Annotated in this window: 56 protein-coding genes (1 of these 56 cut by a window edge); 37 read left to right on the top strand and 19 right to left on the bottom strand. The window is 60.0% G+C overall.

Features of this window, described 5'->3' with window-relative positions:
- The 16 genes from mnmG to glmS form a co-directional block, all read left to right on the top strand.
- Positions 1-375: the 3' portion of a tRNA uridine-5-carboxymethylaminomethyl(34) synthesis enzyme MnmG gene (gene mnmG / locus V7787_RS24440; protein WP_064491478.1), read on the top strand. Its footprint begins 1,518 nt before the window's first position; only the last 375 of its 1,893 coding nucleotides appear in the window; the start codon falls outside the window, past its left edge; it ends in the stop codon at positions 373-375.
- Positions 372-1,022: a 16S rRNA (guanine(527)-N(7))-methyltransferase RsmG gene (gene rsmG / locus V7787_RS24435; protein WP_020192710.1), complete on the top strand. Its 651-nt coding sequence runs from the start codon at positions 372-374 to the stop codon at positions 1,020-1,022. Before mnmG ends, rsmG begins: the two co-directional genes overlap by 4 nt.
- Before the next feature lie 18 nt (positions 1,023-1,040).
- On the top strand, positions 1,041-1,832 hold the full coding sequence (locus tag V7787_RS24430) for a ParA family protein (RefSeq protein WP_003253182.1): 792 nt from the start codon (positions 1,041-1,043) through the stop codon (positions 1,830-1,832).
- Between the two features lie 9 nt (positions 1,833-1,841).
- Entirely contained in the window at positions 1,842-2,714 is an 873-nt protein-coding gene (locus V7787_RS24425; protein ID WP_003253185.1) for a ParB/RepB/Spo0J family partition protein, read from the top strand.
- Between the two features lie 149 nt (positions 2,715-2,863).
- Positions 2,864-3,271, top strand: coding sequence for a F0F1 ATP synthase subunit I (locus V7787_RS24420; RefSeq protein WP_010955890.1), 408 nt, complete (start codon positions 2,864-2,866; stop codon positions 3,269-3,271).
- A 16-nt stretch (positions 3,272-3,287) separates the two neighbouring features.
- Positions 3,288-4,157: a F0F1 ATP synthase subunit A gene (atpB, locus tag V7787_RS24415; RefSeq protein ID WP_010955889.1), complete on the top strand. Its 870-nt coding sequence runs from the start codon at positions 3,288-3,290 to the stop codon at positions 4,155-4,157.
- A 144-nt stretch (positions 4,158-4,301) separates the two neighbouring features.
- Positions 4,302-4,559: a F0F1 ATP synthase subunit C gene (gene atpE / locus V7787_RS24410; RefSeq protein ID WP_003097235.1), complete on the top strand. Its 258-nt coding sequence runs from the start codon at positions 4,302-4,304 to the stop codon at positions 4,557-4,559.
- A 56-nt stretch (positions 4,560-4,615) separates the two neighbouring features.
- Positions 4,616-5,086, top strand: a complete 471-nt coding sequence (locus tag V7787_RS24405) for a F0F1 ATP synthase subunit B (protein WP_003253189.1) — start codon at positions 4,616-4,618, stop codon at positions 5,084-5,086.
- A gap of 12 nt (positions 5,087-5,098) precedes the next feature.
- The gene (locus V7787_RS24400; protein WP_003253191.1) at positions 5,099-5,635 is read left to right on the top strand and encodes a F0F1 ATP synthase subunit delta; all 537 of its coding nucleotides are present in this window, start codon (positions 5,099-5,101) and stop codon (positions 5,633-5,635) included.
- A gap of 21 nt (positions 5,636-5,656) precedes the next feature.
- Entirely contained in the window at positions 5,657-7,201 is a 1,545-nt protein-coding gene (gene atpA / locus V7787_RS24395) for a F0F1 ATP synthase subunit alpha (RefSeq protein ID WP_010955887.1), read from the top strand.
- A gap of 48 nt (positions 7,202-7,249) precedes the next feature.
- Positions 7,250-8,110 carry a F0F1 ATP synthase subunit gamma gene (atpG, locus tag V7787_RS24390; RefSeq protein ID WP_003253195.1) on the top strand — a complete coding sequence of 287 codons (861 nt, stop codon included), beginning with the start codon at positions 7,250-7,252 and terminating at the stop codon, positions 8,108-8,110.
- A gap of 27 nt (positions 8,111-8,137) precedes the next feature.
- Complete coding sequence (atpD, locus tag V7787_RS24385; RefSeq protein WP_003253197.1) at positions 8,138-9,514, top strand: F0F1 ATP synthase subunit beta; 1,377 nt, start codon at positions 8,138-8,140, stop codon at positions 9,512-9,514.
- A 43-nt stretch (positions 9,515-9,557) separates the two neighbouring features.
- Positions 9,558-9,977: a F0F1 ATP synthase subunit epsilon gene (locus tag V7787_RS24380; RefSeq protein ID WP_010955886.1), complete on the top strand. Its 420-nt coding sequence runs from the start codon at positions 9,558-9,560 to the stop codon at positions 9,975-9,977.
- A gap of 118 nt (positions 9,978-10,095) precedes the next feature.
- Complete coding sequence (gene glmU / locus V7787_RS24375; protein ID WP_047603748.1) at positions 10,096-11,463, top strand: bifunctional UDP-N-acetylglucosamine diphosphorylase/glucosamine-1-phosphate N-acetyltransferase GlmU; 1,368 nt, start codon at positions 10,096-10,098, stop codon at positions 11,461-11,463.
- Between the two features lie 196 nt (positions 11,464-11,659).
- Positions 11,660-12,436 (top strand): DeoR/GlpR family DNA-binding transcription regulator, encoded by a 777-nt coding sequence (locus V7787_RS24370; protein WP_003253204.1) that lies wholly within the window; start codon positions 11,660-11,662, stop codon positions 12,434-12,436.
- A 3-nt stretch (positions 12,437-12,439) separates the two neighbouring features.
- A complete protein-coding gene (glmS, locus tag V7787_RS24365; protein WP_064491473.1) occupies positions 12,440-14,275 on the top strand; it encodes a glutamine--fructose-6-phosphate transaminase (isomerizing) in 1,836 nt (611 codons plus the stop codon).
- Between the two features lie 191 nt (positions 14,276-14,466).
- On the opposite strand, the gene V7787_RS24360 is transcribed toward glmS, so the two are convergent.
- The gene (locus V7787_RS24360; protein WP_029615354.1) at positions 14,467-15,384 is read right to left on the bottom strand and encodes a LysR substrate-binding domain-containing protein; all 918 of its coding nucleotides are present in this window, start codon (positions 15,382-15,384) and stop codon (positions 14,467-14,469) included.
- Positions 15,385-15,579: 195 nt separating this feature from the next.
- On the opposite strand from V7787_RS24360, the gene V7787_RS24355 reads away from it, so the two are divergent.
- The 4 genes from V7787_RS24355 (at position 15,580) to V7787_RS24340 (ending at position 19,569) form a co-directional block, all read left to right on the top strand.
- Positions 15,580-16,329 (top strand): SDR family NAD(P)-dependent oxidoreductase, encoded by a 750-nt coding sequence (locus V7787_RS24355; RefSeq protein WP_014754902.1) that lies wholly within the window; start codon positions 15,580-15,582, stop codon positions 16,327-16,329.
- Between the two features lie 67 nt (positions 16,330-16,396).
- A complete protein-coding gene (locus V7787_RS24350; RefSeq protein WP_104886886.1) occupies positions 16,397-17,698 on the top strand; it encodes an MFS transporter in 1,302 nt (433 codons plus the stop codon).
- 18 nt (positions 17,699-17,716) lie between these two features.
- The gene (locus V7787_RS24345; RefSeq protein ID WP_198747095.1) at positions 17,717-18,565 is read left to right on the top strand and encodes a thiamine pyrophosphate-dependent enzyme; all 849 of its coding nucleotides are present in this window, start codon (positions 17,717-17,719) and stop codon (positions 18,563-18,565) included.
- Positions 18,562-19,569, top strand: a complete 1,008-nt coding sequence (locus V7787_RS24340) for a transketolase family protein (protein ID WP_064491864.1) — start codon at positions 18,562-18,564, stop codon at positions 19,567-19,569. Before V7787_RS24345 ends, V7787_RS24340 begins: the two co-directional genes overlap by 4 nt.
- Positions 19,570-19,680: 111 nt before the next feature.
- Here the strand turns inward: V7787_RS24340 and lpdA are convergent, their stop codons facing one another.
- A complete protein-coding gene (gene lpdA, locus V7787_RS24335; protein ID WP_014589177.1) occupies positions 19,681-21,081 on the bottom strand; it encodes a dihydrolipoyl dehydrogenase in 1,401 nt (466 codons plus the stop codon).
- A gap of 207 nt (positions 21,082-21,288) precedes the next feature.
- Between lpdA and cfaB the strand changes: the two genes are divergently transcribed.
- The gene (cfaB, locus tag V7787_RS24330) at positions 21,289-22,473 is read left to right on the top strand and encodes a C17 cyclopropane fatty acid synthase CfaB (protein ID WP_064491865.1); all 1,185 of its coding nucleotides are present in this window, start codon (positions 21,289-21,291) and stop codon (positions 22,471-22,473) included.
- A gap of 83 nt (positions 22,474-22,556) precedes the next feature.
- On the opposite strand, the gene cls is transcribed toward cfaB, so the two are convergent.
- Positions 22,557-23,996 carry a cardiolipin synthase gene (cls, locus tag V7787_RS24325; protein WP_064491866.1) on the bottom strand — a complete coding sequence of 480 codons (1,440 nt, stop codon included), beginning with the start codon at positions 23,994-23,996 and terminating at the stop codon, positions 22,557-22,559.
- A gap of 132 nt (positions 23,997-24,128) precedes the next feature.
- Between cls and V7787_RS24320 the strand changes: the two genes are divergently transcribed.
- Positions 24,129-24,656, top strand: coding sequence for a DUF3617 domain-containing protein (locus tag V7787_RS24320; RefSeq protein WP_336089824.1), 528 nt, complete (start codon positions 24,129-24,131; stop codon positions 24,654-24,656).
- A 212-nt stretch (positions 24,657-24,868) separates the two neighbouring features.
- On the opposite strand, the gene V7787_RS24315 is transcribed toward V7787_RS24320, so the two are convergent.
- Positions 24,869-25,249: a hypothetical protein gene (locus V7787_RS24315; RefSeq protein WP_064491868.1), complete on the bottom strand. Its 381-nt coding sequence runs from the start codon at positions 25,247-25,249 to the stop codon at positions 24,869-24,871.
- Between the two features lie 114 nt (positions 25,250-25,363).
- On the opposite strand from V7787_RS24315, the gene zigA reads away from it, so the two are divergent.
- Genes zigA through V7787_RS24300 form a run of 3 tightly spaced genes read left to right on the top strand, consistent with a single transcriptional unit; the run spans position 25,364 to position 28,207 of the window.
- Entirely contained in the window at positions 25,364-26,572 is a 1,209-nt protein-coding gene (gene zigA, locus V7787_RS24310; protein ID WP_064491869.1) for a zinc metallochaperone GTPase ZigA, read from the top strand.
- Positions 26,569-27,195, top strand: a complete 627-nt coding sequence (locus V7787_RS24305) for a DUF1826 domain-containing protein (protein WP_064491870.1) — start codon at positions 26,569-26,571, stop codon at positions 27,193-27,195. Before zigA ends, V7787_RS24305 begins: the two co-directional genes overlap by 4 nt.
- Before the next feature lie 40 nt (positions 27,196-27,235).
- Complete coding sequence (locus V7787_RS24300) at positions 27,236-28,207, top strand: CobW family GTP-binding protein (protein ID WP_336089823.1); 972 nt, start codon at positions 27,236-27,238, stop codon at positions 28,205-28,207.
- Here the strand turns inward: V7787_RS24300 and V7787_RS24295 are convergent, their stop codons facing one another.
- Positions 28,208-28,600: a DUF3301 domain-containing protein gene (locus V7787_RS24295; RefSeq protein WP_003253259.1), complete on the bottom strand. Its 393-nt coding sequence runs from the start codon at positions 28,598-28,600 to the stop codon at positions 28,208-28,210.
- A gap of 120 nt (positions 28,601-28,720) precedes the next feature.
- On the opposite strand from V7787_RS24295, the gene pdxY reads away from it, so the two are divergent.
- Positions 28,721-29,593 (top strand): pyridoxal kinase PdxY, encoded by an 873-nt coding sequence (gene pdxY / locus V7787_RS24290; protein WP_003253261.1) that lies wholly within the window; start codon positions 28,721-28,723, stop codon positions 29,591-29,593.
- On the opposite strand, the gene V7787_RS24285 is transcribed toward pdxY, so the two are convergent.
- Entirely contained in the window at positions 29,590-30,075 is a 486-nt protein-coding gene (locus V7787_RS24285) for an acyl-CoA thioesterase (RefSeq protein ID WP_003253263.1), read from the bottom strand. The two genes, pdxY and V7787_RS24285, sit on opposite strands and share 4 nt — an antisense overlap.
- Before the next feature lie 339 nt (positions 30,076-30,414).
- Between V7787_RS24285 and V7787_RS24280 the strand changes: the two genes are divergently transcribed.
- Positions 30,415-32,175: a cation:proton antiporter gene (locus V7787_RS24280; RefSeq protein ID WP_003253264.1), complete on the top strand. Its 1,761-nt coding sequence runs from the start codon at positions 30,415-30,417 to the stop codon at positions 32,173-32,175.
- A 154-nt stretch (positions 32,176-32,329) separates the two neighbouring features.
- Here V7787_RS24280 and V7787_RS24275 read toward each other — a convergent pair whose 3' ends face one another.
- The 4 genes from V7787_RS24275 to zwf all read right to left on the bottom strand — a co-directional run bounded on the left by V7787_RS24275 (position 32,330) and on the right by zwf (position 37,680).
- The gene (locus V7787_RS24275; RefSeq protein WP_003253266.1) at positions 32,330-32,737 is read right to left on the bottom strand and encodes an SMI1/KNR4 family protein; all 408 of its coding nucleotides are present in this window, start codon (positions 32,735-32,737) and stop codon (positions 32,330-32,332) included.
- 113 nt (positions 32,738-32,850) lie between these two features.
- On the bottom strand, positions 32,851-33,705 hold the full coding sequence (locus V7787_RS24270; protein WP_003253268.1) for a Tim44 domain-containing protein: 855 nt from the start codon (positions 33,703-33,705) through the stop codon (positions 32,851-32,853).
- A 132-nt stretch (positions 33,706-33,837) separates the two neighbouring features.
- Positions 33,838-36,024 (bottom strand): DNA helicase II, encoded by a 2,187-nt coding sequence (uvrD, locus tag V7787_RS24265; protein ID WP_064491872.1) that lies wholly within the window; start codon positions 36,022-36,024, stop codon positions 33,838-33,840.
- A gap of 213 nt (positions 36,025-36,237) precedes the next feature.
- Positions 36,238-37,680, bottom strand: a complete 1,443-nt coding sequence (gene zwf / locus V7787_RS24260; RefSeq protein ID WP_336089821.1) for a glucose-6-phosphate dehydrogenase — start codon at positions 37,678-37,680, stop codon at positions 36,238-36,240.
- 103 nt (positions 37,681-37,783) lie between these two features.
- On the opposite strand from zwf, the gene hexR reads away from it, so the two are divergent.
- Both hexR and V7787_RS24250 read left to right on the top strand, forming a co-directional pair.
- Positions 37,784-38,650 (top strand): transcriptional regulator HexR, encoded by an 867-nt coding sequence (gene hexR / locus V7787_RS24255; protein ID WP_003253273.1) that lies wholly within the window; start codon positions 37,784-37,786, stop codon positions 38,648-38,650.
- Between the two features lie 212 nt (positions 38,651-38,862).
- Positions 38,863-39,081: a PA3496 family putative envelope integrity protein gene (locus tag V7787_RS24250; protein ID WP_061405728.1), complete on the top strand. Its 219-nt coding sequence runs from the start codon at positions 38,863-38,865 to the stop codon at positions 39,079-39,081.
- Here the strand turns inward: V7787_RS24250 and V7787_RS24245 are convergent.
- Positions 39,023-39,985 carry a LysR family transcriptional regulator gene (locus V7787_RS24245; RefSeq protein WP_010955834.1) on the bottom strand — a complete coding sequence of 321 codons (963 nt, stop codon included), beginning with the start codon at positions 39,983-39,985 and terminating at the stop codon, positions 39,023-39,025. The two genes, V7787_RS24250 and V7787_RS24245, sit on opposite strands and share 59 nt — an antisense overlap.
- Before the next feature lie 189 nt (positions 39,986-40,174).
- On the opposite strand from V7787_RS24245, the gene V7787_RS24240 reads away from it, so the two are divergent.
- Both V7787_RS24240 and oadA read left to right on the top strand, forming a co-directional pair.
- Entirely contained in the window at positions 40,175-41,590 is a 1,416-nt protein-coding gene (locus tag V7787_RS24240) for an acetyl-CoA carboxylase biotin carboxylase subunit (RefSeq protein ID WP_003253279.1), read from the top strand.
- A gap of 11 nt (positions 41,591-41,601) precedes the next feature.
- Positions 41,602-43,410 carry a sodium-extruding oxaloacetate decarboxylase subunit alpha gene (gene oadA, locus V7787_RS24235; RefSeq protein WP_020191103.1) on the top strand — a complete coding sequence of 603 codons (1,809 nt, stop codon included), beginning with the start codon at positions 41,602-41,604 and terminating at the stop codon, positions 43,408-43,410.
- A 121-nt stretch (positions 43,411-43,531) separates the two neighbouring features.
- Here the strand turns inward: oadA and V7787_RS24230 are convergent, their stop codons facing one another.
- Genes V7787_RS24230 through V7787_RS24220 form a run of 3 tightly spaced genes read right to left on the bottom strand, consistent with a single transcriptional unit; the run spans position 43,532 to position 45,298 of the window.
- A complete protein-coding gene (locus V7787_RS24230; RefSeq protein ID WP_064491873.1) occupies positions 43,532-44,203 on the bottom strand; it encodes a GNAT family N-acetyltransferase in 672 nt (223 codons plus the stop codon).
- Positions 44,204-44,210: 7 nt separating this feature from the next.
- Positions 44,211-44,657 (bottom strand): GNAT family N-acetyltransferase, encoded by a 447-nt coding sequence (locus V7787_RS24225; RefSeq protein WP_003253286.1) that lies wholly within the window; start codon positions 44,655-44,657, stop codon positions 44,211-44,213.
- A gap of 11 nt (positions 44,658-44,668) precedes the next feature.
- Complete coding sequence (locus tag V7787_RS24220; protein WP_010955832.1) at positions 44,669-45,298, bottom strand: FMN-binding negative transcriptional regulator; 630 nt, start codon at positions 45,296-45,298, stop codon at positions 44,669-44,671.
- Between the two features lie 89 nt (positions 45,299-45,387).
- Here V7787_RS24220 and pdxR point away from each other — a divergent pair, with 89 nt between their 5' ends.
- Positions 45,388-46,917, top strand: coding sequence for a MocR-like pyridoxine biosynthesis transcription factor PdxR (pdxR, locus tag V7787_RS24215; RefSeq protein ID WP_064491874.1), 1,530 nt, complete (start codon positions 45,388-45,390; stop codon positions 46,915-46,917).
- A 32-nt stretch (positions 46,918-46,949) separates the two neighbouring features.
- Here pdxR and V7787_RS24210 read toward each other — a convergent pair whose 3' ends face one another.
- From V7787_RS24210 to aspA, 4 genes are all read right to left on the bottom strand, one after another.
- Positions 46,950-48,053, bottom strand: coding sequence for a polyamine ABC transporter substrate-binding protein (locus tag V7787_RS24210; RefSeq protein ID WP_010955830.1), 1,104 nt, complete (start codon positions 48,051-48,053; stop codon positions 46,950-46,952).
- Positions 48,053-49,096, bottom strand: coding sequence for a histone deacetylase family protein (locus V7787_RS24205; RefSeq protein WP_064491875.1), 1,044 nt, complete (start codon positions 49,094-49,096; stop codon positions 48,053-48,055). Before V7787_RS24205 ends, V7787_RS24210 begins: the two co-directional genes overlap by 1 nt.
- A 295-nt stretch (positions 49,097-49,391) precedes the next feature.
- Positions 49,392-50,384, bottom strand: a complete 993-nt coding sequence (locus V7787_RS24200; RefSeq protein WP_020191297.1) for an AraC family transcriptional regulator — start codon at positions 50,382-50,384, stop codon at positions 49,392-49,394.
- A 229-nt stretch (positions 50,385-50,613) separates the two neighbouring features.
- The gene (aspA, locus tag V7787_RS24195) at positions 50,614-52,038 is read right to left on the bottom strand and encodes an aspartate ammonia-lyase (protein ID WP_029380744.1); all 1,425 of its coding nucleotides are present in this window, start codon (positions 52,036-52,038) and stop codon (positions 50,614-50,616) included.
- A gap of 182 nt (positions 52,039-52,220) precedes the next feature.
- Here aspA and V7787_RS24190 point away from each other — a divergent pair, with 182 nt between their 5' ends.
- On the top strand, positions 52,221-53,138 hold the full coding sequence (locus V7787_RS24190; protein ID WP_003253299.1) for a LysR substrate-binding domain-containing protein: 918 nt from the start codon (positions 52,221-52,223) through the stop codon (positions 53,136-53,138).
- Here the strand turns inward: V7787_RS24190 and V7787_RS24185 are convergent.
- Positions 53,130-53,756, bottom strand: a complete 627-nt coding sequence (locus V7787_RS24185) for a zinc-dependent metalloprotease family protein (protein WP_003253301.1) — start codon at positions 53,754-53,756, stop codon at positions 53,130-53,132. The two genes, V7787_RS24190 and V7787_RS24185, sit on opposite strands and share 9 nt — an antisense overlap.
- A 270-nt stretch (positions 53,757-54,026) precedes the next feature.
- Between V7787_RS24185 and purE the strand changes: the two genes are divergently transcribed.
- From purE to V7787_RS24165, 4 genes are all read left to right on the top strand, one after another.
- On the top strand, positions 54,027-54,518 hold the full coding sequence (gene purE, locus V7787_RS24180; protein ID WP_003253304.1) for a 5-(carboxyamino)imidazole ribonucleotide mutase: 492 nt from the start codon (positions 54,027-54,029) through the stop codon (positions 54,516-54,518).
- Between the two features lie 10 nt (positions 54,519-54,528).
- Positions 54,529-55,611, top strand: a complete 1,083-nt coding sequence (locus V7787_RS24175) for a 5-(carboxyamino)imidazole ribonucleotide synthase (RefSeq protein WP_010955825.1) — start codon at positions 54,529-54,531, stop codon at positions 55,609-55,611.
- 108 nt (positions 55,612-55,719) lie between these two features.
- Complete coding sequence (locus V7787_RS24170) at positions 55,720-55,965, top strand: GlsB/YeaQ/YmgE family stress response membrane protein (RefSeq protein WP_003253308.1); 246 nt, start codon at positions 55,720-55,722, stop codon at positions 55,963-55,965.
- A gap of 48 nt (positions 55,966-56,013) precedes the next feature.
- Entirely contained in the window at positions 56,014-56,547 is a 534-nt protein-coding gene (locus V7787_RS24165) for a DUF3299 domain-containing protein (RefSeq protein WP_162497233.1), read from the top strand.
- Positions 56,548-56,566 lie beyond the last annotated feature (19 nt).

The raw sequence follows: 56,566 nt of genomic DNA, 5'->3' as shown, positions 1-56,566 counted from the left end.
TACAGCCTGCTCAACCTGCTGGCGCGCCCCGAAATCGACTACGCCGGCCTGATCGAAGCGACTGGCGGTGACGTAATCGATCCACAGGTTGCCGAGCAGGTCGAGATCCGCACCAAGTACGCCGGCTACATCGACCGCCAGCAGGATGAAATTGCCCGACTGCGCGCCAGCGAAGACACACGCCTGCCTGTGGATATCGACTACACGACGATTTCCGGCCTGTCCAAGGAGATACAGGGCAAGCTGAGCCAGACCCGTCCGCAGACGCTGGGCCAGGCTTCGCGTATCCCGGGTGTGACCCCGGCGGCGATTTCCCTGTTGCTGATTCACTTGAAAAAACGCGGCGCTGGCCGCGAATTGGAGCAAAGCGCTTGAGTTCCCTGGTCACCCCTCAACACGCTGAAGAGTTGTCCACAGGTGCGCGCCAGCTTGGTGTCGAGCTGACTGCCGAGCAGCACGAGAAGCTGCTTGGCTACCTGGCTCTGTTGATCAAATGGAACAAAGCCTACAACCTGACTGCTGTGCGCGACCCGGACGAGATGGTTTCGCGTCACCTGCTCGACAGCCTTAGCGTCATGTCTTTTATCCACAACGACCGTGATAACTGGCTGGATGTCGGCAGCGGCGGTGGCATGCCCGGCATCCCGTTGGCTATTCTGCATCCACACAAGCGCGTCACCGTGCTGGACGCCAATGGCAAGAAAACCCGTTTCCTGACACAGGTGAAAATGGAACTCAGGCTGGACAACCTCACGGTTATCCACAGCCGGGTCGAGGCCTTCCAGCCGGCACAACCGTTCGACGGAATCATCTCCCGCGCTTTCAGCAGCATGGAGAACTTCACCAACTGGACCCGCCACTTGGGCGACACCGGGACGCAATGGCTTGCAATGAAGGGGCTGCATCCTGCCGATGAACTGGTAGCATTGCCCGCAGACTTCACAGTGGAAAGCGAACAGGCCCTGACCGTTCCGGGTTGCCAGGGCCAGCGCCATCTGCTGATACTGCGCCGCAAGGCATGACTGGGAACACTCGCAACAATGGCTAAGGTATTCGCAATCGCGAACCAGAAAGGTGGTGTGGGCAAGACAACCACCTGTATCAATCTCGCCGCCTCGCTGGCTGCGACCAAGCGTCGTGTCCTGCTGATCGACCTCGATCCGCAGGGCAACGCCACCATGGGCAGCGGTGTGGACAAGCACGAGCTCGAGCATTCGGTCTACGACCTGCTGATCGGGGAGTGCGACTTGGCCCAGGCTATGCACTACTCCGAGCACGGAGGCTTCCAGTTGCTGCCGGCCAACCGTGATCTGACCGCCGCTGAGGTGGTGCTGCTGGAAATGCAGGTCAAGGAGAGCCGTCTGCGCAACGCCCTGGCACCCATTCGCGATAACTACGACTACATCCTCATCGACTGCCCGCCGTCGCTGTCGATGCTCACGCTGAATGCTCTGGTCGCTTCCGATGGCGTGATTATCCCCATGCAGTGCGAGTATTACGCACTGGAAGGTCTCAGCGACCTTGTGGATAACATCAAGCGCATCGCCGCGCGGTTGAACCCGGAGTTGAAGATCGAGGGCCTGCTGCGGACCATGTACGATCCGCGTCTGAGCCTGAACAACGATGTTTCGGCACAGTTGAAGGAGCACTTCGGCCCTCAGCTTTACGACACGGTCATTCCGCGCAACATTCGCTTGGCCGAGGCCCCCAGCTTCGGCATGCCAGCCCTTGCTTACGACAAGCAATCGCGGGGCGCACTGGCGTACCTGGCCCTGGCTGGGGAACTGGTACGCCGTCAACGCCGTCCATCACGCACTGCACAAACAACTTAAGGAATCCGTATGGCCGTCAAGAAACGGGGTCTCGGACGTGGGTTGGATGCACTGCTCAGTGGTCCTTCCGTCAGCGCGCTCGAAGAGCAGGCTGTGAAGATCGACCAGAAAGAACTGCAACACCTGCCGGTCGAACTGGTCCAGCGTGGCAAGTATCAGCCTCGCCGGGACATGGATCCGGAGGCGCTGGAAGAGCTTGCGCACTCGATTCGCAACCATGGTGTGATGCAACCGATCGTGGTACGCCCGATTGGCGACAACCGATACGAGATCATCGCCGGTGAGCGCCGTTGGCGCGCCACTCAGCAGGCCGGCCTGGACACGATCCCGGCCATGGTCCGTGAAGTGCCCGACGAAGCCGCCATCGCCATGGCATTGATCGAGAACATCCAGCGCGAAGACCTCAACCCGCTGGAAGAGGCCATGGCCCTGCAGCGCCTGCAACAGGAATTCGAGCTCACCCAGCAGCAGGTGGCTGACGCTGTGGGCAAGTCGCGGGTGACCGTGGCCAACCTGCTGCGCCTCATCACCTTGCCCGATGCGATCAAGACCATGCTCGCCCACGGTGACCTGGAGATGGGGCACGCCCGTGCATTGCTGGGCCTGGACGAAAATCGTCAGGAGGAGGGGGCGCGTCATGTTGTCGCACGTGGCCTCACCGTGCGCCAAACCGAGGCACTGGTCCGTCAGTGGCTCAGCGACAAGCCTGATCCGGTCGAACCGAGCAAACCTGATCCGGATATCGCACGCCTTGAACAGCGGCTCGCAGAGCGCCTGGGCTCGGCCGTGCAGATCCGTCATGGCAACAAGGGCAAAGGCCAGTTGGTTATTCGCTACAACTCGCTTGACGAGTTGCAAGGCGTGCTCGCTCACATCCGCTGAAACAATTCCTGTTGTAGCGCGAAGTCGGAAATCACTACCGAAGAGTTGAATAGGGGTTAATCCACCCCTATACTCTGCGCGCATTTTGTCGGCACAAATTATGCCAAGTCATAGCTGACTTGTTGGTCGACTTCCGAGGAGCAGTTGTGATGGAAATACGCACGCCAAACCGCCTGCCTTTCCATCGCTGGGCGGTTTTTCCGGTACTGCTGGCTCAATTTGTCGTACTGCTGCTGGCAACCTTGGTGTTGTGGCAGTGGAAAGGGTCGGTCAGTGGATATTCAGGCCTTTGCGGAGGTTTGATTGCCTGGCTGCCCAATGTGTATTTCGCCTGGAAGGCTTTTCGCTTCAGCGGGGCTCGGGCGGCACAAGCTATCGTCAAGTCGTTTTACGCTGGCGAGGCAGGCAAGATGATTTTGACGGCAGTGCTTTTTGCACTGACCTTTGCAGGAGTGAAGCCACTGGCGCCGCTAGCAGTATTCGGCGTCTTCGTGTTGACCCTTTTGGTCAGCTGGTTCGCGCCCCTGCTGATGAATAAAAGACTTTCGAGACCTTAGGGCGTTTGAGGCAACCATGGCAGCAGAAACCGCTTCGGGCTATATCCAGCACCACTTGCAGAACCTGACCTACGGTCAACTACCAGACGGCAGCTGGGGCTTCGCCCATTCGGCTGCAGAAGCCAAGGCAATGGGCTTCTGGGCGTTCCACCTGGACACCCTGGGTTGGTCCGTCGCGCTGGGTCTGATCTTCCTGTTGATCTTCCGCATGGCGGCCAAGAAGGCGACTTCCGGCCAACCTGGCGGTCTGCAGAACTTCGTTGAGGTGATGGTCGACTTCGTCAACGGCAGCGTGAAGGACTCCTTCCACGGCCGTAGCCCGGTAATCGCACCACTGGCGCTGACCATTTTCGTCTGGGTATTCCTGATGAACGCCGTCGACCTGATACCGGTCGACTGGATTCCTCAGCTGGCCATCCTGATTTCCGGTGACCCGCACATTCCGTTCCGCGCCGTGTCGACCACCGACCCGAACGCGACCCTGGCCATGGCCTTCTGCGTCTTCGCCCTGATCATCTTCTACAGCATCAAGGTCAAGGGACTGGGCGGCTTCATAGGTGAGCTGACCCTGCACCCGTTTGGCAGCAAGAATATCTTCGTGCAGATCCTGCTGATTCCAGTCAACTTCCTGCTGGAATTCGTCACCCTGATCGCCAAGCCGATCTCGCTGGCACTGCGTCTGTTCGGCAACATGTATGCTGGCGAGCTGGTGTTCATCCTGATCGCTGTAATGTTCGGCTCCGGCCTGCTGTGGCTCAGCGGCCTGGGTGTGGTGCTGCAATGGGCGTGGGCTGTGTTCCACATCCTGATCATCACCCTGCAAGCTTTCATCTTCATGATGCTGACCATCGTCTACCTGTCGATGGCTCACGAAGATAACCATTAAGACCGCCTGGCGTGTCTGATAGCCTTCCCTGCCGGTACGGGGGGAGGGCTTAAAAAGTCCGCAAGGGCATGCTGTACCAAACGATTTGTTTTACCGCTTCAAACTAAAAACCTAACCAATACGACGTAAAAGTCGGGAGGAAAGATGGAAACTGTAGTTGGTCTGACCGCTATCGCTGTTGCTCTGCTGATCGGCCTGGGTGCTCTGGGTACCGCCATTGGTTTCGGCCTGCTGGGTGGCAAATTCCTGGAAGGCGCTGCTCGTCAGCCAGAAATGGTTCCGATGCTGCAGGTCAAAATGTTCATCGTTGCCGGTCTGCTCGACGCCGTAACCATGATCGGTGTTGGTATCGCTCTGTTCTTCACCTTCGCGAATCCGTTCGTTGGTCAGATCGCCGGCTAATCACTCGTCACCACGAGTTGATGGCTGTATGAATTAAGACCGAGCGAGGTGTTGGCGTGAACATTAATGCAACCCTGATTGGCCAATCCGTTGCTTTCCTGATTTTTGTACTCTTCTGCATGAAGTATGTATGGCCTCCGGTCATCACTGCCCTGCAAGAGCGCCAAAAGAAGATTGCCGACGGCTTGGACGCTGCCAACCGCGCAGCTCGCGACCTGGAGCTGGCCCAAGAGAAAGCGGGTCAGCAACTGCGTGAAGCTAAAGCACAAGCAGCCGAAATCATCGAGCAAAGCAAGAAACGCGCTGCTCAGCTTGTCGAGGAAGCCCGTGAACAGGCCCGCGTCGAAGCTGACCGTGTGAAGGCTCAGGCTCTGGCCGAGATCGAACAGGAACTGAACAGCGCTAAAGACGCCCTGCGTGCCCAAGTGGGTGCTCTGGCCGTTGGTGGTGCTGAAAAGATCCTTGGCGCCACAATCGATCAAAACGCGCATGCGGAGCTGGTTAACAAACTGGCCGCTGAAATTTAAGCGAGGGCGATCATGGCAGAACTGACCACGTTGGCCCGACCTTACGCTAAGGCTGCCTTTGAGCATGCCCAGGCCCATCAGCAACTGGCCAATTGGTCAGCCATGCTCGGCCTGGCTGCTGCGGTGTCGCAAGACGACACCATGCAGCGCCTGCTCAAGGCCCCGCGACTGACGAGCGCAGAAAAGGCCGCCACGTTCATTGACGTGTGCGGTGACAAGTTCAATGCACAGGCACAGAATTTCATTCATGTTGCCGCGGAAAACGACCGTCTCCTGCTTCTGCCGGAGATTGCCGCCCTGTTCGACCTGTACAAGGCCGAGCAAGAGAAATCCGTGGACGTGGAAGTCACCAGTGCCTTCGCGTTGAACCAAGAACAGCAAGACAAACTCGCCAAGGTTCTCAGTGCACGGTTAGGCCAGGAAGTGCGCCTGCACGCGTCGGAGGATGCCAGCCTGATTGGCGGCGTCGTCATCCGCGCCGGTGACCTGGTAATCGATGGCTCTGTTCGCGGCAAAATCGCGAAACTGGCCGAAGCATTGAAATCTTGAGTTTGAAGGGGCAGCAGAGCAATGCAGCAACTCAATCCTTCCGAAATTAGTGAAATCATCAAGGGCCGCATCGATAACCTCGATGTGAGCTCCCAAGCCCGTAACGAAGGTACCGTCGTTTCGGTATCCGACGGTATCGTGCGGATCCACGGTCTGGCCGACGTCATGTACGGCGAAATGATCGAGTTCCCTGGCAGCGTCTACGGCATGGCCCTGAACCTGGAGCAAGACTCCGTAGGTGCAGTGATCCTGGGTGCCTATGACACCCTCGCCGAAGGCATGAGCGCCAAGTGCACCGGCCGCATCCTGGAAGTTCCGGTTGGTAAGGAACTGCTGGGTCGCGTCGTTGACGCACTGGGTAACCCGATCGACGGCAAAGGTCCTCTGGGCAACACCCAGACTGACGCAGTCGAGAAAGTGGCTCCAGGCGTGATCTGGCGTAAGTCGGTAGACCAGCCTGTACAGACTGGTTACAAATCCGTCGACGCCATGATCCCTGTCGGCCGTGGCCAGCGTGAGCTGATCATTGGCGACCGTCAGATCGGCAAGACCGCCATGGCCATCGACGCCATCATCAACCAGAAAGACTCCGGTATTTTCTGTGTTTATGTTGCAGTCGGCCAGAAGCGTTCCACCGTTGCCAACATCGTTCGCAAGCTGGAAGAAACCGGCGCCCTGGCCAACACCATCGTGGTTGTTGCCAGTGCTTCGGAATCCGCCGCACTGCAATTCCTGGCGCCATACGCCGGTTGCACCATGGGCGAGTTCTTCCGCGACCGCGGTGAAGACGCACTGATCGTTTACGATGACCTGTCCAAGCAGGCCGTTGCCTACCGTCAGATCTCCCTGCTGCTGCGCCGTCCACCAGGACGCGAAGCATACCCAGGCGACGTGTTCTATCTCCACTCCCGTCTGCTGGAGCGTGCATCGCGCGTTTCGGAAGAGTACGTCGAGAAGTTCACCAACGGTGCTGTTACTGGCAAAACCGGTTCCCTGACCGCTCTGCCGATCATCGAAACCCAGGCTGGCGACGTTTCTGCGTTCGTTCCGACCAACGTGATTTCCATCACCGACGGTCAGATCTTCCTGGAATCGGCCATGTTCAACTCGGGCATCCGCCCAGCAGTGAACGCCGGTGTTTCGGTATCCCGCGTAGGTGGTGCCGCTCAGACCAAGATCATCAAGAAGCTGTCCGGTGGTATTCGTACCGCTCTGGCTCAGTACCGTGAACTGGCTGCATTCGCCCAGTTCGCGTCCGATCTGGACGAAGCGACCCGCAAGCAGCTGGAGCATGGTCAGCGCGTTACCGAGCTGATGAAGCAGAAGCAGTACGCGCCGATGTCCATCGCGGACATGGCTCTGTCGCTGTACGCCGCTGAGCGTGGCTTCCTGATCGACGTAGAAGTCTCCAAGATCGGCAGCTTCGAGCAAGCTCTGATCGCCTTCTTCAACCGTGATCACGCTGAACTGATGGCGAAGATCAACGTGAAGGGTGACTTCAACGACGAAATCGACGCAGGCCTGAAAGCCGGTATCGAGAAGTTCAAGGCCACCCAGACCTGGTAAGCCGCAGCGGGGGCTCAGGCCCCCGCTTGCTAACCTGATAGGTGATACATGGCAGGCGCAAAAGAGATTCGCAGTAAGATTGCGAGCATCAAAAGCACGCAAAAAATTACCAGCGCCATGGAGAAAGTGGCGGTCAGCAAGATGCGCAAGGCACAAATGCGCATGGCTGCTAGCCGTCCTTACGCGGAACGTATCCGCCAGGTGATCGGTCATCTGGCCAACGCCAACCCGGAATACCGCCACCCGTTCATGATCGAGCGCCCTGTAAAGCGCGCTGGTTATATCGTGGTGAGCAGTGACCGTGGTCTGTGCGGTGGCTTGAACACCAACCTGTTCAAGGCCCTGGTCAAGGACATGAGCGCAAACCGCGAACAGGGCGTGGAAATCGACCTGTGCGTGATCGGCAGCAAGGGTGCGACTTTCTTCCGCATCTTTGGCGGCAACGTCGTAGCAGCGATCAGCCACTTGGGCGAAGAGCCATCGATCAACGATCTGATCGGCTCCGTCAAAGTGATGCTGGACGCCTACCTGGACGGCCGTATCGATCGCCTCTCGGTGGTTTCGAACAAGTTCATCAATACCATGACCCAGAAGCCGACGGTCGAGCAATTGGTACCGTTGGTGGCAACCCCGGATCAGGATCTCAAGCATCACTGGGACTACCTGTACGAACCCGACGCAAAAGAGCTGCTGGACGGCTTGATGGTGCGCTACGTGGAGTCGCAGGTTTACCAGGCGGTGGTCGAGAACAACGCTGCTGAACAAGCGGCCCGGATGATCGCCATGAAGAACGCCACAGACAACGCCGGTGATTTGATCAAAGAGCTTCAGTTGATCTACAACAAGGCGCGTCAGGCTGCGATCACCCAGGAGATCTCGGAAATCGTCGGCGGCGCTGCCGCGGTTTAACGGTTCACATATTCAGAGGATCCAGCTATGAGTAGCGGACGTATCGTTCAAATCATCGGCGCCGTCATCGACGTGGAATTCCCACGTGACGTCGTGCCGAGTGTATACAACGCGCTTAAAGTACAAGGCGCGGAAACCACCCTGGAAGTTCAGCAGCAGCTGGGCGACGGCGTGGTTCGTACCATTGCGATGGGCTCGACCGAAGGCCTGAAGCGCGGTCTGGATGTCGTTGACACCGGCGCTGCCATTTCGGTTCCAGTTGGTAAGGCCACCCTGGGCCGTATCATGGACGTACTGGGCAACCCGATCGACGAAGCCGGCCCGATCGGCGAAGAAGAGCGTCGCGGTATCCACCAGCCAGCGCCTTCGTTCGCTGACCAGGCAGGCGGCAACGACCTGCTGGAAACCGGCATCAAGGTTATCGACCTGGTTTGCCCGTTCGCCAAGGGTGGTAAAGTTGGTCTGTTCGGTGGTGCCGGTGTCGGCAAGACCGTAAACATGATGGAACTGATCCGTAACATCGCCATGGAACACAGCGGTTACTCCGTGTTCGCTGGTGTGGGTGAGCGTACTCGTGAGGGTAACGACTTCTACCACGAGATGAAGGACTCCAACGTTCTCGACAAGGTAGCGCTGGTCTACGGTCAGATGAACGAGCCACCAGGAAACCGTCTGCGTGTAGCGCTGACCGGCCTGACCATGGCCGAGAAGTTCCGTGACGAAGGTAACGACGTTCTGCTGTTCGTCGACAACATCTATCGTTACACCCTGGCCGGTACCGAAGTATCCGCACTGCTGGGCCGTATGCCTTCTGCAGTAGGTTACCAGCCGACCCTGGCTGAAGAGATGGGCGTTCTGCAAGAGCGCATCACCTCCACCAAGGAAGGTTCGATCACCTCCGTACAGGCCGTATACGTACCTGCGGACGACTTGACCGACCCGTCGCCAGCGACCACCTTCGCCCACTTGGACGCCACCGTCGTTCTGTCCCGTGACATCGCCTCCCTGGGTATCTACCCAGCGGTCGACCCACTGGACTCGACTTCGCGCCAGCTGGACCCGAACGTGATCGGCAACGAGCACTACGAGACCGCTCGTGGCGTTCAGTATGTTCTGCAGCGCTATAAAGAGCTGAAGGACATCATTGCGATCCTGGGTATGGACGAACTGTCCGAAGCCGACAAGCAACTGGTAGCCCGCGCTCGTAAGATCCAGCGCTTCCTGTCGCAGCCGTTCTTCGTGGCAGAAGTCTTCACCGGTTCGCCAGGCAAGTACGTTTCCCTGAAAGACACCATCGCTGGCTTCAGCGGCATCCTCAAAGGTGACTACGACCACCTGCCAGAACAAGCGTTCTACATGGTCGGCAGCATCGACGAAGCGATCGAGAAAGCCAAGAAACTGTAATTCCTGCGCCCCGCAAGGGGCGCTATCAGGTTGAGGCAAGCAGATGGCTATGACAGTCCATTGCGATATCGTCAGCGCGGAAGGAGAGATCTTCTCCGGCCTGGTCGAGATGGTGGTTGCGCACGGTAACCTGGGTGATCTTGGTATCGCTCCAGGCCATGCGCCGCTGATCACCAATCTCAAGCCTGGTCCGATCACGCTGACCAAGCAGGGTGGCGCACACGAGGTGTTCTACATCTCTGGTGGTTTCCTCGAGGTTCAGCCGAACATGGTCAAGGTGCTTGCCGATACCGTGCAACGTGCTGCAGACCTGGATGAAGCTCAGGCTCAGGAGGCCCTCAAGGCTGCCGAGAACGCCCTGAATCTGAAAGGCGCGGACTTCGACTACGGCGCCGCCGCCGCACGTCTGGCCGAGGCCGCAGCCCAGCTGCGTACCGTCCAGCAAATGCGCAAAGGCAAGTAATCGGCTACGGCTGATAACTTCTGTTGCGATTGAGTAAAAGGGTAGCCTCGGCTACCCTTTTTCTTTTTCTGTTTTCTCCCCCGGTCTTTCACTGACCGCCCAGGATTGGTAGCCAGTAATGTCACTCGATATCGTTATTCTCGCCGCCGGCCAAGGCACCCGCATGCGCTCGGCGCTGCCCAAAGTGTTGCACCCGGTGGCTGGCAATTCCATGCTCGGCCATGTTATCCACAGCGCGCGCCAACTTCAGCCGCAAGGTATTCACGTGGTCATTGGCCATGGTGCCGAGCTGGTTCGCGAGCGCCTGGCCGCTGACGACCTGAATTTCGTCATGCAGGATAAACAGCTGGGTACCGGTCATGCTGTTGCCCAGGCACTGCCGGCGCTGACCGCTGACACTGTGCTGGTGTTGTACGGCGACGTGCCGTTGATCGAAGTGGAGACCCTGCAGCGTCTGTTGGCCAAAGCCAACGATCAGCAGCTGGGACTGCTGACAGTCACCCTCGACGATCCGACCGGCTATGGCCGGATCGTGCGTGACGAGCAGGGCCAGGTAACTGCAATCGTTGAGCACAAGGACGCCAACGACGCGCAAAAGGCGATCAAGGAAGGCAACACCGGCATTCTGGCACTGCCAGCAGCGCGTCTGGCTGACTGGATGGGCCGGCTGTCGAACAACAACGCCCAGGGAGAGTATTACCTGACCGACGTAATTGCCATGGCAGTGGCCGATGGCTTGGTGGTGGCAACTGAACAGCCACACGACGCTATGGAAGTGCAGGGCGCCAACGACCGCCGCCAGCTCTCCGAGCTGGAGCGTCACTACCAGTTGCGGGAAGGCCGCCGTCTGATGGCTCAGGGGGTTACCCTGCGTGATCCGGCACGCTTCGATGTTCGTGGTGAAGTAAGCGTTGGTCGTGACGTGCTGATCGACATCAACGTGATTCTCGAAGGCAAGGTGGTCATCGAAGACGATGTGCAGATCGGCCCTAACTGCGTGATCAAGAACACGACCTTGCGCAAAGGCGCGGTGGTCAAGGCCAACAGCCACCTCGAAGGCGCCGTGATGGGAGAGGGCAGCGATGCTGGCCCGTTTGCCCGCCTGCGCCCGGGCAGCGTACTGGACGCCAAGGCCCATGTGGGTAACTTCGTTGAACTGAAAAACGCCCACCTGGGTGAAGGGGCCAAGGCTGGTCACCTGACCTACCTGGGGGATGCCGAAATCGGTGCGCGCACCAATATCGGCGCCGGTACCATCACCTGCAACTACGATGGCGCCAACAAGTTCAAGACCGTGATGGGTGAAGACGTGTTCATCGGTTCGAACAACTCGCTGGTGGCGCCTGTGGAAATCAAGGCCGGCGCGACCACCGCAGCCGGCTCGACCATCACCCAGGCCGTAGAAGCGGGTGACCTGGCTGTAGCCCGTGCGCGCCAGCGCAACATTTCGGGTTGGAAGCGCCCGGAGAAGATCAAGAAGAGCTGAGTTATTCACAGCCGTTTCGATCGAAAGCCGACTTATGTGAATAAGTCGGCTTTTTTATTGGCGATTGGCGCTGCCGCGCCAAAAGGACCGCGTCAAAGCAGAGGCAAACAATCCACAGGTCAGCGACAGCTTGACGAATCGCTCGTCTTAGGTTTTGATTGCAACCAATAACTTTCGAATCGAAACTTAAACGCACATGTCGAAACGAAACACACCACAGCGGCGACACAATATTCTGGCTCTGCTCAGCGAGCAGGGTGAGGTAAGTGTGGACGCGTTGGCCAAGCGTTTCGCCACCTCGGAAGTGACCATTCGCAAAGACCTCGCCGCCTTGGAAACCAACGGCTTGTTATTACGCCGCTACGGTGGTGCGGTGCCGGTGCCGCAAGAGTTGCTCGGTGAACCGGCACAACCCGTCTCTTCCTATAAAAAGGCCATTGCGCGTGCTGCTGTGGGGCGTATCCGCGAACATGCACGCATTATCATCGACAGCGGCAGCACCACGGCGGCAATGATCCCCGAACTGGGGCGCCAGCCAGGCCTGGTGGTGATGACCAATTCGCTGAATGTGGCCCGTGCAATCTGCGACCTCGAACACGAGCCGGTGCTGCTGATGACCGGTGGCACCTGGGACCCGCATTCTGAATCGTTCCAGGGCCAGGTCGCGGAGCAGGTTCTGCGCTCCTACGATTTCGACCAATTATTCATCGGTGCCGACGGCATCGACCTCGGCCGGGGTACCACCACCTTCAACGAGCTGCTTGGGCTGAGCCGGGTCATGGCCGAAGTTGCCCGTGAAGTGATCGTGATGGTCGAGTCGGACAAGGTGGGGCGCAAGATTCCTAACCTCGAGCTGCCCTGGGGCAGTGTGCACACCCTTATTACAGATGAACGCCTGCCAGCAGCAGCGCGCGAACAAATTCAAGCCCGCGGCATCAACCTGATCTGCGCCGCGATCAGCCAGGAGCAATAAAACATGTGTGGAATCGTTGGTGCTGTCGCCGAGCGTAATATCACAGCCATCCTGATCGAAGGCCTCAAGCGTCTTGAATACCGCGGTTACGACAGCGCCGGTTTGGCTGTACTCACCCAGAACGGTGAACTGCAGCGCCGCCGGCGCATCGGCAAGGTCAGCGAGCTGGAGGTTGCTGTTGCTGATGACCCATTGGCAGGCCAGCTGGGTATTGCCCACACCCGCTGGGCTACCCACGGCGCGCCGACTGAAGGCAACGCCCACCCGCACTTCTCGGGCAATGACGTGGCCGTGGTGCACAACGGCATCATCGAGAACCATGAGGAGCTGCGCGAAGAGCTGAAGGGCCTGGGCTATGTCTTCACTTCGCAGACCGATACCGAAGTCATCGTCCACCTGATCCACCACACCCTGAAGAGCATTCCAGACCTGACCGACGCCCTTAAGGCGGCGGTGAAGCGCCTGCACGGCGCTTACGGCCTCGCGCTGATCAGTGCCAAGCAGCCGGACCGCCTGGTGGCAGCACGCAGTGGTAGCCCGCTGGTTATCGGCCTGGGCCTTGGCGAGAACTTCCTGGCGTCCGACCAGCTGGCGCTGCGTCAGGTTACTGACCGCTTCATGTACCTGGAAGAAGGCGACATCGCTGAAATCCGCCGTGATCTGGTCTCTATCTGGGACCAGCAGGGCAACAAGGTCCAGCGCGAAACCGTGCAGTACCACGAAGGTGCCGAGGCTGCTGACAAGGGCGCTTACCGCCACTTCATGCTCAAGGAAATTCACGAGCAGCCAAGCGTTGTTCAGCGCACGCTTGAAGGCCGCCTGGGCAAGGACAATGTGCTGGTCCAGGCCTTTGGCCCGCAAGCTGCCGACCTGTTTGCCAAGGTGCGCAACGTGCAGATCGTTGCCTGTGGCACCAGCTACCACGCCGGTATGGTTGCGCGTTACTGGCTGGAAAGCCTGGCCGGCATCCCTTGCCAGGTAGAAGTGGCCAGCGAGTTCCGTTACCGCAAGGTGGTGGTGCAGCCGGACACTCTGTTCGTCTCCATCTCGCAGTCCGGCGAAACCGCCGATACCTTGGCCGCACTGCGTAACGCCAAGGAATTGGGTTTCCTTGGCAGCCTGGCGATCTGCAACGTGGGTATCAGCTCGCTGGTACGCGAGTCGGACTTGACCCTGCTGACCTTGGCCGGCCCTGAAATCGGCGTGGCTTCGACCAAAGCGTTCACCACCCAGCTGGTTTCGCTGATGCTGCTGACCCTGGCCCTTGGTCAGGTGCGCGGTACGCTGGAAGCCGGTGTCGAAGCTGAGCTGGTTGAAGAGCTGCGTCGACTGCCTACCCGCCTGGGCGAAGCCCTGGCCATGGATGCCACCGTCGAGAAAATTGCCGAGCTGTTCGCCGACAAGCACCATACCCTGTTCCTCGGCCGCGGCGCGCAGTACCCGGTGGCGATGGAAGGTGCTCTCAAGCTTAAAGAAATCTCCTACATCCACGCCGAAGCTTACCCAGCAGGCGAGTTGAAGCATGGCCCGCTGGCTCTGGTGGACAACGACATGCCGGTGGTTACCGTTGCACCAAACAACGAACTGCTGGAGAAGCTGAAGTCCAACCTGCAGGAAGTGCGTGCCCGTGGTGGCGAGCTGGTAGTGTTCGCCGACGAGCACGCTGGCATGACCAATGGCGAAGGCACCCACGTGATCAAGGTGCCGCACATTGCCGATGCCTTGGCGCCAATCCTATACACCATTCCGCTGCAGTTGCTGTCTTATTACGTGGCCGTGCTAAAGGGGACCGACGTTGACCAGCCTCGTAATCTGGCCAAGTCGGTGACTGTCGAGTAACGGGTAGTCAGGTGTTGATCAGCTTGTGGATTTAGAGAATTAAAGCTGACGCAGGATAATTAAAACTGTCGCAGGAGGCGGTGAGTCCACCGCACCGCCGCCTGCAATGTTCCTGCTCCTTGAAGTTGCCTCACTCGTTCGACGCTGGCTTTTGGGCAATGACGTCAACATGCACGCGATCATCCGCATGCCTAAAACACGAAGCCATGCCCGAGCTCTCGCTCCATCCACGCCAAGAAACGCCTGACCCGTTCGAACCCGGAATGCGCTTTCGGAAACACCAGATGATGGGCCGCCACAGGCGCGCTGAAGATGTGTGGCACGACTTCCACCAGTGTTCCGGTTGCAAGGTACTTCTGCGCTAACAACGTACTTTCGAGTGCAAAACCCAGCCCGTGACTGGCGGCCTCCAGGGACATGTAGGAACGATCGAAGCTCAACGCGTAGGGCTTTTCCGGGCGGGCGAGACCGTGTCGAGCGAACCAGGCCGGCCATTTCAACAATGTGGCTTCGGAGAGAATCAAGTCCCGACGCAGTAGATCCGACGCGTCGTCGATCCTATGCCGGGCCAGCAGTTTCGGTGAGGCCAGCACGGCAAATGCCTCATTGCCTAAAGTGCGCACCTCGTAGCTAGGCCAATTGGGTTCGCCATGGCGAATGTCTACGTCAATCTTGTCTCGACTGAAATGCAGAGATTCATAAGAGCACGACAAGTTGATCTGGATATCCGGGTGCGCCATCCGAAATGCTTCCAGCCTTGGCATTAGCCACAGCAGGCCGAAACTCGGTGACGAATGCAAACGCAGGCAATCGAGGCTGACGTCGCTGCTGGCCCGTTCTGTGGCGACGGAAAGACTGTGCAGAATGCCGGAAACGTCTTTCAGATACTGCTCGCCAACGGGGGTCAGGCTGACGCCTCGCGCCGCGCGAAAGAACAGTTGTCGACCAATCATTGCTTCGAGCTTGGCCAATTGATGACTGACAGCCGAAGGGGTGAGGTCTAGCACTTCCGCTGCGCGGGCAACATTACCGAAGCGAGCAGTTTGCTCAAAGGCCTGAATCGCTCTCAGGGGTGGAAGGGCCGGCGCGGTATCGTCAACAGATCGCATATCAGTCACTTCGCTCGCAGCGCATATTTTTATTGGGGACCTTCATTCAATCATTTAGCAATCAGGGTGACGAGTGCTGAATTTTTTTCAGCACCCAATGATTTTTGCGTTATTGCTCAGGGCCTGGGCCGAGACCAAAGTAGGCCCATCGATTCCGCTGAATCGACCCTATAAAAACAATCAGAGGTCACACCCATGCTTCTTCAAGGCAAAGTCGCAATCATCACTGGCGCCGCATCGGCACGCGGGATCGGCCGGGCAACTGCGGCCACATTCGCTGCTCAAGGTGCCCGCGTGGTGATCCTCGATCTGGATGAAGCCGCTGCCCGCGATGCCGCAGCGTCTCTTGGCGAAGGACATCTCGGCCTGGCCGCCAACGTCGCCGATCAGGCACAGGTAAACCAGGCCGTTGCGCAGATCATCGAGCACTTTGGCCGCATCGACGTGCTGGTCAACAACGCTGGCATCACCCAACCCCTCAAGACCCTGGACATCAAGCACAGCGACTACGACAAGGTGCTCGACGTCAGCCTGCGCGGCACTCTGCTGATGTCTCAGGCCGTCATTCCCCTGATGCGCGAGCAGCGTTCGGGCAGCATTGTCTGCATGTCCTCGGTATCGGCACAGCGTGGCGGCGGCATCTTCGGTGGCCCGCACTACAGCGCAGCGAAAGCCGGGGTACTGGGCCTGGCCAAGGCCATGGCACGAGAGCTGGGGCCGGATAACGTGCGCGTGAACGCCATCGCCCCGGGTCTGATTCACACGGACATCACTGGCGGTTTGATGCAGGACGATCGTCGCCACGCAATCATCGACGGTATTCCACTGGGCCGTCTGGGCGAAGCGCAAGACGTCGCTAACGCCGCTTTGTTCCTGGCCAGCGATCTGTCGACCTACCTGACCGGAATCACCCTGGATGTAAACGGCGGCATGCTCATTCACTGATGCACATTGCGTCAGCCCGTGCGGCTGACGCTGTTCTGAATCGATAAAAACAAGAGATCAGACCATCATGATTACCACCCTGTCATTGGACGCGGTTTCGGCCGTGCGCTCCAACGCATACCGCAAGACTGCCTGGCGACTGATGCCGTTCCTGATGCTGTGCTACCTGTGTGCCTATCTGGACCGGGTGAACGTGGGCTTCGCCAAGTTGCAGATGATGAGCGACCTGTCCCTAAGCGAGGCCGTTTATGGCCTGGGCGCCGGCATGTTCTTCATTGGCTACTTTCTCTGCGAAGTGCCCAGCAATCTGATCCTGCACAGGGTCGGCGCACGCCGCTGGATCGCCCGGATCATGATTTCCTGGGGGATCATTTCCGCCCTCTTTGCCTTCGTTGAAACCGCCTGGCAGTTTTATGCCCTGCGTTTTCTGCTTGGCATCGCTGAAGCGGGTCTGGCTCCGGGCCTGTTGTTGTACCTGACCTACTGGTTCCCGTCCTACCGTCGCGCAAAGATGACCGTGCTTTGGTTCGTCGCGATTCCATTGTCGGGGATGATTGGCGGCCCACTGTCAGGTTGGATCATGAATCAGTTCGCAGGTTTTCATGGCTGGGCGGGCTGGCAGTGGATGTTCGTCATCGAGGCAATTCCAACCGTCATCGTCGGCTTGTTGGTACTGACCTATCTCAAAGATGGCGTGCATCAGGCCACCTGGCTGACCGATGAAGAAAAGGAACTGGTTACCAAGGAGCTCGCCGAGGACAACGCCCACAAGGTCACTCATGCCTCACCTCGGGAATTCATCCGCGATCGCCGCCTATGGCTGCTGGCCTGCATCTACTTCTGTGTAGTCATGGGCCAGTACGCGATTACCTTCTGGCTGCCGACCCTGATCCGCAATGCCGGGGTATCGGACCCACTGCACATCGGCATGCTGACCAGCCTGCCTTACATGTGCGCCATCGTCGCCATGCTGCTGATGGGCCGTAGCGGCGACAAGCATCGCGAACGTCGCTGGCACCTGGTTGCCCCGATGATCGCAGGCGCCATCGGCCTGACACTGGCGGCGCTGCTGGGTGGCAACCTGCTGCTGTCGGTACTCAGCCTGTGCCTTGCAGCAGCTGGCGTGCTCTCGGCTTCCTCACTGTTCTGGATGCTGCCCACTACGCTGCTCGGCGGTGTGTCAGCCGCAGCAGGTATCGCCGGTATCAACAGTTTCGCCAACCTTGCCGGGTTCTGCTCGCCTTACCTGATCGGTTGGATCACCACTTCCACCGGTTCCAGTGCCATCGGCATGTACCTGATCACCGCAGTGCTGCTCGCGGGGGCCACGTTGGTCCTGCGCATTCCCGCCGCATCGGTCAATCGTTAACTCGCTGGAGTAGTCACCATGACTGTCAACGCACCCGACACTTCGCTCTCGGCGCTCGCCGAACGCGCGTACAACATTCGCCGCCATGCCCTGCGCATGGGGCAGGTCCAGGGCCAGGGTTATGTCGGCCAGGCCCTCGGCGCCGCTGACTTGCTGGCCGTGTCGTACTTCCATGCGCTGCGCTATCAGCCCCACAACCCCGAATGGGAGCAACGCGACCGCTTTTACCTGTCCATCGGTCACTACGCCATCGCCCTGTATGCAGCGCTGATCGAAGCCGGCGTGATCCCCCTGGAGGAACTGGAAACCTATGGTTCGGACGACAGCCGCCTGCCGATGTCGGGCATGGCCGCCTACACGCCGGGCATGGAAATAACCGGGGGGTCGCTCGGCCACGGCTTGGGCATAGCGGTCGGCGCTTGCCTGGGCCTGAAACGCAAGAACTCGGATTCGTTTGTCTACAACCTGCTTTCGGACGGCGAATTGAACGAAGGATCAACCTGGGAAGCCGCGATGTCGGCCTCACATTGGAAACTGAACAACCTCATCGCAATCATCGACGTCAACAACCAGCAAGCCGACGGCTACTCCAGCGAAGTGCTGACATTCGAGCCCATCGTTGACCGTTGGCAGGCGTTTGGCTGGTTTACCCAGCGCGTGGACGGCAACGACATCGGCGCCCTGGTCGCCGCGTTCGACGCCGCACGCAACCATCAAGGGGCACAGCCGCGGGTCATCATCTGCGATACCAAGATGGGCAAGGGTGTGGACTTTCTCGAGTCACGTGAAAAAACCCACTTCATCCGCGTCGATGAAAACGAGTGGGATCTGGCATTGCAAAACCTTCAGGTCGGGAGAATCGTATGAGCCGCGTAAACACCACCGAAACCGGCAAGAAGCGCCTGACAACCTCGGCCATGATCGCTTCGATCGCTGCCGAGGGCCAGGCCACCCGCTCAGCGCCGTTCGGTCATGCGTTGGCGGCACTGGCCGAACAGCGTTCGGACATCGTTGGCCTGTCGGCGGACCTGTCCAAGTACACCGATCTGCATATTTTCGCGAAGGCGCACCCGGACCGTTTCTATCAGATGGGCATGGCCGAGCAATTGCTGATGAGTGCAGCCGCTGGCCTGGCACGCGAAGGCTGCGTGCCGTTCGCCACCACGTACGCGGTATTCGCTTCGCGTAGGGCCTATGATTTTATCTGCATGGCCATTGCCGAGGAGAACCTCAACGTCAAGATCGTCTGCGGGTTGCCGGGCTTGACCACCGGTTACGGCCCCAGCCACCAGGCTACGGATGATCTGGCAATCTTCCGCGCCATGCCGAACCTGATGATCGTCGACCCATGCGACGCTCTGGAGATCGAGCAGGCGGTGCCCGCTATCGCCGCCCATCAGGGACCGGTGTACATGCGCCTGCTGCGCGGCAACGTGCCGCTGGTATTGGACGAATATGGCTACAAGTTCGAGATCGGCAAGGCCAAGACCCTGCGCACCGGAAAGGACGTGGTGATCATCTCCACCGGTCTGATGACCATGCGCTCGCTAGAGGCCGCAGCGCAGTTGCAGAAGGATGGCGTCGATGTGGCAGTACTACACGTACCCACCATCAAGCCACTGGACGAACAGACGATTCTGGCTGAGGCACGCAAGTCTGGACGGCTGGTGGTCACCGCCGAAAACCATTCGATCATCGGCGGCCTGGGCGAGGCGGTGGCGGGACTGCTGCTGCGCAACGGGGTAACGCCGACATTCCGCCAGATCGCTTTGCCCGATGCCTTCCTCGATGCCGGCGCCCTGCCGACGCTGCATGACCGCTACGGCATCTCCACCGATGCAGTGAGCGCGCAGATCAAGGCTTGGCTGTGACGTGATACCTGAAGATAGAGCCGGCCGGAATTAAAGGCGGCTCTATCCCTGTATGCCCGCCAAGCGAATGCCGAAGGCAAGGGCATGGCCTGACGCAGCGAATGGGGCTCGTCAGATTTGCATGGCCATGCCATCCACATTCATCGCCGCCTGGCGCAGGGCCTCGGAGCGCGTCGGGTGCGGGTGGCAGGTGAGGGCGATATCTTCCGCCGAGGCCGAGAACTCCATAGCCACGCAGAACTCACCAATCATCTCGCTGACGCTTGGGCCCACCAGGTGCACACCCAGTACTTCATCGGTTTCGGCATCGGCGATGACCTTGGCGAAGCCTTCGGTCTCGTGGTTGATCTTGGCACGGCTGTTGGCGGTGAAGGGGAACTTGCCAACCTTGTAGGCACGTCCTTCGGCCTTGAGCTGCTCTTCGGTCTTGCCCACGGTGGCCATCTCCGGGCGGGTATAGATCACGCCAGGGATGAGGTTGTAGTTGACCTCGTGGGGCTTGCCGGCGATGCGTTCAATACAGGCCACTGCTTCGTCTTCGGCCTTGTGCGCCAGCATCGGGCCCGAAGTGACGTCGCCAATCACCCAGACACCCGGCACCGAGGTACGGTGGTGCTCGTTGCCGAGCATGCCGCGCTTGTCGGCTTCCAGGCCCACGCTTTCCAGGTTCAGCCCTTTGGTATAAGGGCGGCGGCCGATAGCCACCAGCACGTAATCGGCTTGCAGCGATTCTGCGGTACCACCGGCGGCAGGCTCCAGCGTCAGGCTGACGCCATCGGCACCTGCGGTAGCCTGAGTCACTTTACTGCCCAGCTTGAACACCATGCCTTGCTTGGCGAGAGCCTTCTGCAGGGTCTTGGCCGTTTCCGTGTCAGTGCCTGGGCAGATGCGGTCCAGGTATTCGATGACAGTGACCTGGCTACCCAGGCGGCGCCAGACCGAACCCAGCTCAAGACCGATCACGCCAGCACCGATGACGACCAGGTGCTTGGGCACTTGCGGCAGCGACAGCGCGCCGGTCGAGTCAATGATGCGCTGGTTGTCGACGGTCACACCTGGCAGAGGGGTGGGCTCAGAGCCGGTGGCAATGACGATGTCCTTGGCCTGCAACGCGGTTTCGCTACCGTCTTCGGCCTTGACCACGACCTTGCCGATGCCATCCAGGCGGCCCCAGCCTTTGATCCACTCGACCTTGTTCTTGCGAAACAGGTATTCGATGCCCTTGGTCAGGCCTGTCACGCTCTCATCCTTCTGTTTCATCATCTGGGCGAGGTTGAGGGTGGGCTTTACTTCGATACCGAGGTGGGCGAACTCGTCACCGCTGGCAGCTTCGTAAAGCTCCGAAGCATGCAGCAGCGCCTTGGATGGCATGCAGCCGACGTTCAGGCAGGTACCGCCCAAGGTCGAGCGGCCTTCCACGCAGGCAACGCTCAGGCCCAACTGGCCAGCACGGATGGCTGCGTTGTAGCCGCCAGGGCCACCGCCGATGATCACCACGTCATAGGATTTCATGGGTTCAACTCCAGGATGTAGAAGCGCGAGAGGGCACAAGGTTAAGCTGAGATGCAGTGATTGTATACAATCTGCTGTGTGGATAAGATCAGTTGGTTCTAGACCATGGTCTTGCTTAGAGGAAACATCCTACAGATGAACTACTCTGATCCGGTGACGTTCGAAATATTAGGCGTCGTGGCCAATTAAGGACAGGAGGGGTGTTTCATGCTTGCTCAACTTCCACCTGCATTGCAGAGCTTGCATCTGCCGCTGAGGCTGAAGCTGTGGGACGGTAACCAGTTTGATCTTGGGCCTAGTCCTCAGGTCACCATTCTGGTGAAGGAGCCGCAGCTGATCAGCCAGTTGACCCACCCAAGCATGGACCAGCTAGGCACCGCATTCGTCGAAGGCAAGCTGGAGCTGGAAGGCGATATCGGTGAGGCCATCCGCGTGTGCGACGAGCTGAGCGAAGCGCTGCTGGCGGATGAGGATGAAACGCCGCCGCCACGTGTGTCTCATGACAAGAGCACCGACGCCAAGGCAATCTCCTACCACTATGACGTGTCCAACGCGTTCTACCAGCTTTGGCTGGACCAGGACATGGCCTATTCCTGCGCCTACTTCCGTGAGCCGGACAATACGCTCGACCAGGCGCAGCAGGACAAGTTCGACCACCTGTGCCGCAAGCTGCGTCTGGATGCCGGTGACTACCTGCTCGATGTTGGCTGTGGCTGGGGCGGGCTGGCGCGGTTCGCTGCCCGTGAATATGGCGCCAAGGTGTTCGGCATTACCCTGAGCAAGGAGCAATTGAAGCTCGGCCGCAAGCGTGTGCAAGCGGAAGGGCTTGCCGACAAGGTCGAGCTGCAGATTCTCGATTATCGCGATCTGCCCCAGGATGGTCGCTTCGACAAGGTTGTCAGCGTGGGTATGTTCGAGCATGTCGGGCATGCCAACCTGGCGCTTTACTGCCAGAAGCTGTTCGGGGCGGTGAGGGAAGGGGGGCTGGTGATGAACCACGGCATCACTGCCAAGCACGTCGATGGCCGACCGGTCGGGCGCGGGGCGGGTGAGTTCATCGATCGCTATGTATTCCCCCACGGCGAGCTGCCGCACCTGTCGATGATCAGCGCCAGTATCTGTGAAGCCGGGCTGGAGGTAGTGGACGTGGAGAGCCTGCGCCTGCACTACGCTAAAACCTTGCACCACTGGAGCGAGAACCTGGAGAACCAGTTGCACAAGGCGGCAGCGCTGGTGCCTGAGAAGACCCTGCGGATCTGGCGTTTGTACTTGGCCGGGTGTGCCTACGCCTTTCAGAAGGGGTGGATCAACCTGCACCAGATATTGGCAGTGAAGCCATACGCCGACGGGCATCATGACCTGCCCTGGACGCGGGAAGACTTGTACCGCTGAAATCGTAAGTATCACAGCCCTGATAAGGCTGTGCAGGAGCGGCCTTTAGCGCGAAAAGGCCGCTTTCAACGGGCGTGTTCACCCTAAAGAATCGGTGATATCAGCCGCGCAATCCGCATCCCCAATTGCTGCAGTCGATGGGTATCTTGGGTGTCTTCTGCAGTAATTTCCCGCGCTTGTTCGAAGTCTTCCTGGAGCATGTGCTCGACCTGGTCGGCGAAGCCGCGATCGACTGTCAGCAGGGTAATCTCGAAGTTCAGGCGGAACGATCGGTTGTCCAGGTTGGCACTCCCAATCGCGCTGACGTCATCATCCACCAGCACCACCTTCTGATGCAGAAACCCGGGTTGGTAACGGAACATACGTACCCCCGCGCGCACCGCTTCGAAGGCAAACAGGCTGGAGGCAGCGTAGACGATGCGGTGGTCCGGCCGTGACGGGATGAGCACCCGCACATCGACTCCTCGTAGTACCGCCAGCCGCAAGGCGGCGAACACGGCCTCGTCAGGGATGAAGTAGGGGCTGGTGATCCACACCCTGCGGGTGGCCGAATGAATCGCTTCAAGGAAGAACAGCGAGCAGGTTTCTTGTGGGTCTGCCGGGCCGCTGGCAAGGGCCTGACACAGCACGCCGTTATCCGGGTACGTATCGGGCAGGATCAGCGGCGGTAGCTGGCGCGTGGCCCAGTACCAGTCCTCGGCGAACGACTCTTGCAGGCAGGCCAGTACTGGCCCGCTGATCTGTACGTGGGTGTCACGCCAGGGGGAAAGCTGTGGATGTTCACCCAGGTACTCGTCTCCCACATTGTGACCGCCGATGAAGCCGAGCAACCCATCCACCACCACAATCTTGCGATGGTTGCGGAAGTTCACCTGGAAGCGATTGAACCAGCCGCGACGGGTGGCGAATGCGTGGATCTGTACACCGCCGTCACGCAGCACCTGGCTGTAGCTGGACGGCAAGGCATGGCTACCGACACGGTCGTACAGCATGAACACCTGCACGCCTTCGGCGGCTTTGCGTAGCAAGAGTTGCTGCAGTGCCTTGCCGAGGGTGTCGTCATGAATGATGAAGAACTGTACCAATACCACATCGCGTGCTTTTTCGATGGCTGCGAAGATGGCATCGAAGGTGGCCTTGCCATTGATCAGCAGTTTTACCTGGTTATTTGCCAGGCATGGCATGCGACCCAGCTTGGGCATCGCTCGCAACGCGGCGTAGCTTTCGGACTCGCGGGCGGTAAGGGCTTCTTCAACCCAAGGTCGCCAGTTGAGGTTGGCCATGGCCACGTGCATTTCCTGGTTGGCCTGACGCCGAGCCTTGATGTAGGCGTAGAACGAGCGGGCGCCGAAGATCAGGTAGGGGATCAAGGTGAGGTAGGGGATGAAGAGCAAGGGCATCGCCCACGCAATGGCACCCTGAGCTGTCCGCACGGTGAACAGCGCATGCAGTGCGGCGACAATACCCAGCAGATGGATCAGGCCGAGTAGGTAACCAAAGAAGTAGGGGCTGTGGTAATCCATATGCATCCTGCTTGCCGAGTACACTTGAGGTAACAGAACACGTTCCCGGTCCGCCTGCAACCCGCAGGCGGATTTGGCGTCTAAGGCTCAGTCCGGCCCGTTTGACCGGCTTTTTTCCAGGAGCGTTCGTCCATGAAGATTCGTCTGCCACTGTTGGCGTTGGCCCTAGGCATGAGCAGTCCACTGGTACAAGCCCAGATGCTGCAACCGGGGTTGTGGGAGGTGACCACCAGCAACATGCAGGTCGATGGCAAGCCGCTACCCGACATGGAATTCATGCTCGGCCAGTTGAAGAACCTGCCGCCAGAGCAGCGTGCAATGATGGAAGGGGTGTTGGCCAAACAAGGGGTCAGTGTAGGTGGTAAGGGGGTGCGTTCGTGCCTGACGCCGGAACAGGTGGCAACGAATGACATTCCGCTGCAGGACCCGAAATCGGGCTGCACGCAGAAGATTACCGACCGTACCGGTAACGTGTGGAAATTCCAGTTCAGTTGCCCGAAAGCACAGGGTAATGGCCAGGCTACATTCCTCAGTGATCGGGAATTCACCACCCAGGTCAGTGGCACGTTCAACGCTTCGGGTGTGCAGCAGCAAGGCAGCATGAACACGCGTGCGGTGTGGCTAGGCAATGACTGCGGGACGGTCAAACCGCGCAGCTGAAATTCACACTGGTGAGTGGCAACCGCGTCGTGGGCATGCAGGCTCGGATAGTTCCACGTGGAACATTTCATTTCGATCCTTGCCTCGACGCGGTTACGGCATAGCTTTTCGGTCTGACAAAGGGCTGGTCAAGGCTGGTGTTTTCAGCGCGTGCTCGAAGCTGACTTACAAAATAGGCAGCAGAGAAAAAGCGTTCAAAATGAAAGGAGGCGTCAACGGCACCCCTCGATCAAGCTGCAATGCAGCTTGAAGCGCTCCCCGCTGGAACTGGATACGCGGTTCAAGGTGGTCCAGCCTACGCGGCGGCTGTAACCCACCCAGGCCTCACCATCGCTGGCCAGGCCGGTAAAAAAAGTCAATGTGCCATAGCGGCTGTTGGTTTGTGCCCACAGCCGACGGCTGCTGAAGTCGTAGCCGCGAAGGTAGAAGGTGCTGCCTTCAGTACGCACACTGTAGTAAGTGCCTTTGCCGTCCTGGCAAGCGAGCAGCGTCGCACTTCGCGTACAAAGGACCAGTGTTTGGTTTTGTGGCATGGCCAACAGCGAAGCAGGCATGGTGAGTAACAGCAATGCCATGACGCGTGGCAAATTCATTTTTCATCCTCTGTGAGCACTCGTCCGTCGAGAACCACTTGGCGAAAGTGTATTGTTATCTTATAACATTATGCAATGCATCGTTTCGAATGCGTCTGCCTGAAGAGGTTCGCCATGTCCAATCGTCTTCCCGTCACCGTGCTGTCCGGCTTTCTGGGCGCCGGCAAGAGCACGCTGCTCAACCATGTGCTGCGCAACCGCGACAACCTGCGGGTGGCGGTAATCGTCAACGATATGAGTGAAATCAACATCGATGCCAGTGAGGTGCAGCGCAATGTCAGCCTCAACCGCGCTGAAGAGAAACTGGTCGAGATGAGCAACGGCTGCATTTGCTGCACGTTGCGCGAAGACCTGCTTGAGGAGGTTGCGCGACTGGCCGAAGAGGGGCGTTTCGATTATTTGCTGATCGAGTCCACCGGTATCTCTGAGCCACTGCCAGTGGCTGAGACTTTCACTTTCCGCGACGAGCAGGGTCGCAGTCTGTCCGATATGGCGCGACTGGACACCATGGTCACCGTGGTCGATGGCTTGAACTTCCTGCGCGACTATCAAGCAGCAGACAGCCTAGCCAGCCGCGGCGAAACGTTGGGCGAAGAAGACGAGCGGTCGATCAGTGATTTGCTGATCGAGCAGGTCGAGTTCGCAGATGTGCTGCTGCTGAGCAAGATCGACCTGATCAGCCAACATGAGCGCGAAGAACTCATCGCTATTTTGCGCAGTCTCAATGCCCGAGCGCAGATCGTACCCATGGTCATGGGCCAAGTGCCGTTGGCACGTATCCTCAACACCGGGCTGTTCGACTTCGATCAGGCGGCCCAGGCACCAGGCTGGTTGCAGGAGCTGCGCGGTGAACATGTACCAGAAACCGAAGAGTACGGAATCGCGGCCATGACCTGGCAGGCCCGACGCCCGCTTCATCCACAGCGCTTTTACGACTTTATCCACAAGGACTGGGAAAACGGAAGGCTGCTGCGTTCCAAAGGGTTTTTCTGGTTGGCCAGCAAATATCAGGAAGCTGGCAGCTGGTCGCAAGCGGGCGGCATGATGCGCCATGGTCTGGCTGGCCGCTGGTGGCGCTTCGTGCCACGCGAGCAGTGGCCACAGGATGTGGATAACACGAATGCGATCTTGAAACACTGGACCGCCGACACCGGTGACTGCCGACAGGAGTTGGTGTTTATCGGGCAGAATATCGACTTCGAAAAATTATCCACAGCCCTCGATGCATGCCTGTTGACGGATCAAGAAATGGACTTGGGCCACATGGGCTGGTTGCGCCTACCTGACCCATTTGGCCCATGGCATGAGGAGGCGGCAGCATGAACCTGGCGCACCGATCTGTGGATATCTTTCAGGTGTTTGGCGAGACGCCCCAGGTGCTGGCCGAAGTGCTGCAGGATGGCGTGAACCTGGCCGTATGGCGGCGGCGCTTGCCGGCCCAACTGGAGGACTTTGCCGCACTGGTGATCAGCCTTGGCCAGCCCTTGGCTGATCAGCGGGTAATTGATGTGGACGAGGAACAGAAGCCGGTATTGCCAGATCTGCTGCGTGAAGCGGCGGATTTGCATGGATATGAAGCTTTCGTTGCTGATGTGACCTGGTTGGTGGCGGCTTATACCTGCCTGGTTGGCGCACGTCGGGTCGGTTTGCGCTTGCGCGTTCTGGACGGTCCCATGTGTCCACGCTTCCATGTGGATAACGTACCTTTGCGCCTGCTCACCACCTACGTCGGCCCAGGTAGCGAATGGTTGCAAGAACGGGATAGCGGTCGTGGTGAGTTACACACAGCTAAACCATCTGTGGATAACATCCAGCAACTGCAAGCCGGTGAGGTGGCGATACTCAAAGGTGAAAAATGGCAGGGTAATGAAGGGGCAGGCCTGGTTCATCGGTCCCCTTCGGCACAGCAGGGGCGTTTGCTGCTCAGCCTTGACTGGCTGGCCTGACAGCGCATAGTGAGGCATCACCGCCGCCTGAAGCCACGCCATGTTGCAGAACATTCCCACCCATGTAATTGCTGGCCCGCTGGGTGCTGGCAAGACCACTTTGATCCGTCAACTGCTGGCCCAGCGACCCGCAAACGAGCGCTGGGCGGTATTGATCAACGAGTTCGGCCTTGTCGGCCTGGATGCAGCCTTACTTAGCCGTGACGAGGACGGCATCGCCATCGGCGAGGTTGCAGGCGGCTGCCTGTGCTGCGTCAACGGCATGCCGTTCCAGGTGGGCCTGGGCCGATTGCTACGCAAATCGCGGCCTGACCGGCTGTTTATCGAACCTTCCGGCCTGGGCCATCCGTTGCAGCTGCTGGCTCAGTTGCAACAAGCGCCTTGGGTTGGAGTGCTGACAATTCAGCCACTCTTGATGGTTGTGGATGCCCAGGCCATGGCTCGAAACAAGCCGCTTCCAGAGGCTCAACAGCAGGCTTTCAATGCCTCTGAACACGTGGTTTTCAATAAATCAGAGGCTGTGGATGAACAACATAAGTTGTTGATAACTAATAAATTTAAAGAAAAGAGCATCGTGTGGACCGTGCAAGGGCAACTGCCTCTGTCCGGCCTCCCGACGGCATCTACACAGATTGTTGACAGCTCATTACTGGAAAACCAGATTGTCGACAATCTTGGAATAGCCCCCGCAGTATTGTGGGCAGACCCCCGTCAGCCTATCTGCCTTGCCCAGCAAGGGGAGGGCGGTTGGAGTATTGGCTGGCGGTGGCACCCTGGCCAACAGTTTTATCCACAGCGGCTAAAGGCTTTCTTGTGTGCTTTGCCATGGCGGCGGGCCAAGGGAGTTATCCACAGCACGGAGGGCTGGTGGTCATTCAACGGGCTGAATGGGGATATGCCCGCTTGGCAGCCCAGCGACTGGCGCAGGGATAGCCGTATCGAGTTGATTTTCGATCAGCCGCAACCGCAACCCGCGTTGCAAGCCGGGTTGAATGAATGTCGCGTCAGTTGATCAGTTGCGCCAGCGGTTGTGCTCCTGGCGCCATTGCTGCATCTCTATGACGTTGTCGGCGCGTGGTGGGGTCTTGATTTCGAACGGGTAGGGCGCCAGTTCGATCTGCACGCTGTGGGCGCCGAACTGGGTCGCGGTGCCGGGGTGACGTTGCTCACCCGTGACGGTGAATTCGAAGGCATAGACGCGTGCCAGGCGCTTGCGGCCATTGGCATCCCGGACAAAGGCGATGCGCTTGAGCGCTACGGCATCGTCAAGCAACTCCAGGTCGAGTTTGGCGCAATGCTGTTTGACCCGTTCCAGGGCCTTTTCACGCAACCCATGGTTGTGCCACAACCAGGCGCCTGCCGTGGCTACCAGCATCAGGACGAAGAGGTTCTCCAGGGTCAACATTTGCATATGCTCCAAACAGGTAGATCCAGCTTAACTGCGTTCCTGGCCTGTCGTACAGGTAGCAATCGAGTTCATACTGCGCTGCGCACAATCCTAGAAACAGCTTTGGAAACCTCCCGCATGAAACGTACCCCGCACCTGCTCGCCATTCAGTCCCACGTGGTGTTCGGCCACGCCGGCAACAGCGCCGCGGTATTCCCCATGCAGCGTATCGGGGTCAATGCCTGGCCGCTCAATACCGTGCAGTTCTCCAATCACACACAGTATGGCCAGTGGGCGGGTGAAGTGCTTGCCCCAGCGCAAATTCCTGCGTTGGTGGAAGGCATTTCCAATATCGGCGAGCTGGGCCACTGCGATGCAGTGCTTTCCGGCTACCTGGGCAGTGCCGAACAAGGGCGAGCGATCCTGGCCGGCGTCGAGCGGATCAAGGCGGTAAACCCAAAAGCGTTATACCTGTGCGACCCGGTCATGGGGCACCCGGAAAAGGGCTGCATCGTGCCGCCCGAAGTCAGTGAGTTTCTGCTTGACGAGGCTGCAGCCACAGCGGACATCCTGTGCCCCAACCAGTTGGAGCTGGACAGTTTCTGTGGGCGCCGCGCCCAGTCGCTGGAGGATTGCGTGAACATGGCGCGCAGCCTGCTGCAGCGTGGGCCGCAGGTTGTACTGGTCAAGCACCTGGCGTACCCCGGGCGGGCCGAAGAACAGTTCGAAATGTTGCTGGTGACCGCCGAGCACAGCTGGCACTTGCGCCGCCCACTGCTGGCGTTTCCGCGTCAGCCGGTGGGGGTGGGTGACCTGACCTCAGGCTTGTTCCTGGCGCGTGTACTGCTCGGCGACAGCTGGGTGCAGGCATTCGAATTCACGGCTGCGGCAGTGCATGAAGTGCTGCTGGAAACCCAGGCCTGCGCCAGCTACGAATTGCAGTTGGTACGGGCCCAGGACCGCATTGCGCACCCACGGGTGCGCTTCGAAGCGCAGTTACTGGCGCTTTAAATGGCGTCGGTTTTCAAGTCCTGATAGCGCTTTTCCAGTTCCTGGCGGATCTGCCGGCGCTGCTGGCCTTGCAGGAAGCGGCGCTTTTCTTCGCTGCTGTGCGGCTGGCGTGGTGGCACCGGCACCGGGCGGCGGTTGTCGTCGACCGCGACCATGGTGAAGAAGCAGCTGTTGGAATGGCGCACCGAGCGCTCGCGAATGTTCTCGGTCACCACTTTGATGCCAACTTCCATCGAAGTGTTGCCGGTGTAGTTGACCGACGCCAGGAAGGTCACCAGTTCACCCACGTGCACGGGTTCACGGAAGATCACCTGGTCGACCGACAGGGTCACCACATAACTGCCGGCATAACGGCTGGCGCATGCATAAGCCACTTCGTCGAGGTACTTGAGCAGGGTGCCGCCATGTACGTTGCCAGAAAAGTTGGCCATGTCCGGGGTCATCAGGACGGTCATGCTCAGCTGGGCGTTTCCAGGTTCCATAGTGTGCTCACGGTGAGGTTGCGCTGAATCGGGCGAATGGAGGGCGTTATCTGCTGACACTGCTGTTCCCCTCTTTTGAATGTGCCTTGCTGATACGGGACGTTGGCTGGCGCATCATCGTCACGCTGATCATGCCATCAGCGGCGCTTTTCCAGCCGATCTGTTTCTGCATATTGCACTGGCTTTTTGCGGCGGAGTGCGATGTTAACCTGAGTACGCCCATGCAACATGGGTGTTCCCGGATTCAATACAGTATGTACTTGCTGCTCGCTCAGGTTTGCCTCGGCAGAGGAGCGGTCTGCCCAGGCATTCACAAGACGAGAAAAGGAGTATCACGCCATGCATGCCATCAGCTTCATCCAGGACCTGGCAGTCATCATGCTGGTCGCTGGCGTGGTCACCATTCTTTTTCACCGTTTCAAGCAGCCGGTGGTGCTGGGCTACATTGTCGCCGGCTTCATCATTGGCCCGCACACTCCGCCGTTCGGCCTGATTCATGACGAAGACACCATCAAGACCCTCGCCGAACTGGGGGTGATCTTCCTGATGTTCTGCCTGGGGCTCGAGTTCAGCTTGCGCAAGCTGTTCAAGGTCGGTGCCACGGCGTTCATCGCAGCGTTCCTGGAAATCGTCCTGATGATCTGGATCGGTTTCGAGATTGGCCGCTGGTTTGGCTGGAGCACCATGGATTCACTGTTCCTGGGCGCCATTCTGGCCATTTCCTCCACCACCATCATCGTCAAGGCGCTCAACGACTTGAAGATGAAGAACGAGCGCTTTGCCCAGCTGATCTTCGGCGTGCTGATCGTCGAGGACATTCTGGGTATCGGTATCATTGCCCTGCTGTCGGGCATCGCGGTCAGCGGCACGGTCAGCTCGGGCGAAGTGTTCTCCACTGTCGGCAAGCTGTCGCTGTTCATGATCGTCGCCTTGGTCATCGGTATTTTGCTGGTACCGCGGTTACTGGCCTATGTCGCCAAGTTCGAAAGCAACGAAATGTTGCTGATCACTGTTCTGGGCCTGTGTTTCGGCTTCTGCCTGCTGGTTGTGAAGCTGGAGTACAGCATGGTGCTAGGCGCTTTCCTGATTGGCGCAATCATGGCCGAATCACGCCAGTTGCTGAAGATCGAACGTCTGATCGAGCCTGTACGCGACCTGTTCAGTGCCATCTTCTTCGTCGCCATCGGCCTGATGATCGACCCTCAGGTACTGATCGACTATGCCTGGCCTATCGTTGTCATCACTCTGGCGGTGGTGCTGGGCAAAATGCTGTCTTGCGGCATGGGGGCGTTCATTGCCGGCAATGACGGGCGTACGTCTTTGCGTGTGGGCATGGGGCTTTCGCAGATCGGCGAGTTCTCCTTCATCATTGCCGCGCTGGGCATGACCCTGCAGGTGACCAGCGACTTCCTTTACCCGGTGGCGGTGGCGGTATCGGCAATCACCACGTTGCTGACACCCTATCTGATCCGCGCGGCTGACCCGTTGTCGCAGAAACTGGGCAATGTGGTGCCCGCCCGCCTCGCACGCGTGTTGTCGTTGTATGGCGAGTGGTTACGCAACATCCAGCCGCAGGGCGAGAGTGCCATGCTGGCGGCGATGATCCGGCGCATCCTGTTGCAGGTGGGGGTGAACCTGGCGCTGGTGATCGCCATTTTCTTCAGTGGCGGCTACTTTGCAGGGCGTATCGGCAATTGGCTCAGCGAGTGGGTCAGCGATGTCAGCCAGCAGAAGGCCGTCATTTGGGGGGCAGCGTTGTTGCTGTCACTGCCATTCCTGATCGCCGCGTACCGCAAGCTAAAAGCACTCTCGATGCTGCTGGCAGAGATGGGCGTGAAGCCGGAAATGGCCGGGCGACATACCCAGCGCGTGCGCCGTGTGATCGCCGAAGTGATCCCGCTGTTGTCGCTGCTGGTGATTTTCCTGCTGCTGTCGGCATTGTCCGCCAGCATTCTGCCCACCAGCGAATTGCTGCTGGTGATTGCCGTGGTAGCTGCGGTGGTGGTGGCGTTGTTGTGGCGCTGGTTTATCCGCGTGCACACGCGCATGCAGATCGCGTTGCTGGAGACGCTGGAGAACAGTCGCGAGAACTCGCACTGAGGGGGTCTGCCCCGGGCAAAGTATCTCACCCGCCCGAGGAGATGGGGCTATAGCGATGTCGCCAGGCGCAAAAAGCCTGGCGATTTTAACGACCTTGAGTCGCTAAGACGTCATTTTCCTGCCTCAAATCGCGCATCTATAAGGGCGTTAGCGATCAGCTCTCCAGCCAAACATCTCGCGCCCAGTGCCACACCGATTCCCAACTGTCTTCGCCGACAATTTCCTCTTCGGCATCCCACAGCACCACGGTGCCGTCCTCTTCGACGCAATAGTAATTGTCGCCGTCCTGGCACAGCGGAATCAGGTCACGCGGTACGCCGGCATCCCAGGCGTTGGAGGCCACATCTGGCAGGTAGGTGTGCGACTGCGGATCAGTGACGGTAACAGGCTCAAGGGAGCCGTAAACCACATCACTTACGGTCAGCAGAAACTCTTTGAACACGAATGGAATATTGATGAACAGCTGTTCTTCGATCTCTACCAGCTGGTCTTCATCGGGAAGCTCCAGGGGCACTGGTACTGGCTCATTCGCTTCACGGAGTTGTTCGATCACTTCTTCCACGGTTCACTTCCTCTGACCTAGATGACAACGCTGCGCCTTATACCCTAGTAGCCCACTTTGGCAAAAGCAAAAACCCCGGGCAAGCCCGGGGTTCTGTGTTTAGCACGCAGCGGTTAGCCGTTCTGACGGATACCGGCTACCAGCCAAGGCTGGTTCTCGCCTTGGGCGCGAACCATGTGCCAGCTTTCGCTGAACACTTCGCCCTGGTCGAAGCGCGAATTCTTCGACACGCCACGGAAGGTCAGGGTAGCGTCGGTGCGGTCGGCGCGGTCATCGACACCGTCCAGTTGCACTTCCAGGTTATCGATGTAGGTAGACTGGAAGCCATCACCCAGCTCAGCACGCTCACGCTTGAGGAACTCAAGCATTTGCGGGGTAACGAACTCGCTGATCTTGTCCATTTCATTGGCATCCCAGTGCTGCTGCAGCGACTGGAAGTGGTTACGGGCTGCCGCCAGGAAGCTCTGCTCGTTGAACCAGGCCGGCGCGTTGATCACCGGTGCGGCTGCGGCAGCAGGTGCCGCCGAACCACCGAAAATCGACGGCTGCGCAGGCTGCGCGTGAGCCTCACGCTGCATCGGCGCATGGCCTGGCATGGCCATTTGTGGCTGCTGCTGGCGACGGCGCGCGGCGATGAAGCGGAACACGAGGAAGGCGATGAGCGCCACGATCAGGAAGTCCATGATCTGGAAGCCTTCGAAACCGTCGCCCATGAACATGGAAGCCAGCAGGCCACCGGCGGCGAGGCCGGCCAGTGGGCCCAACCAGCGCGAAGCACCGCTGGCGGCAGCCGGTGCACGGCCAGGTGCGGTCGGCGCGGCAGCAGGCGTGGTTGGCGTAGCCTGGCGGGTCTGGTGGATAGGCGCGGAGCCCGAGCTCTTGCCGCCGCCGAAACGCTTGGCGCTGGCGTCCAGGCTCAGCGTCAGGCCGACGCAGAGCGCCAGTGCGATGCTAAGAAAACGTTGCATAAGTGGGATATCCCCTGTTGTGGATTGCACGCGCGTCATGGTGCACAGGTTCCCGGGCACATGACCAGCGACATAGTGTTTCGAGCTTTTGCTTGAATGTTACAAAGTTGGCAGGCCCGACCCTTGCGGGCTTTAGACAGCCTCGAGCTTGGCATACCCCAGCATCAGCCATTTGCTACCTTCGGCAAAATTCACCTGCACCCGCGCCTGAGCGCCAGAACCCTCGAAGTTGAGGATCACACCTTCGCCGAATACCGCATGCTGCACACGCTGGCCAAGGTTGAACGCAGTCTGCGGAATGCTGGCATTGGCGAACAGGTTGCTGTTGGTGGCCGTCTTGGCCCCGCCGAACGGGCGGCTGACGCTGTTGGACAGGCGTACTTCCTGAACCAGGCCTGCCGGAATTTCACGTACGAAACGCGACACCTTGTTGTAAGTCTCGCTGCCATAAAGGCGGCGTGTTTCGGCATAGGTCATGACTAGCTGGCGCATGGCGCGGGTGATGCCTACATAGGCCAGGCGTCGTTCCTCTTCCAGGCGGCCGGGTTCTTCCAGGCTCATCTTGTGCGGGAACAAGCCTTCTTCCATGCCCACCAGGAACACATATGGGAACTCAAGGCCTTTGGCGCTGTGCAGGGTCATCAGCTGGATGCTGTCTTCATGCTCGTCAGCCTGAGTATCGCCAGCTTCGAGTGAGGCGTGGCCAAGGAAGGCCGAGAGCGGGGAAAGGTCTGCGTCTTCGTCGGTGGACTCGAAGTTGCGCGCCGCACTGACCAGTTCCTCAAGGTTTTCTACCCGTGCCTGGCCCTTTTCACCCTTTTCTTCCTGGTGATAGGTGATCAGGCCGGACTGTTCGATGGTGGTCTGGGTCATGGTATGCAGCGGCATGTCCACAACCTTGGCAGCCAGCCCCTCGATCAGCTCGATAAAGGCCCCCAGGGCACTGGCGGCGCGGCCTTTCAGGGCCTTGGCAGCGATCAGCTGGCACATGGCCTCCCACATGGACAGCTGGCTGTGGCGGGCGTGCTCGCGGATGGCTTCGACGGTTTTTTCGCCAATACCGCGCGGCGGCACGTTGATCACCCGCTCCAGAGCGGCATCGTTGCCACGCCCTTCGATCAGGCGCAGGTAAGCCATGGCATTCTTGATTTCGGCGCGCTCGAAGAAGCGCTGGCCGCCATAGATGCGGTAGGGGATGCGCTCGCGCAGCAGGGCCTCTTCCAGCACGCGCGACTGGGCGTTGGAACGGTACAGGATGGCGATCTCGTTGCGCGCATTGCCCTGCTTGACCATGCTCTCGATGGTTTCCACGACATAGCGCGCTTCGTCGTGCTCGTTGTAGGCCGCGTACAGGGTCAGTGGTTCGCCTTCGCCCATGTCGGTCCACAGTTCCTTGCCCAGGCGCCCGCTGTTGTTGGCGATCAGCGCGTTGGCCGCCTTGAGGATGCCGCCGGTGGAGCGGTAGTTCTGCTCCAGGCGGATCATTTCGGCGTCGGGGAAGTCGGCGGTGTACTGGTGAATGTTTTCGATCTTGGCGCCGCGCCAGCCGTAGATCGACTGGTCGTCATCGCCTACCGCCATCAGGCTGTCGCCACCGCGTGCCAGCAGGCGCAACCAGGCGTACTGCACGGCGTTGGTATCCTGGAACTCGTCCACCAGCACGTGGCGGAAGCGTCGCTGATAGTGCTCCAGCAGGCCCGGGTGGTCACGCCACAGGTCCAGGGCGCGAAGCAGCAGCTCGGAGAAATCGATGACACCGGCGCGCTCGCACGCCTGCTCGTAGGCCGTATAGACCTCGCGCATGGTCGCCAGGAACAGGTCGCCCCCCGCCTGGATATGCTGCGGGCGCAGGCCTTCGTCTTTCTGTCCGTTGATGAACCATTGGGCCTGGCGTGCCGGCCACTTCTGCTCGTCCAGGCCCAACTCGCGCATGACCCGCTTGATCAGGCGCTGCTGGTCGTCGCTGTCGAGGATCTGGAAGTTCTGCACCAGCCGCGCTTCCTGCCAGTGGGCCCGCAACAGGCGATGGGCCAGGCCGTGGAAGGTGCCTACCCACATGCCTGCCGGGTTGATGCCCAGCAGTTGCTCGATCCGCTGGCGCATTTCTGCTGCGGCCTTGTTGGTGAACGTCACCGACAGGATCGAGTGCGGCGACGCCTGCTCGACCTGGATCAGCCAGGCGATGCGGTGTACCAGCACGCGGGTTTTACCGGAACCGGCGCCGGCAAGCACCAGTTGACGCCCGAGCGTGGCCGCTACGGCCTGGCGTTGGGCATCGTTGAGGGAATTCAGCAGGAGAGAGAGGTCGTCTGTGCGCATCGGGCCATTCTAGGGCGATGCCGGGTGAGGGGCAAATATCTACTGTATGAATATTCACCTGGCGGCATCCCGCTCATCGGTCCGGGGCCAGGTCACGGCCTGCGCGAGCTGGCTGAGGCATGGTCAGGCGCTGGCCTTCAAGCGACGGATTTCGCACCTTCGACTTTTTCTGCTCCTGTTTCGAATTAAAGATCGCGCCATCGCACAGGTCATTCAGCCATGCCAATGCCTGCCATGCCTGGCGAGCAGGCTGTTGGCTTGTTCGGGCCCGAAACTGCCAGCCGGGTAGGGGCGGGGCGCCTGGAAGTGCTCTTCACAGCCCTTGATGATTGGATCTACCCAGGCCCAGGCTGCTTCCACTTCATCGCGGCGCATGAACAGTGTCGAATCACCTTCGAGCACATCCAGCAGCAGACGCTCGTAGGCTTCCCAGCGGCGAGTCTGGCTGAACACCTGGGCCAGATTAAGGTCCAGGTCCACGGGTTCCAGGCGCATGCCCTTGCCTGGGCTCTTGGTCATCATGCGCAGGCTGATGCGTTCGTCCGGTTGCAGCTGTATCAGCAACTGGTTGACCTGGCCGCCGCTGAACAGTTCGTGAGGCACTGGCTTGAACTGGATGACGATCTGCGAAGCGCGCCGCGCCATGCGTTTGCCGGTGCGCAGATAGAAAGGCACGCCCGCCCAGCGCCAGTTGTCGATGTGCGCCTCGATGGCCACGAAAGTTTCGGTATCGCTGTCGTTGTCGACGTCCTTTTCAAAGTAGTAGGCCGGCACTTCCTGGCCGCCGATACGCCCGGCACCATACTGGCCGCGTACCGTCTTGTCCTGCACATCCTGGCCGGTGATCGGCTTGAGGGCGCGCAGGATTTTCACCTTTTCGTCGCGTACCGCTTCGGCCTCGAACTGCGCGGGTGGCTCCATGGCCACCAGGCAAAGCAGTTGCAGCAGGTGGTTCTGCAGCATGTCGCGAATAGCCCCGGCGCGATCGTAGTAGGCACCGCGGTTTTCTACGCCCAGTGTCTCGCAAACGCTGATCTGGACATGGTCGACCTGGTTGTTGCGCCACACCGGCTCCAGCAGGGCATTGGCAAAACGCAGGGCCATCAGGTTCTGCACGGTTTCCTTGCCCAGGTAGTGGTCGATGCGAAACACCTGTCTTTCTTCGAACACCGTGCCAATCGCTTCATTGATGGCAGTGGCCGATTGCAGCGAATGGCCGATCGGTTTTTCCAGCACGATGCGCGCTTCGGTGTCGGCCAGTCCGGCAATGCGCAGGTGGTTGGCAATCGGCACGAACAGGTTGGGAGCGGTGGCCAGGTAGAAGATGCGCGTCAGCCCACCGGGTTCGCCCAGGTAGCGTGCCAGGCGGCCGAAGTCGGCGCTCTGTGAGGCATCCATCGGGAAGTAGTCGACCCGTGCGGAAAACCGCTGCCACACCTCTTCGTCGAAGTCGCTGCGGGCAATCTGTGCCCGACAATGGCGTTCGGCGAGCTTCAGATAGTCGATGCGTGGCAGATTGCGCCTGGCCAGTGCGATGACCCGCACGGCAGGGTTCAGACGGGCCTCGCGAAACAGGTGGTAGAGCGCCGGAAGCAATTTGTGCAGGGCCAGATCACCGGTGCCGCCGAAGACCAGAATGTCGCAAGGAATAGTCAAACCACCACTCTCCACGTTCGTTTAACTGGGCGGGTTGGCGTCCATGTAGTATAACTACAAGAAAGCTACAACCCGGCAAGCCGATCATAACCGAGTCCCGCCTGTGAATCTGTTGCAACATATCGCCCAATCGCGCCACTTGCTGCGCAAATCGGAACTGAAAGTGGCCGACCACGTGCTGCTCGACCCGGCTGCCGTCATGCACAGCTCCATGGCCGATTTGGCGCACAGCGTGGGTATCAGTGAGCCGACCATCGTGCGTTTCTGCCGGGCCATTGGCTGCTCGGGCTTTCAGGACCTGAAGCTGAAGCTGGCGCAAAGCCTGGCTGCCGGGGCCAGCTTCGGTCAGTTCGCCATCCACGAAGACGACTCGGTCGCCGACTACAGCCTGAAGATTTTCGACACCACCCTGCACACCCTGATGGAAGTGCGCGAGCACCTTGATCCGCAGGCGCTGCAACAAGCCGTGAGCGCCATGGCCCAGGCGCAGCGGGTAGAGTTCTATGGCTTTGGCGCGTCCGGTGCGGTTGCGGCCGATGCCCAGCACAAGTTCTTCCGCCTGCTGCTCAGCGCGGCAGCGTATTCCGACCCGCACATGCAAGCGATGTCGGCCGTTACCCTGAAACCGGGCGATGTGGCGGTGTGTATTTCCCAGTCGGGCCGTTCCAAGGACCTGCTGATCACTGCCAACCTGGTGCGTGAGAGCGGCGCCAACCTGATTACCCTGTGCCCCAGCCAGACGCCGCTGGCCGAGCTATCGACGGTCAACCTGGCGATCGACGTGCATGAAGACACCGAGATCTACACCCCACTGACCTCGCGTATTGCCCACCTGGTGGTGATCGACGTGCTGGCGATGGGCGTTGCCATGGCGCGCGGGCCTAGCCTGGTCAACCACCTGAAGAGCGTGAAACGCAGCTTGCGCAGCTTGCGTCTGTCGCCCAAGTCGATCAAGGCTACCGACGACTGAATTCAACCTGTACTGGCGTCTTCGCGGGCTTGCCCGCTCCCACAGGTACTGTGCACTTCTATAAATCGGTGCAATTCCTGTGTGAGTGGGGCAAGCCCGCGAAGAGGCCGGTACAGGCAGTGAAAATTCACGATTCTGTCACCATTACACCGCCAAACGGTAAACCATCAAGGCCAGTCTGAAACCCCCGCATACTATCTGGGAGACAGGCAATGGCTCGTGACTTCGACGGTACGTACCAACCCAACGCCAAGGCTCGCAAGCAGCAGGAAAAGGATCAGCGCCGTATGGAATACCGCCGCGCGATCGAGAGCTATTGCGACCAACGTCAATTGCTCCGCGACCTGGCGGACTACCCCGAGCTGCAAGCACTCACGGTATGGCAGTCGTCGGCGGCAACTTCCCCGAAAAACGTTCAACAAGCGCGCTGATAAGAGCACGTTCGCCGCGTATGAATGCAAGAAACGCCAAGGCCACCGGCGACTGCCGCTTGGCCTTGGCCTGCACCACGCACCAGCTACGGTACAGCGGTAGCTCCTCGACCGGTAATTCCTTCAGCATCCCGGTAGCCAATTCCAGGTTGACTGCGTGACGGGTCAACAGGGCGATCCCCAGCCCGGCGATCACGCATTCGCGCTGGGCATCGGCCGAGGCTACTTCAAGCGTCTGGGCGAAATGCACGCGCTTGTCCTTGAAGTACTCTTCGCACGCCTTGCGTGTTCCCGAACCTTGCTCGCGGACCAGCAGGGTATGAGGCTCCAGGTCCTGCATGCGCAACTGCTCCAGCTTGCACAGCGGGTGCTGTGGCGGCGCAACCGCAACGATCGGGTTGTTGAGGAACGGCAGAAACTCCAGGCCCATGTCTTGCGGCACCATCGACATGATGATCAGGTCGTCGCGGTTATCGGAAAGACGGCGGATGGCTTGGGCACGATTGACCACCGTCAGGGTCAGGTTGACTTCCGGGTGACGCTGCTTGAAGGCGGCGAACAGGTGTGGCACGAAGTACTTGGCACTGGACTCGATCGCCAGTTTCAGCTGACCCTGCAGTGAGCCCTGCATGTCCGACAGCTGCATGTCCAGGCTCTCCAGGCGCCCGAAGATATCGTGGCTGGCGCGCTGCAAGGCCTCGGCCGCCTCGGTCAGGTAGAGCTTCTTGCCGACGTACTCGAACAATGGCTGGCCGATCAGTTCTTCAAGCTGGCGGATCTGTAGACTAACGGCGGGTTGCGTCAGCGCCATCTCCTCCGCAGCACGGCTGTACGACCGCAAATCGCACACCTCGTTAAAGATCTGAAGTTGACGCAATGTCATACGCATCAAGGACTTACGCATTTTAATCAGCTCTTCGGCAACACCTTGTTACCCAACTATAAGCTTTTGCTAATACAGCCTCTAACAAATATTGATTTTTGTTTATCGACCTACAGCGCTAGGGTGAATACGCGACTGGCCAGCAACGTCTGGTCACGCGCCGACCGGTAGAACCGGCTCGACTGTTCCTACGGCTTTGGGAAGACTCCAGTGATAAAAAAAATCCTGATCGCCAACCGAGGTGAAATCGCAGTTCGGATCGTGCGTGCTTGCGCCGAGATGGGCATTCGCTCGGTAGCGATCTTTTCCGACGCCGACCGGCATGCCTTGCACGTCAAGCGCGCTGACGAAGCACACAGCATCGGTGCCGAGCCGCTGGCCGGTTACCTCAACCCGCGCAAGCTGGTGAACCTGGCTGTGGAAACCGGCTGTGATGCCCTGCACCCAGGCTATGGTTTCCTTTCGGAAAACGCTGAACTGGCAGAAATTTGCGCCGAGCGCGGGATCAAGTTCATCGGCCCGGCCGCCGACGTGATTCGCCGTATGGGCGACAAGACCGAAGCGCGCCGCACCATGATCGCCGCCGGTGTGCCGGTAACCCCGGGCACCGAAGGCAACGTTGCCGATATTCATGAAGCCCTGAGCGAAGGTGATCGCATCGGTTATCCGGTGATGCTCAAGGCCACCTCCGGTGGTGGCGGCCGTGGTATTCGCCGTTGCAATAGCCGCGAAGAACTGGAACAGAACTTCCCACGGGTCATTTCCGAGGCGACCAAGGCATTCGGTTCGGCCGAAGTGTTCCTGGAGAAATGCATCGTCAACCCTAAGCACATCGAGGCGCAAATTCTCGGTGACAGCTTCGGTAACGTAGTGCACCTGTTCGAGCGCGACTGCTCTATCCAGCGCCGTAACCAGAAGCTCATCGAAATTGCCCCGAGCCCACAGCTCACTCCTGAGCAGCGCGCCTACATCGGCGACCTGGCGGTGCGTGCGGCCAAAGCGGTGAATTACGAGAACGCCGGTACCGTGGAGTTCCTGCTCGCCGATGGCGAAGTGTACTTCATGGAAATGAACACCCGGGTGCAGGTGGAACACACCATTACCGAGGAAATCACCGGTATCGACATCGTTCGTGAGCAGATCCGCATCGCCTCGGGGCTGCCACTGTCGGTCAAGCAGGAAGACATTCAGCACCGCGGCTACGCCCTGCAGTTCCGTATCAATGCTGAAGACCCGAAAAACAACTTCCTGCCCAGCTTCGGCAAGATCACCCGTTACTACGCCCCCGGCGGCCCGGGCGTGCGCACCGACACGGCGATCTACACCGGCTATACCATTCCACCGTTCTACGACTCCATGTGCCTGAAACTGGTGGTGTGGGCGTTGACCTGGGAAGAAGCCATGGACCGCGGCCTGCGGGCCCTGGACGACATGCGCGTGCAAGGGGTGAAGACCACCGCCGCGTACTACCAGGAAATCCTGCGCAATCCGGAATTCCGTAGCGGCCAGTTCAATACCAGCTTTGTCGAAAGCCACCCTGAATTGACCAACTACTCGATCAAGCGCAAACCCGAAGAGCTGGCCCTGGCCATCGCCGCCGCCATCGCCGCCCACGCAGGCCTGTGAGGAACCTTATAATGTCCAAGAAAATTCACGTAACCGACACGATCCTGCGCGACGCTCACCAGTCCCTGCTGGCTACCCGCATGCGTACCGAAGACATGCTGCCGATCTGCGACAAGCTCGACAAGGTTGGCTACTGGTCGCTGGAAGTCTGGGGTGGTGCAACCTTCGACGCCTGCGTGCGCTTCCTCAAGGAAGACCCGTGGGAGCGCCTGCGCAAGCTGCGCGCAGCGCTGCCAAACACCCGCCTGCAAATGCTGCTGCGCGGCCAGAACCTGTTGGGCTACCGTCATTACAGCGACGACGTGGTCAAGGCCTTCGTCGCCAAGGCGGCGGTCAACGGCATCGATGTGTTCCGCATTTTCGACGCCATGAACGACGTGCGTAACCTGCGCGTGGCCATCGAAGCGGTCAAGGCCGCCGGCAAGCACGCCCAGGGCACCATCGCTTACACCACCAGCCCGGTACACACCATCGAAGCCTTCGTGAACCAGGCCAAGCAGATGGAAGCCATGGGTTGCGACTCGGTGGCGATCAAGGACATGGCCGGCCTGCTGACCCCATTCGCCACTGGCGAGCTGGTCAAGGCGCTGAAGGCAGAACAGTCGCTGCCGGTGTTCATTCACTCCCACGATACCGCCGGCCTGGCAGCCATGTGCCAGCTGAAGGCCGTGGAAAATGGCGCGGACCACATCGACACCGCCATCTCCAGCTTCGCCTGGGGCACCAGCCATCCGGGTACCGAGTCGATGGTTGCTGCACTCAAGGGCAGCGAGTTCGACACCGGCCTGGACCTGGAGCTTCTGCAGGAGATCGGCTTGTACTTCTACGCCGTGCGCAAGAAGTACCACCAGTTCGAAAGCGAGTTCACCGCGGTAGACACCCGAGTGCAGGTCAACCAGGTACCGGGCGGCATGATTTCCAACCTGGCCAACCAGCTCAAGGAGCAGGGCGCCCTCAACCGCATGAACGAAGTGCTGGCCGAAATCCCGCGTGTGCGTGAAGACCTCGGCTTCCCGCCGCTGGTCACCCCGACCTCGCAGATCGTCGGCACCCAGGCGTTCTTCAATGTGCTGGCGGGTGAGCGCTACAAAACCATCACCAATGAGGTGAAGCTGTACCTGCAAGGTGGTTATGGCAAGGCCCCAGGTGTGGTCAACGAGCAACTGCGTCGCCAGGCTATCGGCAGTGAAGAAGTGATCGATGTGCGCCCGGCTGACCTGCTGAAGCCGGAAATGGCCAAGTTGCGTAGCGACATCGGTGCCCTGGCCCGTTGCGAAGAAGACGTGCTGACCTACGCCATGTTCCCGGACATTGGCCGCAAGTTCCTCGAAGAACGCGAAGCTGGCACCTTGACGCCTGAAGTTCTGCTGCCGATTCCGGAAGCCGGTGCCGTGGCTGCCCCAGGCGGTGAAGGCGTGCCGACCGAGTTCGTCATCGACGTACACGGCGAAACCTACCGCGTCGACATCACCGGTGTGGGCGTTAAGGCCGAAGGCAAGCGTCACTTCTATCTGTCGATCGACGGCATGCCGGAGGAAGTGGTATTCGAGCCACTCAACGAGTTCGTCAGCGGTGGCGGCAGCAAGCGCAAGCAAGCGACCGACCCTGGCCACGTGAGCACCACCATGCCAGGGAACATCGTTGATGTGTTGGTCAAGGAAGGTGACATGGTCAAGGCCGGCCAGGCGGTCCTGATCACCGAAGCCATGAAGATGGAAACCGAAGTGCAGGCGGCCATCGCCGGTAAGGTCGTGGCCATCCATGTGGCCAAGGGTGATCGCGTGACGCCGGGTGAGATCCTGATCGAGATCGAGGGCTGATTTAAGCCCTCATCTACAAGTGGTTAACCTCTGGGGAGCGGATGCTCCCCTTTTTTTGTGCCGGACTCACCCGCACCTCACAACGCGCATCCCTTGTGGGAGAGCTGATTCAGCACACCGCTCAACCTTTGCGGCACATCTCAAGGCTTTCCACCTGGCCACCCGGCTGCTGGTTCTCTTCACTCAACCACCGCTCAAACCCGGCAGCCACCGCCGGCCATTCATCATCGGTAATCGAATACCACGCCGTATCGCGGTTATGGTCCTTCACCACCAGGTGCTTGCGGAACACCCCTTCGTAGACGAAGCCGAATCGCTCTGCCGCACGTTTGGAGCGGGCATTGGCGTTATTGCACTTCCACTCCAGCCGTCGATTACCCAGCGCGAAGCCCAGCTTGCCCAGCAGGTACACCGCCTCGGTACCCTTGGGCGTGCGCTGCATGGCGGCACCGAAGGCAATGTGGCCGATCTCGATCCGGCCGTGTTCAGGCACGATCGACATCAGGCTGAGGATGCCTTGGGCCTGGCCACTGGCGCGGTCGATGACGGTGTAGAAAAGCGGGTCGCGGCCAGCAGCGTTGCCTTCCAGCCAGCGGTCGAAGGCGACGCGTTCGGCGAACGGGCCGTAGGGCAGGTAGTCCCACAGCACCGGATCGGAGGCCGGCCCCTGCAGTGCCTCCCAGAGGTCTTCGCCGTGGCGCCCTGGATCGAGCTTCTCCAGGCGGATGAAGCGGCCTTCAATGGGCTCGGCCTTGGGGGTTGCGGCGGGTTTCCAGTTCAATGCGTCTGTCATGTGCGGCCTACAAGCCTTTGCGGAATTGGATGAAGCCCGAGCGCTCGGCAACCTGCTGGTACAGGCTGATGGCGGTGGCGTTGGTTTCGTGGGTCAGCCAGTGCACCTTGATGCAGTTGTCGGCCTTGGCAGTGGTGTAGACGTGCTCGATCAACTGTCGACCAATGCCCAGGCCACGTTGCGTGCTGTCCACATACAGGTCCTGCAGGTAGCAGGAATTCTCGATACTCCAGTTGGAACGATGGTAGATGAAGTTGACCATCCCCACCGCCTTGCCGTCGACCCAGGCCAGTGCCGAATGGGTTGGCTCGCTGGGGTCGAGCAGGCGTTGCCAGGTGCTCAGGCTGACGGCATCGGCCAACTCGGTCTCGTAGAAGTGCAGGTAGGCCTGCCACAGGGCGTGCCAGGCTGCGTGATCTTGGGCCGTGACAGGGCGCAGGGTAAGGTTGGGCATGGGCTATTCCTTCAGAGTTGGCGCATGTGCGCCGCGAGTTGATTGTCCAGTTGATCGGGGCTGGCGCTCAGGCCTTCGCGCACACCAGCGATGTCTTGCCCGGAGCGGTTCTGGCTGAGCTTGCGCGCACCTTGCAGGCGCGCGATGGGCAGGCGGATGCCGACGATGGCGCGGAGCATGCCCTCGATGTAGTCGGCAGGGGCGTCGGTGACTTTCCATGGTTCGCTGCGACCCTGTTCGTGGCGGTCGGTCAGGCGGCTTACGATAGCCAGTAGCGGCTCGGCCTCATGGATAACTTCGGCCGGGCCATAAGCGTGCACCGCCAGGTAGTTCCAGGTTGGCACCACCTTGGGGTTTTCGGCCTTGCTTGGGTAATAGCCGGGGCTGACATAGGCATCGGCGCCGGGGAATACCAGCAGTGCTTCGCCGCCGTGCTGCAGGTCTTGCCATTGGCGGTTGGCCCGGGCCAGGTGGGCATACACGGTGCCGAAATCGCCCTCGGCGGTATCGACCAGCACCGGCAGGTGCGTGGCCAGAAGGCCCTGTTCGCCCTGGCTGACCAGAACGGCCAGGCGGGTGTCTAGCATGTGCTGGTGCAAGCGGGTGAGGTCGTGTTCCTGGTGCGGCTTACTGTTGTACATGGCGGGATCCTTGTCGAATGGTTCCATCCTAGGCAGGCTATTGGTTCTGGGTAAGATCCATTAATGCCTGTTTTCATAGGTCCAATATCATGCGCGAGTCGCCCCTCATACTGCCTTTCGACCCTGCCGGGATCGCCCTGGATCGCAGCCGCGGGCTTAGCCAGCAGCTATATCAGGCGTTGCGAGCGCGGGTACTGGATGGGCGCCTGAGCAGTGGTACTCGTCTGCCGGCTACGCGCGACCTGGCTGCCATGTTGGCTCTTTCACGCAACAGCGTGGTGCGCGCGTACGATCAACTGTATGCCGAGGGCTTCATCGAAAGCAGGGTCGGTGATGGCACCTACGTTAGCCGGCTGCCAAAACTGTCCACACAAGTATCCACAGGGTTATCCCTGGGCTTATCAACAGGTTTATCCACATTTCGTGAAGAAAATACTGAGGATTTATCCAGCGGGAGGCTTATCAGCGCGCCTCTGCAGCGCCTGAAAAACAACCATTTGCCACCGCCCAGAAGCGGTGCGCCGCGTGCTTTTCGCGTTGGTATTCCAGCATTCGACCTGTTCCCGTTTGACGTCTGGGCCAAGCTACAGGCGGGTTTCTGGCGCAACCCATCGCCTGCACAACTGGGCTATGGTGACCCCGCTGGCGAGCCGGCTTTGCGCGATCTGATAGCGGCCTATCTACGCCGCTCGCGGGGGCTGAGCTGTACGGCTGAACAAATTGTGATCACAAGCGGTGCGCAGCAGGCCATCAGCCTTTGTGCACAGCTGCTGCTGCAACCGGGCGACGGTGTGGCTGTGGAAAACCCAGGCTATCGGGCGGCCGCTCATGCCTTCACGCTCGCGGGCGGCCGGGTGTGTGGCGTGCCTGTGGATGAAGACGGGCTGGACTGCGGCCGGCTGGAACAGTTGACCGATTGCCGACTGACCTATGTCACGCCTGCACACCAATACCCGACAGGGGTGACCATGAGCCTTGCACGTCGCCTGGCATTGCTTGCCTGGGCTGAACGCAGTGACGGCTGGATCATCGAGGACGACTACGACGGCGAATATCGCTACAGCGGTGCGCCGCTGGCCCCGCTGGCAGCGCTCGACCGGCACGGGCGGGTGCTGTATGTCGGCACCTTCGGCAAGATCGCCTTCCCGGCGTTGCGTCTAGGCTACCTGGTGCTTCCGTCGAAACTGGTGCAGGCCTTCAGCCAGGGCAGAGCTATAGCGGTGCGGCATTCGGAGGTCAGCAGCCAGTGCGTGATGGCCGAGTTCATGGCCCGTGGACATTTTCAGCGGCATATCCGCCGTATGCGCAAGGCGGCATTGAAGCGGCGCGATGTGCTCAAGGCCGGTTGGCCTGTGGATATTCCGGGGTTGGGTGCAATGCCGGAAGTGGCGGCTGGGCTGCATGTGAAGGTCGATGTGGATAACTTTGCTCGGGAGCAGGAGTTGGTGGCCAAGGCTGAGGCGGTGGGAGTGGAAGTGACGCCACTGAGCAATTTCTGGTTGGCGGACTGCGAGGTGCCTGTGGATAAGCGGGCGGGTCTGGTGCTGGGCTTCGCGGCGGTGCCGGAGGGCGAGATAGCCGAAGCCTTGATGAAATTACGCAAAGTCTGGAGAAAATGAAGGGGGGCTGCAAAGCAGCCCCCGGTTCAACATCACGTACCGGACTTTATCCGCGTCCAGGCGCGGGTCCTGGCCCGTTCGGCATTTCGCGTCAAAGGCTTGAGGGTATACAGCTTGGCCATCGCCTCTGCCGTCGGATACAGGTTGGGGTTGTTGCGAATCGTCGGATTCACCTTGTCGGTCGCATCCTTGTTCGGGTTCGGATACCCCACGAAGTCGCTGATCGGCGCAATCACCTCTGGCCGCAGCAGGTAATTGATGAACGTATGCGCATCCTCCGGGTTCGCAGCGCCCTTTGGAATCGCCAGCATGTCGAACCAGATCGGTGCGCCTTCCTTGGGCAGGCGCATGTCCACCACCACGCCGTTGTTCGCCTCACGGGCGCGGTTGGCTGCCTGCGAGAAGCTGCCGCTGTAGCCCACTGCCACACAGATGTCGCCATTGGCGATGTCTGCCATGTACTTCGAGGAGTGGAAGTAGGTGATATGCGGACGAATCTTCAGCATCAGTTCCTCGGCCTTCTTGTAGTCCGCCGGTTTGTCGCTGTTCGGCGGCAAGCCCAGGTACTGCAGCGCCAGCGGTAGAATCTCCGACGGCGAGTCGAGCAGGGCCACGCCGCACTGCTTGAGCTTGGCGATGTTCTCTTCCTTGAAGATCAGGTCCCAGCTGTCCACCGGCGCGTTGTCGCCGAGTGCAGCCTTGACCTTGGCCGGGTTGAAGCCGATCAGCACGGTGCCGTACATATACGGCACGGCAAACTTGTTGCCCGGGTCGTTAGCTTCGATCAGCTTCATCAGTGCCGGGTCCAGGTGTTGCCAGTTCGGCAGCTTGCTGCGATCCAGCGGCTGGAACACCCCTGCTTCGATCTGCTTGGCGAGGAACACGTTGGACGGTACTACCACGTCATAGCCGGAGTTGCCGGTCAGCAGCTTGGCTTCCAGCGCCTCGTTGGTGTCGAAGATGTCGTACACCAGCTTCACGCCGCTGTCCTTCTGGAAGGCAGTCAAGGTCTGCGGGGTGATGTAATCGAACCAGTTATATACACGCAGGGTGCGCTGCTCGGCTTGCGCATGCAGGGCGCCTGCGAACAGGGTGGCAGCGATGAATGGGGCGAGCAGACGTTTGAGTCGGACCATTATCGGGCTCCTGACTGGGCGCGCTGGAAGCCTTCCAGCACATTGACCGCGTTGATGCCGATTTCTTCCACAGCGTAGCCGCCTTCCATCACGAACAGGGTCGGCTTGCCGAGTTGGCCGATGCGCTTGCCCATTTCCAGGTAGTCCGGGCTGTCCAGCTTGAACTGCGAGATGGGGTCATCCTTGAAGGTGTCCACACCCAGGGAGATGACCAGCACGTCGGCGTCATAGCTGGCGATGCGCTTGCAGGCATCCTCCAGGGCTGCGCTCCAGGCGGCCCAGTCGCTACCGGCGGGCAAGGGGTAGTTGATGTTGTAGCCCTGGCCTGCGCCTTCGCCGGTTTCATCGGCATAGCCGAGGAAGAACGGGAATTCGTCCTGCGGGTCGCCGTGGATCGAGGCGAAGAGCACGTCGTCGCGGTTGTAGAAGATGTCCTGCGTACCGTTGCCGTGGTGGTAGTCGACGTCAAGGATGGCGACCTTGCGTCGACCTTGGTCGAGGAAGGCCTGGGCGGCGATGGCGGCATTATTCAGATAGCAGTAGCCGCCCATCACTTCGCCGGCAGCGTGGTGCCCTGGCGGACGGCACAGGGCGAACGCGGCATGGGCGCCTTGCTGAATCGCTGCCTGGGCGGTCAGGGCAACTTGCGCAGCACTGTAGGCCGCCTGCCAGGTACCCGCGGTGATGGGGGCGCCGGCATCGAAACTGTAGTAACCCAGTTCGCCATGCAGGCCGGTCGGCTTGACCTGGCGCAGTGTGCGGGCCGGCCAGGTGAAGGGCAGCAGGTCACCCTCGTGGCCCAGTGCAGCCCAGCGGGCCCAGGCGCCTTCGAAGAAATCCAGGTAATCGGCGCTGTGAATGCGCAGCAACGGCGCACGGCCGAAGTCGGTCGGGCCCTGGATGTCGCCAAGGTTGCGTTTTTTCACCTGGTCGAGCACATGGTCGGCGCGCGAAGGCATTTCGAAACAGGGCATCAGCTTGCCATCGATCAGCTCGCAGCGGCCGTGGTGCAGGCGGTGGTCATCGGAATAGATCGTCAGCATTGTTGTTCTCCGGTGGGACTGGCGTGGGTCCATTGTCATGGGCTGATCAGCAGGGGAGAACGACGCAAACGGCCAAAAGGGGATCGATATGGCCAAGGTCTTTGGCCGGATGGGTGGTGACCTATCCGGCCTTTTCGCGGGTAAGGCAGCGGCGGCAACCGTGAACGGCCTTTGGGCATTGGCAGGCAGGCCCGGCCCTTTCGCGGGTGAACCCGCTCCTACAATGGCCACCAGGGCGTCAGGGGTCGTGACACCCCTATAGGAGCGGGTTTACCCGCGAAGAGGCCAGAACAGGTCAACCACGAAAATGGCTGGGCGCCACGCCACTCCAGCGCTGGAAGGCATGCCGAAAACTGGCCGTCTCACTGAACCCCAAAGTCTCCGCAATCCGGTAGATCGGCATCTGTTCATCGGCCAGCAACTGCTTGGCCCGCTCGAACCTCAGCTCGTCCAGCAGCTGTTGATAACTGCTGCCCAGCGCCTGCAAATGCCGGCGCAGGGTGCGCGAAGAGCAGTTCATCTGCCGCGCAAGCCCTTCCAGCCCGGGCGCTGCGTCCAGTTGCTGCGCCAGCAGCTGGCGAATCCGTCCCAGCCATGCCTGGCGACCGGTGAATTCAAGGTTCAGGCGCCGGCAGCGCTCGCTCATGGCTTTGTGAGTAATCGGGTCGGCCAGCGGCAGCGGCATATCCAGCCATCGCCGTTCGAAGGCAAAGGCATTGTCCTCGGCGGCGAAACCGATCGGGCATTGAAACGCTCCGGCATAGAGCGCGTGGTAACCAGGGCGAGGGTGTTCGAAGCGTGCGCCAAGCAGCGGCAACGGGCGGCCAAGCAGGTCGTCACAGATGACTTTCAGCGACACCAGGCAGAACTCGGCGTTGAAAGCGCTCAGCGCCGGGCTGTCCTGGTAATCGCTGGCGCTGAACCAGACACGTTGGCCGTCGTCGAGCAAGCGCAGCTTGAAGACTGTTCCCAGCAGTGCCGGATACTGCAGCGCCAGGCGTAGGGCGTCACCCAAAGTGGCACTGGAGAGCAGCGCGTAACCGAGCATGCCGTAGCACGACACGCGCATGCGCTGGCCTAGTTCCAGGCCAATGTCCTCGCGCCGGGCCACAGCATTGGCGCAAACCTGCAGCTCCTGCTGGGTGGTGATGCGCGCATCGGCATGCCCCAGGTCTGCCGGGCCAATGCCGCTGCCGGCCAGCAACGCCGACGCCTCGCAACCGTCTGCCTGGAAGACGTTGAGGATCAGCGAAACTGCGTTGAGGGTGGTCAGGTGGCTGTGCAGCATGCTGGGTAATCCCGTTGGACTGGGACGCATTATGGAGCAAGTTGTGTGCCGATATCCGAGGCTGCAGGCAAACCACATACCCTGCCGGCGCGCCGGGTGTCGCAAAGGCCTGCAAAGCGCCCTCTAAAACCTTCAGGCAAAAAAAAGGCCCGAAGCAAGCGCTCGGGCCTTGGAAAGGTTGAGAGGTGTCTAGTCCCTCGACCTGGTGAGACTGTTTACAGCGGCCTGATTACGCCTTCAGCGGAACCAGACGTGGAGCGATCATGTTTTCCGGACGCAGGATGTCGTCGAGCATCGCGTCGTCCAGCAGCTTCTCTTCGCGCACGAGTTCCAGTACGCCGCGGCCGCTTTCCAGGGCAACGCGGGCGATACGGGTGGCGTTCTCGTAGCCGATGTACGGGTTCAGTGCGGTAACCAGGCCGATCGAGTGCTCGACCAGTTCACGGCAGCGCTGTTCGTTGGCGGTGATGCCGACGATGCAGTGCTCGCGCAGCATATCCATGGCGCGTTGCAGCAGGCGGATCGAGTCGAAGATCTTGTAGGCGATCAGCGGCTCCATTACGTTCAGCTGCAGCTGGCCACCTTCGGCGGCGACGGTCAGGGCCAGGTCGTTGCCCATGATGGCAAAGGCCACTTGGTTCACAGCTTCTGGAATAACCGGGTTGACCTTGCCTGGCATGATCGAGCTGCCTGGCTGACGCGCTGGCAGGTTGATCTCGTTGATGCCGGTGCGCGGGCCGCTGGACAGCAGGCGCAGGTCGTTGCAGATCTTCGACAGCTTGACCGCGGTGCGCTTGAGCATGCCGGAGAACAGCACGAAGGCGCCCATGTCGGAGGTGGCTTCGATCAGGTCGGCAGCCGGTACCAGCGGGTGGCCGCTGATGGTGGCCAGGCGCTGTACGGCCAAGGCCTGGTAGCCAGGGTCGGCGTTGATGCCAGTACCGATGGCGGTACCGCCCAGGTTGATTTCGGTCAGCAGTTCCGGAGCCAGCGAGCGCAGGCGCTGCAGGTCTTCAGTCATGGTGGTGGCGAAGGCGCGGAATTCCTGGCCCAGGGTCATCGGTACGGCGTCCTGCAGCTGGGTACGGCCCATCTTCAGTACGTGGTCGAATTCTTTACCCTTGGCAGCGAAGGCCTGGATCAGGCTATCAAGGCTGGCCAGCAGCGCGTCGTGACCCAGCAACAGGCCCAGGCGGATTGCGGTCGGGTAGGCGTCGTTGGTCGACTGCGCCATGTTCACGTCGTTGTTAGGGTGCAGGTACTGGTACTCACCCTTCTGGTGGCCCATGGCCTCCAGCGCAACGTTGGCAATGACTTCGTTGGCGTTCATGTTGGTAGAAGTACCAGCACCGCCCTGGATCATGTCTACCACGAACTGGTCGTGGAAATCGCCTTTGATCAGGCGGGCGCAGGCTGCGGAAATGGCAGCGTGCTTGGCATCGCTCAGGTGACCCAGCTCACGGTTGGCGTCGGCAGCGGCCTGCTTGACCATGGCCAGGGCCACGACCAGCTTCGGGTAGTGCGACAGCGGAACACCGGAGAGGTGGAAGTTGTTGGCAGCGCGCAGGGTCTGGATGCCGTAGTAGGCATCTGCAGGAACTTCAAGGGTACCCAACAAGTCTTTTTCGACGCGGAACGATGCAGCAGAGGACATGATGTATATCATCTCGATTTTGACCCGGCACATGCCGGAATGGCGCCAATCCTAGGCCTGAAGGTGTTTTTGCGGCCAATGCTATTGCACGCTAACCTATGCACAAACGGCATAGTGTTTCATGTGACGCCAATTGATATTCGAGCGTGTTCCATTTTGGTGCGCGCCGGGAGATGTGCTTCGTGAACCTTGAAAGCAAATGGCTGGAAGACTTCAGTGCTCTGGCCGCTACCCGCAGTTTTTCCCAGGCCGCAGAGCGGCGTTTCGTGACCCAACCGGCCTTCAGCCGGCGCATTCGCAGCCTTGAGGCGGCGTTAGGCCTGCAACTGGTGAACCGCTCTCGCACACCCATCGAGCTGACCGAGGCAGGTCAGCTATTTCTCGTCACAGCGCGTACTGTTGTCGACCAGTTGAGCGAAATTCTCCGCCATTTGCATCACTTGGAAGGCGGGCAGGGCGAAGTGGTGCAGGTAGCTGCGGCACACTCCTTGGCGTCGGGTTTCTTCCCCCGTTGGGTGGCCCAGCTGCGCAACGACGGTTTGAACATCGCCACCCGCCTGGTTGCGACTAACGTCGGAGATGCTGTGCATGCACTGCGCGAAGGCGGCTGCGACCTGATGCTGGCGTTCTATGACCCGGACGCGGCCTTGCAGATGGATGCCGAGATCTTCCCGTCGCTGCACATGGGCACCACTGAAATGCTGCCGGTGTGCGCCGTGGATGCCGATGGCAAGCCGTTGTTCGACCTGGAGGGCGAGGGCAGTGTGCCGTTGCTAGCCTACACCGCCGGCGCATTCCTCGGCCGCTCGGTCAACTTGCTGTTGCGCCAGCGCAACCTGCGTTATACCACCGTCTACGAAACCGCCATGGCCGACAGCCTCAAGAGCATGGCCCTGGAGGGCATGGGCATCGCTTGGGTGCCGCGCCTGTCGATGCGTGGCGAGCTCGAACGCGGTGAACTGGCGATCTGCGGCGGTAGCCAATGGCATGTGCCGCTGGAAATCCGCCTGTACCGCTGTGCTTTGGTGCGTAAGGCTAACGTACGCTTGCTATGGCGCAAGCTGGAGTCGTCTGGCGCACAAGGTGAAGCGTCAATTTGAGTTGTATGTCAGGTAATCAGTGATATTTGCACGATTCCTGTCGCTGTAGCGGTAGCAGTTGGATCGTGCCGGTACACGGGGGTGCGTGTACGTTTCGCACACCCAGCCATTGAACTTCAGTTCGGCGTCTTCATGCGTGGCGCCTAGCAGATGGCCAATTTCATGAGCGGCAGCACCGTATGCGGCCACAGAGGCAATGGCCGTTTTCTGCTTGAAATAGGCCAAGCCGGCGTTGTAGTTCAGGCCGCTATGATCGTAGCTGTTGCGAGTGAGCAGGAGATGTTTGTCCATGAGTGAGTAGAGCCGGTGTCGCTGTTGTGCATACACCTGCTGGCTGAAAGCTTCCAGGAGCTTTTCGGACGGCATTCCTGCATAAGCAATATCGGTTATGTGTTTTACATTGCGTTGAAATATCACTTCGATGGGATGTTGGCTGAAACGGCGCATTTCGTTCAGCCAATGCTGGAAGAAGTCTTCGTTCAATTGCCCGTCGTGCATATCGGCCAGGTCGTCGTGCACATAGACGGTGACGGTGAGCGAGTGGGCCGCCGAAGCACTTGGCAATTGCAAGCTGAGTACCAGGCCAAACGAAAGTGCGAAAAAGCATGGAGTTTTCATGTAGACGTACCAAAGTGCGCGAGTTAAGGGCTGCGAGCGTGCAGCACTCGTCGACCCCGAGGCAGCAGGAAAAAGTTGTCCCACGAGACAGCTTGCCCTTTGATCCGGCATGTGCTTGTAGGGGTGGGCGGCCAGCCTTTAAATACGTTACAATCCCGCGCCTTCGGCCGACCTGGTCGATTCAGAATCCGTATGACAAGCCACGCCGGCCCACCTGCGTGGCTTGTTGCTTTTAGCGCGCCAGAAGGCGCTTGCAGGAGAGGCTCGACGATGAGTGCACTGGTTGGCGTGATCATGGGCTCCAAGTCCGATTGGTCCACCCTTAGCCACACCGCCGATATGCTGGAAAAACTCGGCATTCCCTACGAAGTGAAGGTGGTTTCCGCCCACCGCACCCCGGATCTGCTGTTCCAGTATGCCGAGGAGGCTGAGGGCCGTGGCATCGAGGTGATCATCGCCGGTGCCGGTGGCGCAGCCCACCTGCCAGGCATGTGCGCCGCCAAGACCCACCTGCCGGTGCTGGGCGTGCCGGTGCAGTCGTCGATGCTGTCGGGCGTCGATTCGCTGCTGTCGATCGTGCAGATGCCTGCCGGTGTACCGGTTGCCACCCTGGCCATCGGCCGTGCCGGTGCGGTCAACGCTGCCCTGTTGTCGGCCAGCATTCTGGGCGCCAAGTACCCGCAGTACCACGCGGCGTTGAAGCAGTTCCGCACGGAACAGACCGACACTGTGCTGGACAACCCAGACCCGCGCCAGGCTTGAGGCTCAACCCATGAAGATCGGTGTAATCGGTGGCGGCCAGCTGGGCCGCATGCTGGCCCTGGCGGGTACCCCGCTGGGCATGAACTTCGCCTTCCTCGACCCGGCACCGGACGCCTGCGCTGCGCCCCTGGGCGAGCACCTGCGTGCCGACTACGGCGATCAGGACCACCTGCGTCAGCTGGCCGACGAAGTCGACCTGGTCACCTTCGAGTTCGAAAGCGTCCCGGCCGAGACCGTGGCCTTCCTCTCGCAGTTCGTGCCGGTATATCCCAGCGCCGAATCGCTGCGCATCGCCCGTGACCGCCTGTTCGAAAAGAGCATGTTCCGCGACCTGGGCATCCCCACCCCGGCCTTCGCCGACATCCTCTCGCAGGCCGATCTGGACGCCGCAGTGGCAAGCATCGGCCTGCCGGCCGTGCTGAAAACCCGTACCCTGGGTTACGACGGCAAGGGCCAGAAGGTGCTGCGCACGCCAGAAGACGTGGTGGGTACCTTCGCCGAGCTGGGCAGCGTGCCATGCCTGCTGGAAGGCTTCGTGCCGTTCACTGGCGAAGTGTCGCTGGTGGCTGTGCGTGGCCGCGATGGCGAAACCCGCTTCTACCCGCTGGTGCACAACACCCACGAGAGCGGCATCCTGCGCTTGTCGGTGGCCAGCCAGGCACACCCGCTGCAGGCTCTGGCCGAAGATTACGTCGGCCGCGTGTTGCAGAAGCTGGATTACGTTGGCGTGATGGCCTTCGAGTTCTTCGAAGTTGATGGTGGCTTGAAGGCCAACGAAATCGCCCCGCGCGTGCACAACTCCGGGCACTGGACCATCGAAGGCGCCGAGTGCAGCCAGTTCGAGAACCATCTGCGTGCCGTGGCCGGCCTGCCACTTGGCTCGACCGCCAAGGTGGGCGAGAGCGCGATGCTCAACTTCATCGGTGAAGTGCCGGCCGTGGACAAGGTTGTCGCCATCGGGGACTGCCACCTGCACCACTACGGCAAGGCCTTCAAGGTTGGCCGCAAGGTAGGACACGCCACCCTGCGCTGCCCTGACATGGCCACCCTCGAGCGCAAGATTGCCGAAGTAGAGGCGCTGATCAGCAACTGATCGGGCTTCGAATCGAACTTCTGCAAGCGGCATGCCCTCTGAATGTGGCAACAAGCCGAAGCCCGTCTAGGCTTTGGCTTGTTCCAACTTCACTGCAGAGGGATTGCCATGGGTATCATTGGAACCATCTTCATCGGCCTCATCGTCGGCCTGCTGGCCCGCTTCATCAAGCCGGGCGATGACAGCATGGGCTGGATCATGACCATCCTGCTGGGTATTGCCGGCTCCTTGTTGGCTACCTATGGCGGTCAGGCGCTGGGTATATACCAGGCTGGGCAAGCGGCGGGCTTCCTTGGCGCGCTGGTCGGTGCCGTGGTGCTGCTGGTGATCTACGGATTCATCAAGAAACGCTGATTACTGGTTAGAATGCTCGGCAATTCATTCGAGTTGCCGAGCATTTTCATGCGTGCCTTTTTCCTCGTCCCCTTGCTGTTGGCCAGTACCCTGGCCCATGCCGAACTGCCCGAAACCGACTGGCTGGAGCTGATGCCCAAGTCGGACCAGAAGGCGCTGGAACAAATGCCTGAAATCGACCACAACTCGCCGGAAGCCATGGGCACCTTTACCGCCAAGGGTGGCCTCAAGCAGAGCAAGGGCCTGCCTGCGGTGATGTACTCGACCAAGACCGTTGCGGCCATGAATGGCAAGGACATCCGCCTGGGTGGCTACCCTGTGCCGCTGGAGAGTGACGCCAAGGGCAACAGCACGTTGTTCTTCCTGGTGCCGTACCCGGGTGCGTGCATCCATGTGCCGCCACCGCCGCCGAACCAGTTGGTACTGGTGCGCTACCCGAAAGGCCTGAAGATCGATGACATCTACACACCGCTGTGGGTCAGCGGCAAGCTGAAGGTGGAGAAGGTCAGCAATGACCTGGCCGATGCGGCCTATGCGCTGGATGCAAACAAGGTGAGGGTGGTGGAAGACGCAGACCTTTGATAATTGCCCCGGCCTCTTC

The sequence above is a fragment of the Pseudomonas sp. CGJS7 genome, assembly GCF_036961695.1.
This window is presented reverse-complemented; position numbering and strand designations above follow the sequence as displayed.

Coding starts and splice junctions, on each gene's coding strand:
- V7787_RS24430 (WP_003253182.1), top strand. CDS start 1,041: ATGGCTAAGGTATTCGCAATCGCGAACCAGAAAGGTGGTGTGGGCAAG.
- V7787_RS24425 (WP_003253185.1), top strand. CDS start 1,842: ATGGCCGTCAAGAAACGGGGTCTCGGACGTGGGTTGGATGCACTGCTC.
- V7787_RS24420 (WP_010955890.1), top strand. CDS start 2,864: ATGGAAATACGCACGCCAAACCGCCTGCCTTTCCATCGCTGGGCGGTT.
- atpB (WP_010955889.1), top strand. CDS start 3,288: ATGGCAGCAGAAACCGCTTCGGGCTATATCCAGCACCACTTGCAGAAC.
- atpE (WP_003097235.1), top strand. CDS start 4,302: ATGGAAACTGTAGTTGGTCTGACCGCTATCGCTGTTGCTCTGCTGATC.
- V7787_RS24400 (WP_003253191.1), top strand. CDS start 5,099: ATGGCAGAACTGACCACGTTGGCCCGACCTTACGCTAAGGCTGCCTTT.
- atpA (WP_010955887.1), top strand. CDS start 5,657: ATGCAGCAACTCAATCCTTCCGAAATTAGTGAAATCATCAAGGGCCGC.
- atpG (WP_003253195.1), top strand. CDS start 7,250: ATGGCAGGCGCAAAAGAGATTCGCAGTAAGATTGCGAGCATCAAAAGC.
- atpD (WP_003253197.1), top strand. CDS start 8,138: ATGAGTAGCGGACGTATCGTTCAAATCATCGGCGCCGTCATCGACGTG.
- V7787_RS24380 (WP_010955886.1), top strand. CDS start 9,558: ATGGCTATGACAGTCCATTGCGATATCGTCAGCGCGGAAGGAGAGATC.
- glmU (WP_047603748.1), top strand. CDS start 10,096: ATGTCACTCGATATCGTTATTCTCGCCGCCGGCCAAGGCACCCGCATG.
- V7787_RS24370 (WP_003253204.1), top strand. CDS start 11,660: ATGTCGAAACGAAACACACCACAGCGGCGACACAATATTCTGGCTCTG.
- glmS (WP_064491473.1), top strand. CDS start 12,440: ATGTGTGGAATCGTTGGTGCTGTCGCCGAGCGTAATATCACAGCCATC.
- V7787_RS24360 (WP_029615354.1), bottom strand. CDS start 15,384: ATGCGATCTGTTGACGATACCGCGCCGGCCCTTCCACCCCTGAGAGCG.
- V7787_RS24355 (WP_014754902.1), top strand. CDS start 15,580: ATGCTTCTTCAAGGCAAAGTCGCAATCATCACTGGCGCCGCATCGGCA.
- V7787_RS24350 (WP_104886886.1), top strand. CDS start 16,397: ATGATTACCACCCTGTCATTGGACGCGGTTTCGGCCGTGCGCTCCAAC.
- V7787_RS24345 (WP_198747095.1), top strand. CDS start 17,717: ATGACTGTCAACGCACCCGACACTTCGCTCTCGGCGCTCGCCGAACGC.
- V7787_RS24340 (WP_064491864.1), top strand. CDS start 18,562: ATGAGCCGCGTAAACACCACCGAAACCGGCAAGAAGCGCCTGACAACC.
- lpdA (WP_014589177.1), bottom strand. CDS start 21,081: ATGAAATCCTATGACGTGGTGATCATCGGCGGTGGCCCTGGCGGCTAC.
- cfaB (WP_064491865.1), top strand. CDS start 21,289: ATGCTTGCTCAACTTCCACCTGCATTGCAGAGCTTGCATCTGCCGCTG.
- cls (WP_064491866.1), bottom strand. CDS start 23,996: ATGGATTACCACAGCCCCTACTTCTTTGGTTACCTACTCGGCCTGATC.
- V7787_RS24320 (WP_336089824.1), top strand. CDS start 24,129: ATGAAGATTCGTCTGCCACTGTTGGCGTTGGCCCTAGGCATGAGCAGT.
- V7787_RS24315 (WP_064491868.1), bottom strand. CDS start 25,249: ATGAATTTGCCACGCGTCATGGCATTGCTGTTACTCACCATGCCTGCT.
- zigA (WP_064491869.1), top strand. CDS start 25,364: ATGTCCAATCGTCTTCCCGTCACCGTGCTGTCCGGCTTTCTGGGCGCC.
- V7787_RS24305 (WP_064491870.1), top strand. CDS start 26,569: ATGAACCTGGCGCACCGATCTGTGGATATCTTTCAGGTGTTTGGCGAG.
- V7787_RS24300 (WP_336089823.1), top strand. CDS start 27,236: ATGTTGCAGAACATTCCCACCCATGTAATTGCTGGCCCGCTGGGTGCT.
- V7787_RS24295 (WP_003253259.1), bottom strand. CDS start 28,600: ATGTTGACCCTGGAGAACCTCTTCGTCCTGATGCTGGTAGCCACGGCA.
- pdxY (WP_003253261.1), top strand. CDS start 28,721: ATGAAACGTACCCCGCACCTGCTCGCCATTCAGTCCCACGTGGTGTTC.
- V7787_RS24285 (WP_003253263.1), bottom strand. CDS start 30,075: ATGGAACCTGGAAACGCCCAGCTGAGCATGACCGTCCTGATGACCCCG.
- V7787_RS24280 (WP_003253264.1), top strand. CDS start 30,415: ATGCATGCCATCAGCTTCATCCAGGACCTGGCAGTCATCATGCTGGTC.
- V7787_RS24270 (WP_003253268.1), bottom strand. CDS start 33,705: ATGCAACGTTTTCTTAGCATCGCACTGGCGCTCTGCGTCGGCCTGACG.
- uvrD (WP_064491872.1), bottom strand. CDS start 36,024: ATGCGCACAGACGACCTCTCTCTCCTGCTGAATTCCCTCAACGATGCC.
- V7787_RS24250 (WP_061405728.1), top strand. CDS start 38,863: ATGGCTCGTGACTTCGACGGTACGTACCAACCCAACGCCAAGGCTCGC.
- V7787_RS24245 (WP_010955834.1), bottom strand. CDS start 39,985: ATGCGTAAGTCCTTGATGCGTATGACATTGCGTCAACTTCAGATCTTT.
- oadA (WP_020191103.1), top strand. CDS start 41,602: ATGTCCAAGAAAATTCACGTAACCGACACGATCCTGCGCGACGCTCAC.
- V7787_RS24230 (WP_064491873.1), bottom strand. CDS start 44,203: ATGACAGACGCATTGAACTGGAAACCCGCCGCAACCCCCAAGGCCGAG.
- V7787_RS24225 (WP_003253286.1), bottom strand. CDS start 44,657: ATGCCCAACCTTACCCTGCGCCCTGTCACGGCCCAAGATCACGCAGCC.
- V7787_RS24220 (WP_010955832.1), bottom strand. CDS start 45,298: ATGTACAACAGTAAGCCGCACCAGGAACACGACCTCACCCGCTTGCAC.
- pdxR (WP_064491874.1), top strand. CDS start 45,388: ATGCGCGAGTCGCCCCTCATACTGCCTTTCGACCCTGCCGGGATCGCC.
- V7787_RS24210 (WP_010955830.1), bottom strand. CDS start 48,053: ATGGTCCGACTCAAACGTCTGCTCGCCCCATTCATCGCTGCCACCCTG.
- V7787_RS24205 (WP_064491875.1), bottom strand. CDS start 49,096: ATGCTGACGATCTATTCCGATGACCACCGCCTGCACCACGGCCGCTGC.
- V7787_RS24200 (WP_020191297.1), bottom strand. CDS start 50,384: ATGCTGCACAGCCACCTGACCACCCTCAACGCAGTTTCGCTGATCCTC.
- aspA (WP_029380744.1), bottom strand. CDS start 52,038: ATGTCCTCTGCTGCATCGTTCCGCGTCGAAAAAGACTTGTTGGGTACC.
- V7787_RS24185 (WP_003253301.1), bottom strand. CDS start 53,756: ATGAAAACTCCATGCTTTTTCGCACTTTCGTTTGGCCTGGTACTCAGC.
- purE (WP_003253304.1), top strand. CDS start 54,027: ATGAGTGCACTGGTTGGCGTGATCATGGGCTCCAAGTCCGATTGGTCC.
- V7787_RS24175 (WP_010955825.1), top strand. CDS start 54,529: ATGAAGATCGGTGTAATCGGTGGCGGCCAGCTGGGCCGCATGCTGGCC.
- V7787_RS24170 (WP_003253308.1), top strand. CDS start 55,720: ATGGGTATCATTGGAACCATCTTCATCGGCCTCATCGTCGGCCTGCTG.
- V7787_RS24165 (WP_162497233.1), top strand. CDS start 56,014: ATGCGTGCCTTTTTCCTCGTCCCCTTGCTGTTGGCCAGTACCCTGGCC.